Raw genomic sequence first — 56,446 nt, forward strand, 5'->3', positions numbered from 1 at the left:
CTGCATGGTCAATTGTTCGCCACTTCTGACATGTACTGGAAAATTCCGCTGGTTGCGCCTCGCGTCGCGGCTGGTATTTCAGCAGCCTGTTAGGTGCGACAGTAGCGATGGCGCGCCGGTACGGATAACGAAAAAAGCACCAGCGCCCACAGCGAACCCGAGCGGCCATGGTAGTGACCGCAAAGCCGTAAGCCCGGTACTTCCCCGTTTGCATCCCATGCATGAAACCCCCGTTCCAACTTGCACACTACCGTTATGTAGTGGCTTTGTCAGCGGGGTACCCGACATTTTGTCTCAGCGGTGTCATCCGCTGTGATTGCACGCACTAAATTGCATGACTAGAGACGCCGGCCGTTGTGCCAACGCCTCTACTCATTTACTGCAGCGCTCGCTTACTTCTTTTTGCTTTTCTTGTCCGGTGCTTGACTCAAAGCGGACGCGGCCGCTGTTTTTGAATCCTTGCCGGTGTTGCCGCTACGCAAGACCTTGCTTGCAGCCTTGGCCGCTTTCGGGCCGGTTTTCTCGTTGGTCGCCATGCGTGTGACCTCCTCGCCACCGGAATGGCGGCCAGGCGACGCTAGGCCGATTAAGTTGGCCGCACAAGTCTGGTTACAGCGCGCGATGCGGCAGATACTGCAAGACCATCAGCTTCAAGCGCTTGTCAGTGTCTTCCGCAGACATCCGTAATACGGGTTAGCCGTCCATTACGACGGACCCGCGTCCTTGGCGTTGCCACTTGTGCTTGCCTGAAATGAAAAAACCGGCGCAAGGCCGGCTGTTTCTCCCTGACTACTACGGTGCAAGCCCGTAGCAATGAGGTCAGTTGGTTGGGCAGGCATGCGATTGCGGCCAATCCTTCATGGAGCCGTTGGCTGCTTACGCCGGCACACACACCGCCTCTGCCAGCAGGGCGCGCTGCCTGTGCAGATGCTGCTGGAAGCGGCTGGCGTAGTCCTGCCCCACCGCGCCGATGACGCTGGGCCGGGCGGCCAGGGCGGCGCGCCAGGCGCCGATGCGCGGCAGCCCTTCAAAGATGGGTGCACAGACACCGGCGGGCAGCAGGCCGAAGTAGCGCAGCAGCGGGGCGAACACCACATCGACCATGCCGAACGTGGGGCCGGCGAAATACGGGCCCTGGCCCAGCGCCTGCTCGAGCGTTTGCAGCTTGCCGCGGAAGGCGGCGCTGGCGGTGTCGGCGCTGGCCTGGTCGCTGGCATTGAGGAACTGCTAGGCGTCGGCAACCGTGGGCGCGGCAAACTCGATCCAGGCGCGGTGCTGCGCACGTTGCAGCGGGTCGCGCGGGTACAGGCTGGTGCTGCCGCTGGTCTCGTCGAGGTGGTCGCAGATCACCACGCTCTCGAACAGGGTGGCACGCTGCCGTCCGGCTGGCCGATGCGCAGCAGCGGCACCTTGCCGGTGGGCGACAGGGCCAGGAACCAGTCCGGCTTGGCGTGCAGGTCGATATCCACGCGCTCGAAGGCAACCGCGTGTTCCAGCAGCACGATGGCGGCGCGTTGCACGAACGGGCACAGCGGGTGGCTGATCAGGGTGAGGGTGTTGGGCATGCGGGCTTCCCACTCGAGTAGCATTGGGGTCTACAGTCCAAGGTTGATGACGGTGATGCCGCCCCGGTGCCTGACGCGGCCGGCAGATCCCACGCCACCGCTCTACAGGCCCTGGACATTGCCCACCTTCGGCGCCGCATCCGCTGTGGAGACTGCGCCCTGCAGCCACGAGGCGTATGCCATGACGCTTGCCGAGCCAGCCTCCATGCGACCCCGCGCTGCACTGGTGGCGATCATCGTGGCGCAGCTGCTGGGTACCTCGTTATGGTTTTCCGCCAATAGCGCGGCCGACGACTTGATGCGGCAGTGGGGCGTGGGTACATCGGCGATCGGTTTGCTGACCATGGCCACGCAGGTGGGTTTTATCCTGGGCACGTTGGGCTTGGCGCTCAGCGGCTTGGCAGACCGGTTTGCGGCCAGCCGCATCTTTGCCGGCTGTGCATTTGCGGGTGCGGCGTGCAACCTGGGCTTTGCGGTGTTTGCCAGCGATGTGACCACTGGGATGGTGTGGCGCTTTGCGGTGGGGCTGAGCCTGGCGGGCGTCTACCCGATCGGGATGAAGCTGGTGGTGCAGTGGGCGCCGCAGCATGCGGGCAAGGCACTGGCGTGGCTGGTGGGCATGCTGACGCTGGGCACGGCGTTACCGCAGGGTATCAAGGCGCTGGGCGGCGCAATGCCGTGGCAGACGCCGATGGTGGTGGCATCGACACTGGCGGTGATTGCAGCGTTGATGATCCTGCGCCTGGGGCACGGCGCGTCCGCGCCGCAAGGTGCTGGCGGCAGGCTGGCATTCGGCGCGGTGTTGCAGGCGTTTGCATTGAAGGACTTCCGTGCGGCCGCCTTTGGCTACTTCGGCCATATGTGGGAGTTGTATGCGCTGTGGACGCTGACGCCGCTGCTGATCGCGCGCGCAGGGTTGGCGCAGGCGCTTGGGGTGAGTACGGCCGCACTGGCGTTTGCGGTGATTGCCGCCGGAGCGGTGGGCTGCGTACTGGGCGGGCAGTTGAGTGCACGCATCGGCAGCGCGCGGGTGGCGGCGTTGGCGTTGCTGGTGTCGGCACTGTGTTGCCTGGCGTTGCCGTGGGTGGGGGCCTTGTCGGCTTACGCGGGGTTGGCGCTGATGCTGGTGTGGGGCGCCAGCGTGGTGGCGGACTCGCCGCAGTTTTCGGCATTGGCCGCACGCGCCTGCCCGCCTGCGATCGTGGGCAGTGCCCTGTCGATACAGAACGCGATCGGCTTTGCGATCACGGTGGTGGCGATCGGCCTGACCACACGGCTGATGGAGACGCTGGGGCTGCACGTTGCGTGGGTGCTGCTGCCCGGCCCGCTGCTTGGGCTACTGGCGCTGATGCCACTGTGGCGCAGGCGGCCTGAGGCATCGGCATGATGCTCGGCTGACAGCATGTGCCCCAGGTTGAGTGTGGCAGGTGGCAAGGCATCAATGCAGCCGGGCCGGCGCCCGTGAAGCACTCGGCGGGCCGGTGTTTGGCGAGCGCATGCGTTGAAGGCCGCGCATCGGCGCGCTGCGATGTGGGTTTGCCGGGCAGCCGACATCCGGGACGTGCCTGACGAGGCACTAGGTTATTCAAACGGCCGTGGAGACGGTGGCCGGTTCTTGGCGTAGGTTTGGTACAGCGAGGCGGCGCGCTCGTCTACGGCGATATGTTCGACGCCGCTCAAGCCCTGCGCTGCAAGCGCAGTGGACGCCTTGCGGTCGCCCAGCAGGTACGCCAGCCGCAGGTAGGCCGCGCTATCCACGCGATTGGTGTGCGGGGTATGGCCGGCGTAGACCTCGGACAGGCCGTAATACGCATAGAGGTTTCCGCTGGCTGCGGCGTTGCTCAGGATGGCCAGGCCCTGAGCGAAGCGGCCACTCAGCGCTGTCTTGACGCCGTAGCGCACTGTTGCCGCCTGGTTGCCTGCCTGCGATTCGGCGTTTAGCTGGGCCAGGTCCATGCCGCCCAGGCGGGCAGCTTCGGTCTGCGAGGGGTAGCCGTGGGCCAGCAGCCAGCGCGCTTCTGCCTGCGTGTCGGCCACCAGTGGCCCACTGCTGGCGCAGGCGTTGACGCCGCGCTCGCACAGGTAGGGCGTTATGCCGGCAGCGGTGCTGGCTGCACGGTTGCCGGCTGCTGGCGTTGCCTTGCCCGGTGCGGCGCTGCCACCGGCCGTGGAGGCATCGCTGCGTGGCGGTTGGGTGGTGGGCGCCGCATCAGCCTGGGCGTGGTGCTGCGCGTTTGTGCGGCCAGCCAGGACGGCGGCAAACAGTGCCATGCACATGCTGCGGGTTGGTGTCATCTCACTCTCCGTGTGTGTGCGGTAGCGCAAGGCGCGGCGCCACCGCGTTGGTCGTGCATTGCTGGGGGCTGGCGCACCTTGGCGCGCAGTGGCGCCGTGGTCAAGGCCGGTCTGGGCGCACTGGTGGCGCAGTGCCATCGCCATTGATGGCCCACTGCGCGGCAAATGCGCGTTGATAGGCGGGGCGCTGTTCGCCGCGGGTGACATAGTCCTGCAGGTTGGCAAATCCATCCAGCAGGCCGGTGAGCTTGATGCGGATGAGCACCGAGATCATGAGCAGGTCGCCGGCACTGAACTCGCCTTCCAGCCAGGGGTTGCTGCCCAGGGAGTCGCCCAGGTGCTGCAGGCGGCGCTGGATGCGCTTGTGCAACAGCGGCAGGCGCTCTGCCATCCAGGGTTTGTCGGCTTCCAGCAGCAGGGCGTTGCCCAGCTCCAGCATGGGCGGCTCGACGGTGTTGAGTGCGGCAAACATCCAGGCGATGGCGCGGGCGCGGGCGTTGTCGTCGTGCGGCAGCAGGCCGGGGTAGCGCTGGGCGATGTGCAGCACGATGGCGCCGGTTTCGAAAAGCGCCAGCTCGCCGTGCTCGAAGGTGGGAATCTGGCCGAACGGGTGGATGGCCAGGTGCGCCGGTTGCTTGAGCGCGCGGAACGGCAGCAGGCGCACTTCGTACGGTTGGCCCACTTCTTCCAGCGCCCAGCGCAGGCGGGTGTCGCGCACCAGGCCTTGGCCACCATCGGGCGAGCGCTCGAAGGCGGTGATGGTGATCGTCATGGTGGCCAGGCTCCCTGTGGTCGGCGGCTGAGGCCGTAGGGTACGCCTGCGATGGGCCGGCGCCATGGGGGGGCCGGCCCCTGCGTTGCCGGGCGGCGCGGCCTGTCACCTCTGGCGAACGGGCCGCCTTGGTCGGGCCGCGCCTGGTCCATGCACGGCCGTGTAGGAGCCGCCTGCTACCCGGTGAAAGACCCACCTTCTGTTGCCGCGCCTGCAAGCGGCCGCTGCCTGCGCGTGCGGCCCTGCCCGATGCGCCTGCTTTGCCGGACAGCCCCTGCATTCCACTGCCACCGGGCAGCGCGCCTTGCCGTGCCGGTTGCTGCGCGGCGCCGCCCTTGCTGCCGACGACCGGCCCGAACCGGCCCGATTAGGCGTAAGCGCCGGTTTCTTTGCGTCATCGGGCCGGTTGGGACGTTTTGCCACCCTCGTCTCACCCATTAGATATACCGTGCGTTCCGTCACATTTTAATGTGACGCACACCGCACTTATCGACCGGAAGAGGGAGCTGTCATGACCGATCACAGAATGGGGCTGCAGGCGCAGCCGCTGGGCGCGCCAGGCAGTGCCGGGCGGGGCTGGGCCACGCTGTTGCCTGCGTTGGAAACCCCGTTTACCGACAACCGGCCGGTACGTTTGTCGCCGGCACCGGTGCCGCAGCCAGACAGCCCCAACCTCAAACGGCTGCTGCGCAAAGGCGCGCGCCGCCTGGTCAGGACACTGCCGTGGCGGCATCAGGACCGGCTGTATTTCCTGAATACCTTCGGGCGGCTGCCCAACCTGTACAACCCCACCTGCTTCAACGAGAAGGTGCTCTACCGCAAGTGCGTGCACGGTGATTACCCGCTGTACCGCCGGCTGGCAGACAAGTTTGCGGTGCGCCCGTATGTGGCGGCCAGGATCGGCGAGGCGCACCTGATCCCGCTGCTGCTGGACACCACCGACCCGCAGGAGCTGGTGCGCCTGCCGCAGTGGCGGCAGACCGTGATCAAGGCCAACCACGGTGCGGCGATGGTGGAGGTGGTGCGCGATGAGCCGGATGCGCAGCAAAAGCGCCGCATCATCGAGCGCTGCGACCAATGGCTGCGCACCGACTTCTCCGACAAGGTGCGCGAGATCCATTACCGCGATATTCCGCCGCGCATTCTGGTGGAGCAGTACATCGGCGATGCGCAGCAGGTGCCGGTGGACTACAAGTTCCACATGTTCCGGCAGGTAGACGGCAGTTTTCAGTACGTGCTGCAGGTGATCTATGGGCGCTTCGACACGCCGAAGCTGGGCATGACCTTCTTTGTCGGCAACCTGCACGAGGCCTTCCACCGCATCCGCGACGACGGGCGGGCGCCCCCGTGCACGCCGGCGCTGCTGGAACAGGCGCTGGGGCTGAGCAAGCAGCTGGCAAGCGACTTCGATTACGTGCGGGTGGACTGGTATATCCAGCACGGGCAGGTCTATTTCGGCGAGCTGACCTTTACCCCCGGTGCGGGGCTGGTGACCGGCCTGGACCGCGGGCTGGACCGGATCATGGGCAATATGTGGGTGCAGCAGCGTGCACCGGCGGCGGCGTGCCTTGCCACGGACGGCATCCGCGTGCGGCTGCCGTCGTGAAGTGCGCGCGGCAGTGACGCGCTGCCGACCGCGCGCGCCGCGATCGAGCAGAGACAGGACAGCCGCGGAGCTGGCAGCGATCCGCATCCACCGCGCGCGGCTGCTGCCGGATGCGGAAAACGCGCAGCGCGCCCGGAGGCCGGGCATTTCACTGCAGCAGCCTGGCTGTACGCTCACCGACGTGCGCCAGCGCACCGTTCGCACGATTTTGTTGCTGGGCGAGGTCGATGGCGTTGGCGTGAACAGCACCAGCGCCTGCGCGATCCATCTGACAGCCTGCTGCAGCCGGTGACCTACGAAGACGGGTGTGGGCGCGCGCGCGCAGCAATGCGTGTTCAACGCGAGACGGGTGGAAAGAGGGTCGCGCTTGTCAGCGCGAAAGACGATTCTTGCGAAAGAATCGCTCCGACCGCATCACGTGAACCACCACGACGCGCTGCCCGTCCACACGATAGAACACGCGGCAAGGTGGCTCGACGATCTGACGATAGCGAGAGCGCTTGAGCTCCTGCGGCCGGCTTCCACTCTCCGGGTGCTCGGCCAATTGCTCGACATGCGCAAACACCCGTCTCACCAGCGCCGCTGCGGCGGCAGCGTCCTCAAGTGCAATGTAATCGGCAATCGCGTCCAGGTCGGCCAGTGCCGGCTCCGACCAGACTATTTCAGCCATCGCGCCAGGCGTTGCTTGGCTTGCTCGTGGCTCAGGCTGCGGCCTTCCGCTACGGCCATTTCACCACGGGCAATTCCTTCGAGGATCAGCATCCGCTGCTGCATGCGCTCATAGCTGGCGACATCCACTAGGTAGGCGCTGGGCAGGCCATGCTGGGTGATCAGGATCGGCTCCTTGTCGCGCTCGACATCTGCGAGGAGCTCGGTGGCCTGCCGCTTGAGCGTCGTGACGAGTTCTGTGCGCATACAGTGACACTAAAGTATCACTCCGGGTAGGGCAAGCCGGCTGCGCCCGGCGAGGCTACACCCCGCCCAGCGGCTGCAGGCACAACCAGATGGCATACCAGTGCGACAGCGCACCGCCCAGCACGTGGGCGTGCCAGATGGCGCGGTTGTAGACCATCGCCTTGCGCACGTAGAACGCCACGCCCACGGTGTAGAACGCGCCGCCAGCCACGATGAGCCAGAGCACGGCGCTGTCCAGGCCGGCAATCATCTGGTTGATCACCACAATGCCGGCCCAGCCCAGCAGCAGGTAGATCGCCACCCAGAAGCCCTTGGCGATGCCGGGCAGGAACAGCTTGGCGAACACGCCGAACAAGGCCACGCCCCACACGCCCAGGATCATCGCCCAGCGCCAGGTGCCGTCGAGGGCGACCAGCAGGAACGGGGTGTAGGAGCCGGCAATCATCACGAAGATGCCGGCGTGGTCGAACTTGCGCAGCATCGGCTGGCGTTGCGGCGGGGCGAAGTTGTAGGCCGCCGAGCAGCCGAACATCACCAGCAGCCCCAGCGCGTAGACGCAGGTGGCCAGCAGCATGGTCTGGTTGGCATGCGCGCGCCAGACCATCCAGGCGCCGCCGACGATGGCCAGGAACAGGCCGGCGGCATGCACGATCACATCGGCAAGTCGGGCGGAACGGGTCTTGTAATGCGGAGCGGTGACGCTGGGGGCAACGGGCACGGGGGTTCTTCGAGATGGGGGAGCCCACGGCGTGCAGGGCACGGTGACGCGGCGGGGGGCGACAGAATACCCGGCTTGCTGAATCCGCTCAGTGACACAGGCTCGCCGGTTCGGCGCTGGTCTCATACCCTGAGACACCTCCCCTGTCTCATGCCCCTCTTTGGGAGCCGCCGTATGCCTCCGTTTGCCCTCGCTCCCCGCACCGAAACCGCCGAACGCGCGCTGGCCACCACCGACGGTCGGCCCAGCCGCGATGGCGCACTGCTCACCGAACGCCTGGAACGGCGTTACCACGACCGCATCACCGGCAGCTTCACCCTGCCCGGGCGCGACGGCCGTTATGCGCCGATTCCCGCCGACGTGCCGGCCGCGCTGGCCGACGCCTTGCGTGCGCGCGGCATCAGCCAGCTCTACAGCCACCAGGCCGACGCCTGGGCGGCCACCCAGCGCGGCGAACATGTGGCGATCGTGACGCCCACCGCGTCGGGCAAGTCGCTGTGCTACACGTTGCCGGTGGTGAGCGCGGCGATGAGCGCCAGGGCCAAGGCGCTGTACCTGTTCCCGACCAAGGCGCTGGCGCAGGATCAGGTGGCCGAGTTGCTGGAATTGAACCGCGCCGGCGAGCTGGGGGTGAAGGCCTTCACCTTCGATGGCGATACGCCCGGCGATGCGCGTCAGGCGATTCGTTTGCATGGCGACATCGTGGTGAGCAACCCGGACATGCTGCATCAGGCGATCCTGCCGCATCACACCAAGTGGGCGCAGTTCTTCGAGAACCTGCGCTATGTAGTGATCGACGAAATCCACACCTATCGCGGCGTGTTCGGCAGCCACGTCACCAATGTGCTGCGCCGGCTCAAGCGCATCTGCGCGTTCTATGGCGCCAACCCGCAGTTCATCCTGTGCTCGGCCACCATCGGCAACCCGCATGCGCACGCGCAGGCCCTGATCGAAGAGCAGGTGCATGCGATCACCGAATCCGGCGCACCCACCGGCGACAAGCACGTGCTGCTGTGGAACCCGCCGGTGGTCAATGCCGATTTGGGCCTGCGCGCATCGGCACGCTCGCAGAGCAACCGCATTGCGCGCATCGCGATCAAGAGCGGCCTGAAGACGCTGGTGTTCGCGCAGACGCGCTTGATGGTGGAAGTGCTGACCAAATACCTGAAAGACATCTTCGACCACGACCCGCGCAAGCCGCCACGCATTCGCGCGTACCGTGGCGGCTACCTGCCCACCGAGCGCCGCGAGGTGGAGCGTGCGATGCGGGCGGGCACCATCGACGGCATCATTTCCACCTCGGCGCTGGAACTGGGCGTGGATATCGGCGCGCTGGACGTGGTGATCCTCAACGGTTACCCCGGCAGCGTGGCGGCCACCTGGCAGCGTTTCGGCCGTGCGGGGCGCCGCCAGCAACCGGCGCTGGGCGTGCTGGTGGCCAGCTCGCAACCCTTGGACCAATACGTGGTGCGGCACCCGGATTTCTTTGCCGATGCCTCACCCGAGCACGCGCGCACCGCGCCGGACCAACCGCTGATCCTGTTCGATCACATCCGTTGCGCCGCGTTCGAATTGCCGTTCATTGCCAACGAACCGTTCGGGCCGATCGACCCGCTGGTGTTCCTGGAAGCGCTGGCCGAAAGCGAAGTGATCCACCAGGAAGGCGACCGCTGGGAGTGGATCGCCGATAGCTACCCGGCCAATGCGGTGAGCCTGCGCTCGGTGGCCGACGGCAACTTCGTGGTGGTGGACAAGAGCGACGGCAAGCAGCAGATCATCGCCGAGGTGGATTATTCGGCCGCGGCGCTCACCTTGTACGAAGGCGCCATCCACATGGTGCAGAGCACGCCGTACCAGGTGGAGCGGCTGGACTGGGAAGGCCGCAAGGCCTATGTCACGCGTACGCATGTGGACTACTACACCGACAGCATCGACTACACCAAGCTGAAGGTGCTGGACCGCTTCGACGGTGGCGTGGCCGGGCGCGGCGACTCGCATCACGGCGAGGTGCATGTGGTGCGGCGCGTGTCCGGCTACAAGAAGATCCGCTATTACACGCATGAAAACATCGGCTACGGGCCGGTCAATCTGCCCGACCAGGAACTGCACACCACCGCGGTGTGGTGGCAGCTGCCGCAGGCCACGCTGGGCAAGGCGTTCGCCTCCAAGCAGGATGCGCTGGACGGTTTTTTGGGTGCGGCCTACGCGCTGCACGTGGTGGCCACGGTGGCGGTGATGGCCGATGCGCGCGACCTGCAAAAAGCGGTGGGCAATGGCGACGGCGCCTGGTTTGCGGTGGCCGACCAGACCGGGCGCGGGCAGCTGCGCGGCGTGGACGAGGGCGAAGAAGGCGCGGTGGAGTTGCAGCAGGCCTTCGTACCCACGGTGTATTTGTACGACAACTTCCCCGGCGGGGTGGGCCTGAGCGAGCCGCTGTGGCTGCGCCAGGCCGAGCTGCTGCAGCGCGCCGACGAGCTGGTGCGGCGTTGCGACTGCAGCGCCGGCTGCCCGGCCTGCGTGGGCCCGGTGCTGGCCGCCCATGAGGAAGGCAAGGGCGAATCGCCCAAGTCATTGGCCTTGACGGTGCTGGCGCTGTTGTTCGATGCGGATGCGCCGTTGCGGCATGCCACCCAGGTGGACGATGACCTGGCGCTGGACGTGCTTGCATGAGCGTGAGTGCGGACCGGCTGCGCTTGCTGCGGCGTCAGGCCGGGCATGCGGATGTGCGTGCGCCGGCGGCGCTTGCAGATGGCGCTGCGGTGGATGGTGCGGACGTTTCCGCTGTGGCCGACGCGCAGGCCGATGCCCACCCGCTGCGCGCGGCAGTGGTGGCGCGTACCTCGGGCGATGCAGTCGGTGCGGGTGCTGTGGCAGGGGATGCACGCACGCGCGCCGCAGGTGACATGCCTGCGGCGGCGCAGCCGATGCGTGCGCCGGCAGTACCGATGCCTGGCAGCGCTCCTGGCGTGAGCGCAGAACGTTTGCGCCTGCTACGCCGCCAGGTCGGTGGGCTGACGCCCACGGCGCGCAAGGACGATGCGGTGATGCCCACGCGTGCGCAACGCCAGCCTGCGCCGGGTGCTGCGGCGTCTGGGTCACGCGCTTTGCCGCACGAGGCGGCTGTGCGAAGCGCGCAGCCCGGCAGCGCAGAGGCGGCCGGCGCACCGCGCACCCCGCCCAGCGCACCGGCCATGACGCGCCGCGCCCTGCAGGCACCGGTTGCTGCAGCGCCTGCGCGCGATAGCTCGGCGTTTGCCTGGGTGGACCACGATGTGCGCCACACCCCGGCAGGTGGGGCGGCCGCTGCGGCAGCACGCATGCCGGCTGCGCGCGCGACACCGGCTGCAGCCACATCCAGCCCGCCACCGCAGCGCCGCACCGATATCGCCGGCCTGCGCAAGATGATCGGCCTGCGCGAGCGCGCGGTCTCGGCGCACGGGCCGGTACGCGCGGCGTCCACCGACCGGCATCTGCCCGGCAACGAGATCGCGCCCGGCCTGCACCTGATCGAAGCCTTGCTGCCGCAGGCGATCCCGCGCCAGGCGCTGTCGCTGGCGTTCGCCAAGCGCGAGGACGCGGTGGACCCGATGGACCTGCTGTTCTTCGACACCGAAACCACCGGCCTGGCCGGTGGCACCGGTACCCGCGCCTTCATGATCGGCGTGGCCGATTGGTACGTCGATGCCGTGCAAGGCAGCGGCCTGCGCGTACGTCAGTTGATGATGTCCACGATGGCGGCCGAAAGCGCAATGCTGGATCTGTTCCGCACCTGGCTGACGCCACGCACGGTGCTGTCCAGCTACAACGGCCGCTGCTACGACGCGCCGTTGTTGAAGACGCGCTACCGGCTGGCGCGCCGCGGCGACCCGATCTCTGCACTGGACCATGTGGACCTGCTGTTCCCCACCCGGCGCCGTTATCGCGGCACCTGGGAGAACTGCAAGCTGGCCACCATCGAACGGCAGCTGCTGCGCGTGGTGCGGGAGGACGACCTGCCCGGCTCCGAAGCGCCGGCCGCCTGGCTGAGCTACCTGCGCGGCGGCAGCGCGCGCAACCTGCGCCGCGTGGCCGAGCACAATCACCAGGACGTGGTGACCTTGTCGCTGCTGATGCAGTGCCTGGTGGCAGTGGAAGCGCAGGACCGTGACGTGATTCCGATGCTGGAGACGCGCTGACAACAGGCCGTCATCGGCAGTGGAACAACCGCACTCACACACGCACTTCCAACAGCTCGGTCACCATCTGCCATGCTGCAAACTCCTGCTCGAATTCGGCCAGGGTCAACAAGCCCATGCAGGCATGCGCGCCGATCGGTAACGCCTGCCCTGCTGCAAGCTTGCGCACCAGCAGGATGGCGGCGAAGCAGGGAATCTCCGGGCCGTGCAGCATCGCAGCGGTGAGGTCCCACTGCAGTCGCAGCGGCCGGGGATCGCCAGCCTGGGGATGGCTCATGCCACGCAGCTCCACGCGCATGCCGCCGAGGTCGGTGCCGAAGCGGTCAAACCAGCGTGCCGCGCGTGCAAACACCTCGGCCAGGCGCGTCATCGGCAATGGCACGCCGTGCTGACGCAGCCGGGCGACACCGGCCAGGCAGCGCTGCAGGAATAGCACCTCCAACGCGGCGCGAAACTGCACGCTCTGTACGCCTGGATAGCGCTGTGGCAGCAGATCGTGATCGGGCACATCGCACGGCGACGCAAGCCGCGGCGCGAGCCGGGCGAACTGCACGCGCGTGGGTCTGGCCCAACCCACCACCGTTTGCCAGCGGCCCTCATGCAGCCATGCAAACGGCGTGCCGCAGTACGACAACACCGCACGCACGGTGGCCAGGCCAAGCGGTGTGCCTTGCGCGGGCGCGATGACCATGCGGATGCCATGCAAGGCGGAAAAACGCGGCAGCAAGGCATCGATGACCGCGCTCGACAGCGCCGGCAGGGTGCTGGCGCCGCTGATGGCCACACGCTGCGCTTGCCTTGCCACTGCATCCATTGCCGCGGGGAAATCGCGCACGAACGCGCGGCCGTCGGCCAGGTCGATGTAGTGCATGCCGGCCTGCAGGCAGGTGTGCGCCACGGCGTAATCCTGGCCCTGGAACGGGCCTGCGGTATGCACCACCGCATCGGCGGCAGTGGCCGCCAGTTGCGCGGCAAAATCGCTTGCGTCGATATCCAGGCGACAGCACGCGATGCGACCGGGCGCGATATCCGGCCACCTGGCCGCCACATCGCCGGGATGCCGCCCGGCCGCGATCACCTGCAGTTGCGCCGTCGCCGCCAGCGCCCGCACGATGCGCGCGCCGAAATGCCCGAAGCCGCCCAACACCACCACCCGGTACGTCATTGCCTGCTCGCCGTCTGCGCCTGTTGCACAGTATCGGCGAGCCGCGGCGTCACCAAGTCACCAGCGCTATGTGTCGCCCGCCGCGCGTGCCTGCATGGCGCGTGCGGCGCCGAGCCGGTTTGACGCCAGTCACTGCCTCCGGCCGAGATGGCGCCAGCTGCTCGCCGTCTGCGCGTGCTGCACAGTCTCCGCGCGCAGCGGCCTGCGGCGATCAGCCGTCGATCTGCGTGGCCAGCCCCTGTGCGATCGCCTCGCGCATGATGCGCCGGGCTTCCTTGTCGGCACGCACGCTGGCGGCGGCCTGCTGGCTGGACAGGGTTGCCTGTTCGGTGGCGAGCGCCGCCTGCTGCCTGGCCAGCGCCTGCATCCGCTGATCGGCGCCGCTGCGCTGCATGGCCAGTTCGGCCTGGCGTACTGCGCGTTCCGCCTCCCGCGCCGCACGCTCGGCGGCCTGTTGTGTACGCGCATCGGTGTCGAGCAAGGATGCATTGACGTGCTTGGCCGCGGCGGCGGCAGCACGCGCACCCAGCTCGGCCATCTGCGCGCCCAACTCGCCCTGCTGTTCGCCGAGCTTGCCCTGGCGCTCGCCCAGCGCGCCCTGCGCCTGGCCCAATTTGGTGATGGGCGCATACGCCGCATTCAGGCGCTTGAAGGTGTCGAGATCGCGCACGACGTACTGCTTGCCATCCTTGCGGAACCACATCAGCTGGCCATCCTTGCCGGCCAGGCGACGCACATGCTTGAGATCGTCCACCGAGCCATGCATGACGCTGTCGTTGCCCTGCAGCAGCACGTAGGCATCGCGGTCGGGGTCATGCGACAGGTTGATCTGGCCGTGCGTGGAGGTGGTGGTGAAGGTCTGGCTGGTGGATGACGCCGCTGCAGTCGCTGCGGCGGCGTTTGCCGGTGCGGCGTTCGCTGCCGCAGTTGCCGGCGCGGCGGCGGCGGCGGCGGCCGGTGCCACGGTGCTGGACAGGCCGGTAGGTGGCTTGGCGGGTGCGGCAGCCGGCGCGGCGGGCATCGCCACCAGGCGCAGCGGCAGCACGCCGGTGATGGCCACCGCGCCCAGGATCAGGGCCGCGCCAAGCCGCGGGAACGAGGTCGGGTTCTGCAACATGAGCAATCTCCGTTTGAGGCTGAGGAAGGACGGCGAGGCGCTGGCCACGCCGCCGTGCGGGCGCGGTGCCACGCCCAGTTGCAGCAACAGCCGGCCATAGTCGTGGCGGCAATGACGGTGGCCTGCGACCACCGCAGCATCACAGGCGGCCTCGCGGGCAGTGGCGTATTCGCGCGCGGCCAGATGCACCAGCGGGTGGAAGAAGAACAGGTGCTGGGCCAGCGACGGCAGCAAGCCCCACCACAGATCGCGCCGGCGCAGATGGATCAGTTCGTGGGTCAGCGCCATATCCAGATCGTCGTCGGCCATGTGCGGCAGGCGGGCGGCGGGCAGCAGCAAGACCGGGCGCCAGGGTCCGATCAACTGCGGCGAGGCGATCTGCTGCGACAGCCGTATTTCCGGCGGCTGCGACAGGCCATGCGCTTCTGCGGCCATGCGCAGTGCGGCGACCAGGGCACGATCGGTGCACGCTGCGGCAGCGCGTACCAGGGCGCGGCTGCGTCGGTAGGCGCGTAAGGTGCCGAGCGCCATCACGGCAACGCCGGCAACCCACAACGCAGCCAGCCACAGCGCCCAGGACGGACCGCTTGCACCCTGCAGCACGCCTGCCGCACCCGCACTGGCGACCGCGCTGGCGCCGGTGGCAGTGGCAGTGGCCATCACCATCGGCGCCAGGCTGTCGCCGGCAATCAAGGCAGGCGTGGGCGTGGTTGCGGGCAACACCGGCAACTGCAGCGGCGCGTTCCACAGCAGGCCGACCACCGCCTGCACTCCCACCAGCCACCACAGCCAGGTCTGCGTGGTGGCCCGCAGCCGCCGCACGCTGCGGCACAGCGCCCACACCGCCAACGCCAGCACGGCGGTCTGCACGCTGGTGGCACCCAGTTTCCACAGCAAGGCTTCGATCATCGGCGACATGCTCAATCCTCCTTGCGCTGCGACTGCAGCTTGGCGACCAGGGCTTCGAGCTCGGCCAGTTCGCTGTCGCTGACCTCGGCGCGCTGCGACATCCACGCCACGAACGGCGACACCGAGCCCTGCAAGGTCTTTTCCACGAACTGCCCCACAGCCGAGCGCACCACCGCGTCCTGCCCGCTGGTGGCGCTGTAGCGGTACATGCCATCCACCTGCTTGCGACGCAGAAAGCCCTTGGCGCGCAGGCGCTCCATCATGGTCAGCACGGTCGAGCGCGCCAGCCCGCGCGGCTCACCGAACGCGGCCGCCACTTCGCCGACGCTGGCCTGTCGCTGTTCTTCGATGTGTTGCAGCAGGGCCAGCTCCTGGTCCCCGATGGTCTTGCCACGCATGCCGCTCTCCTTGACTACAGTTGTCGCTACCGTAAGCGTGACGACAACTGTAGTCAATAGGTCGAATGGCAGGGGGGCGCGTCTGCTGAAGGCAGGGCTATGCAGCTACACCCCCATCGCGGCATGTGGCGCCGAGGCGCGTGAGCCGAGACGAGGCGCGGCAATGCGCGTGCCGCGGCGCGCTGTATGCGCGCGCTGTCGCACGTGTCTGGGCGCACCGATGCCGCGCTGCCTGTCCCCTGCGTTAAGACGCGGCCATTGATGGAATAACCGGAGGACCTGCAGCGGAGTCGTCCAAGAATCGAAGCAATCGCTGAGGCTTGGCAGTCCTGATCACGCAGGAAGGATCAGCCCTGCGCTCCATGCAACGGTGTCAGGGCGTGGCGCGCCCTGGCACCGCCGTGGGCGCGCGGGCGGTCTTCATGCCACGCCGACAACGCTTTCTTCACGCTTGCGGCATTCTTCCGCTGGAGATCCCCGATGATCCGCACCCTTGCTCCGCTCGCTGCCGTGTTGTTGCTCTCGGCCTGTGCCTCCAACCAGGTCGTGCAGGTGCAGCCCATCGACGGGGCCATTTCCGGGCAGTGCCATATCGACAAGGTGCGGGGTGCAGTCGGCCTGGCGGCGGCGGCGCAGACCATCGAGCGTGCGCGCGTGGACAGCGACAGCCAGCAGGTCAGCGTGCGCCGTGGCGAGCGCGCCACCGGCGGCGGCACCGCCAGCGGCCTGGCCGACCCGGCCCAGGGCGCCAGCGAAAGCGGCGGCGACCACCTTACCGTCGAGACCGGGCCGAACAACAACATCACCGCGATCTACTGCGGCTGAAAATCGGGAATCGGGAATCGAAGAGCATTGCGGCTGTCGATTCCCGGTCCTCGCGCTACCTGCGTCTGGACGCCGCCTTTGCCGGCGTCCTGGTCCTGGCGCGCGAGGTGGTCAGGAATTTCAGCGTCGCCGCCTCCCATTGGCGCTCGCCGCGCACGCCGGTGGCCATGGCCTGCAACTGACCGGCGCGCCAGCCCTCGAATACGCATGGGTCGATATACGCCTTGCGACACACCGAGGGCGTATTGCCCAGCGCATCGGCCACTTCACGGATGACATCGTTCTGCACCTGGGTCAGCGCGCGTTCGCTGATGCACTCGGGCAGCGGCAAGCGTGCCAGACGTTGCAGTGCCGCCAGCGTGCCGCCCCAGGTGCGGAAATCCTTGGCGGTGAAATCCTCGCCCATCGCCTCGCGCAGGTAGTCGTTGACCTCGCCCGAATCCACCGGCTGCAGCTGGCCGTCGTCATCGCGGTACTGGAACAGCGATTGTCCGGGCAATTGCTGGCACTCGCGGATCAGCTTGACCAGTTGCTTGTCGTCCACTTCGATATCGTGATCCTGGCCACTCTTGCCGCGGAACTTCAACCGCGCACGTCCGCCGCGCAAAAATTCCATGTGCCGGTTGCGCAACGTGGTCAGCCCGTAGGACCGATTGCTGCGCGCATATTCGGCGTTGCCCACGCGCACCAGCGTATCGGCCAGCAACGCCACCACGATTGCCAGCACCTTTTCGCGCGGAAAGCCCGGCAGCACCAGGTCGCGACGCAAGCGCCGCCGCAGTTTGGGCAGCGCGGTGCCGAAGGCGATCACCCGTTCGAACTTGCCTTCGCCGCGCACCTGCGCCCAATCGGCGTGATAGCGGTATTGCTTGCGCCGGCGCGCATCGCGCCCGGTCGCCTGCAGGTGGCCGTTGGGCTTGGCGCAAATCCAGACTTCGGTGTAGGCCGGCGGAATCGCCAGCGAACGGATGCGTTGCAAGGTCTCGGCATCGCCGATGCGTTGCCCGTCGGCATCGCGGTAACTGAAGCTCTTGCCGGCCTTGCGGCGGCTGATACCGGGCTGTTGGTCGTTGACGTAGGTCAGTCCGGCCGCGCGCGCGGTGGCCTTGGCCTGTGCCACTGCGGCCACGCTGGCCACCGCAGCCGTGGCGACGACGGCGCCGGTGGCCGCGGCTGCAAGCTTGCCGGCGGTGCTGGCGGTGACTGCGGCATTGCGAAGAACACGTTTGGCTTTCATTGCGCACAGGTCGGAGGACTGGCCGCGATTGTCAAGCGCGGCAAGACTAGGCTGCGTCAACGCAATGACAACGCCGTGTGGGCAAGCGATGCCGGTCGTGCGCGTTTGTGCTTATGCTTGGGTACCCCCTTTGCTGGAGTCATCGATGCGCGCTGTCCTGCCTATTGCCCGCCTGGCTTGCACCTTGGTTGTGCTGACTGCATTGACTGCCTGCAACAAACCGCAACCCGATGAGCAGGAAGCCGTTGCCGCCAATGCCCAGCACGCGGCCGAGCAAGCCTCTGCGCCCGCACCGGATGCAGCGCCGGAAGCGCCGCCGATCGGCAGCTGCGATGCCACCCAGGTGCAGTCGCTGGTGGGCCAGCCGTTGACCGATGCGGTGGGCGAACAGGCGCGCAGCGACGCCGGCGCCAAGTCGGTGCGTGTGCTCAAACCCGGCCAGATGACCACCATGGAGTTCAACGGCGAACGGCTCAATCTGGAAGTGGACGCCAAGAACCTGATCGCCTCGGTGCGCTGCGGCTGATGCGATGCTGGCGCCTGTCGCAAGACCGGCGCCAAGCCTGCTGGCACAAGGGATTGCAGCGGCCCTCGTTGCAGCTGTAACGGTGTATTGCGGCACCGCATCAACTGTGGTCTAGTCGATCATCCGGTGACCTCTTCGAAACGCTCCACGGATCGAGCGCTGCAATGTCGTCGCCGCTCTCCCAGATCGCAAAGAGGCAGACATGGCCCCCCGCACTCGCCAAGGGCTCAACGACCACGGTCTCTACAACAGCGCGCGCGATGAGCGCGACGCCTGTGGTTTTGGCATGGTCGCCCAGTTGGACGACCAACCTTCCCGTTCGCTGGTGGATACTGCGATTGCGGCGCTCTCGCGCATGACCCACCGTGGCGGTGTCGCCGCCGACGGGCTCACCGGCGATGGCTGCGGCCTGCTGATCCGCAAGCCCGATGCGTTCCTGCGCGGGCTGGCGCGCGATGCCGGCATCCCCCTGGGCACGCGTTACGCGGCCGGGGTGGTGTTCCTGCCGCTGGACAAAGCCGATGCCGCACGCTGTCGCACCGAACTGGAAACCCAGTTGCACGGCGCTGGCGTGCAGTTCCGCGGCTGGCGCGTGGTGCCCACCGATGACAGCGTGTGCGGCCAGCTGGCCCGCGACACCTTGCCGCGCATCGAACAGGTCTTTGTCGATGCCGGTGCCGAACAGAGCGAAGACGGCTTCACCCTGGCGCTGTTCCTGGCGCGCCGCCGCGCCGAGCAGGCGCTGCGCGAGGTGGAAAACTTCTACGTCACCACGCTCTCGCCCAACGGCATCAGCTACAAGGGCATGGTGCTGCCGGACAAGCTGAGCACGTTCTACCCGGACCTGCAGCGCAGCGATCTGTCCTCCAGCGCGATTGTGTTCCACCAGCGTTTTTCAACCAACACGCTGCCGCGCTGGCCGCTGGCGCATCCGTTCCGCCTGCTCGCCCACAACGGCGAGATCAACACCATCGAAGGCAACCGGCGCTGGGCGCAGGCGCGCAGCAAGGTGTGGCAGACCCCGCGCTTCGACATCGCCGAGTTCGACCCGGTGATCTCCATGCACGGCTCCGATTCGCAGAGCCTGGACAACATGCTCGAGCTGCTGATCGCCGGTGGCATGGACCTGCTGCAGGCGCTGCGCATCCTGGTGCCGCCGGCGACCCAGTCGCTGGAGTTCAAGGACGCCGACCTGGCCGCGTTCTACGAGTTCTACGGCCTCAACACCGAGCCATGGGACGGCCCGGCCGGCATCGTCGCCTGCGACAGCCGCTATGCCGCTTGCATGCTCGACCGCAACGGCCTGCGCCCGGCGCGCTGGATGCTGACCTCCGACCGCCATTTCCTGGTGGCCTCCGAGGCCGGCGTGTGGGAGCTGCCGGCCGAGCGCATCACCCGCAAGGGCAAGCTGGGCCCGGGCGAGATGATGGCGATCGATCTCAAGCGCGGCGACCTGCTGGACTCGGACGCCATCGACCGCATCAACCGCGCGCGCGCGCCGTACAAGCAATGGCTGCAGCAGGGCGTGACCTATCTGCAGACCGAACTGATCGACCCCTCGCTGGTGGAAGAACCCTTCAGCGAGCAGACCCTGCGCAGCTACCACAAGCTGTTCCAGCTCAGCACCGAGGAAGTGGAGCAGATCCTGCGCCCGCTGGCCGAGACCGAGCAGGAAGCCACCGGCTCGATGGGCGACGACACCCCGATGGCGGTGCTCAGCCGCCAGACCCGGCCGTTGTACGACTACTTCCGCCAGGCCTTCGCGCAGGTCACCAACCCGCCGATCGACCCGCTGCGCGAAGGCATCGCGATGTCGCTCACCACCCAGCTCGGCAAGGAGACCAACATCTTCCACGCCGGTGCGGAGACGGTGAACCACGTCATCCTCAACTCGCCGGTGCTCAGCCAGCGCAAGCTGCGCCAGCTGCTGAAGATGGAGCAGTACGTCGAGCGCAACCGCCTGATCGACCTGTCCTACAGCGTGGAGGAAGGCCTCAAGGCCGGGCTGGAACGCATCTGCCAGGAAGTGGAGGCGGCCGCACGCGCCGGCGCCGTCATGCTGTTGCTGTCCGACCGCTACCCGGTCCCGGACCGGCCGATGGCGCATGCGCTGCTGGCCACCGGCGCGGTGCATCACCACCTGTGCAAGGTGGGCCTGCGCTGCGACGTCAACCTGATCATCGAAACCGGCACCGCGCGCGATGCGCACCACATGGCCTGCCTGCTCGGCTTCGGCGCCACGGCCGTGTATCCGTACCTGGCCTACCAGACGCTGTTCGACCTGGGCCGGCGCGGCATCCTGCAGCTGAGCAAGGGCGGCGAGCAGTCGCAGATCGGCCGCCGCTACCGCAAGGGCATCTACAAGGGCCTGTCCAAGATCATCTCCAAGATGGGCATCTGCACCATCGCCAGCTACCGCGGCGCGCAGTTGTTCGAAATCGTCGGGCTGGACCCGGACGTGGTGGAGCTGTGCTTTGCCGAGACGCCCGCGCGCATCGGCGGCGTGGGCCTGCCGCGGCTGGACACCGAGGCACGCGAGCTCACCGCACGCGCCTGGAACGACCAGCTCAAGCCGGAAGTAGGCGGGCTGCTCAAGTACGTGCACGGCGGCGAGTACCACATGTACAACCCGGACGTGGTCATGACGCTGCAGCGCGCCACCCGCACCGGCGATGCCGGCGACTGGCAGAAGTACGTCGACGCGGTGCATGCGCGCCCGGCCTCCACCCTGCGCGACCTGGTCCAGCTCAAGCGCGCCGACACCCCGACCCCGCTGCACGAGGTGACCCCGGCCGAAGACGTGCTGCGTCGCTTCGATACCGCCGCGATCAGCCTGGGCGCGTTGTCGCCCGAGGCGCACGAAGCGCTGGCCATTGCGATGAACCGCCTGGGCGGGCGCAGCAATTCCGGCGAAGGCGGCGAAGACCCGGCCCGCTACGGCACCGAGAAGCGCTCCAAGATCAAGCAGGTGGCCTCCGGCCGCTTCGGTGTGACGCCGGAATATCTGGTCAACGCCGAAGTGCTGCAGATCAAGGTCGCCCAGGGCGCCAAGCCCGGCGAAGGCGGCCAGCTGCCCGGCCACAAGGTCAATGAACTGATCGCGCGGCTGCGTTACGCCAAGCCCGGCATCGGCCTGATCAGCCCGCCGCCGCATCACGACATCTATTCCATCGAAGACCTGGCCCAGCTGATCTACGACCTCAAGCAGGTCAACCCGACCGCGCTGGTGTCGGTGAAGCTGGTGGCGCATGCCGGCGTCGGCACCATTGCCGCCGGTGTGGTCAAGGCCGGCGCCGACCTGATCACCGTGTCCGGCCATGACGGCGGCACCGGGGCCAGCCCGGTCAGCTCGATCCGCTATGCCGGCGTGCCGTGGGAACTGGGCGTGGCCGAGTCGCACCAGGCGCTGGTGGCCAACGACCTGCGCGACCGCACCATTTTGCAGACCGACGGCGGCCTGAAGACCGGCCTGGACGTGGTCAAGGCCGCGCTGCTGGGCGCCGACAGCTTCGGCTTCGGCACCGCGCCGATGATCGTGCTGGGCTGCAAGTACCTGCGCATCTGCCACCTCAACAACTGCGCCACCGGCGTGGCCACCCAGGACGAGCGCCTGCGTGCGAATTACTTCACCGGCCTGCCCGAGCGGGTGGAGCATTTCTTCCGCCTGCTGGCCGAGGAAGTGCGGCAGTGGCTGTCCTACCTGGGCGTGCGCTCGCTGGACGACATCGTCGGCCGCACCGACCTGCTCGAACAGCTGGAGGTCTCGCCACGTGCCGGGGTCAAGGTCGATCTGTCGCGCCTGCTCACCCATGCGCGCTACGACGGCAGCCACTGCGCCGCCCAGCGCCTGTACGAATCGCCCGACAGCCTGGCCACGCAGATGGACGGCCTGCTCGCCGATGCGATCGCCCACAAGCGCGGCGGCGACCATCGCTTCCTGATCCACAACACCGACCGCTCGATCGGCGCGCGCCTGTCCGGCGCCATCGCACGCGTGCACGGCAACCACGGCATGAGCGATGCGCCGTTGAACCTGCGCTTCCGCGGTAGCGCCGGGCAGAGCTTCGGCGCGTTCAACGCCGGTGGCCTGCAGCTGGAGCTGGAAGGCGAGGCGAACGACTACGTCGGCAAGGGCATGGCCGGCGGCCGGCTGGTGGTGCGTCCGCCGCGTGGCGCCCGCTTCGAGGCGCGCAGCACGCCGATCGTCGGCAACACCTGCCTGTACGGCGCCACCGGCGGCGAGCTGTTCGCGGCCGGACGCGCCGGCGAGCGCTTTGCGGTGCGCAACTCCGGCGCGCTGGCGGTGGTGGAAGGCGCCGGCGACCACTGCTGCGAATACATGACCGATGGCGTGGTGCTGGTGCTGGGCAAGGTCGGCCTGAACTTCGGCGCCGGCTTCACCGGTGGCCTGGCCTACGTGCTGGATATCGAACGCGACTTCGTGGACCGCTACAACCACGAGCTGATCGATATCCACCGCGTCTCCGCCGAGGGCTTCGAGAACCATCGCCAGCACCTGCACACCCTGATCAGCCGCCACCGCGAGCTGACCGGCAGCATCTGGGCGCAGCAGATCCTGGACGAGTTCCGCGACTACATCGGCAAGTTCTGGCTGGTCAAACCCAAGGCCGCCAGCATCGAGTCGCTGGCGGAGTCGCTGCGCCGGGCCGCGTAAGTTTCTGCCCCCCTCTTCCGCATGCGGGAGAGGGGCTGGGGGTGAGGGCACTGGCCCGCCCCTCATCCGCCCCTTCGGGCACCTTCTCCCGCAGGCGGGAGAAGGGGGATCAGCCACGGATTTCTCTATGAGCCGCAAGCAAGCCTTCCAATTCCTCGACCTGCCCCGGACCATGCCCACGCGCATTCCGGTGGAGCTGCGTACCTCCGGCGACTGGGGCGAGTTGTACGGCAAGTTCGACAAGGCCGACGCGCAGTACCAGTCCGGCCGTTGCCTGGACTGCGGTAACCCGTATTGCAGCTGGAAATGCCCGGTGCACAACGCCATTCCGCAGTGGCTGCAGCTGGTGCAGGAAGACCGCATCATCGAGGCCGCCACGCTGTGCCATTCCACCAATCCGCTGCCGGAAGTGTGCGGGCGGGTGTGTCCGCAGGACCGCCTGTGCGAGGGCAGCTGCACGCTGGAGGAATTCGGCGCGGTCACCATCGGCGCGGTGGAAAAATACATCGTCGATACCGCCTTCAAGATGGGCTGGCGCCCGGACCTGGGCAACGTGCAGCCGAGCGGCTGGCGGGTGGCGGTGATCGGCGCCGGCCCCGCCGGCCTGTCCTGCGCGGACCGCCTGGTGCGTGCCGGCATCGAGGCGGTGGTCTACGACCGCTACGAGCAGATCGGCGGCCTGCTGCAGTTCGGCATCCCCAGCTTCAAGCTGGACAAGGCGGTGATCGGCAAGCGCCGCGAGATCCTCGAAGGCATGGGCGTGCAGTTCCGCCTGGGCGTGGAAGTGGGCCGCGACGTCAGCATCGAGCAGCTGCTGGGCGAGTTCGATGCGGTGTTCCTGGGCACCGGTGCCTACCGCTACACCGATGGCGGGCTGCCCGGGCAGGACCTGAAAAACGTGTTGCCGGCATTGCCGTTCCTGGTGCAGAACAGCCGCATCGTCAGCGGCAACGACCCGCACGGCCGGCCGATCGCCGGCTGGGAAGACCAGATGGCGCTGCCCGATCTCAACGGCAAGCGCGTGGTGGTGCTGGGCGGCGGCGACACCGGCATGGACTGCGTGCGCAGCGCCATCCGCCTGGGTGCGGCCAAGGTCACCTGCGCGTACCGGCGCGACGAGGCCAGCATGCCGGGTTCGGCACGCGAGGTCGCCAACGCGCGCGAGGAAGGCGTGCGCTTTTTGTTCAACCGCCAGCCGCTGTCGATCGAATCCGGCGCCGACGACGAGGCGATCGGCGTGACCGTGGTGGAAACCCGGCTCGGCGAGCCCGATGCCAGCGGGCGGCGCAACGCGGTACCGGTGGAAGGCAGCGAATCGCTGCTGGAAGCGGACGTGGTGATCATCGCCTTCGGCTTCTCGCCCAGCCTGCCCGACTGGTTGTCGTCACAGGGCGTGGAAGCCGGCAGCAACGGCCGCATCGTCGCCCCGGCCGACGACAACGGCCGCCTGCCCTACCAGACCAGCAACCCGCGCCTGTTCGCCGGCGGCGACTGCGTGCGCGGTGCCGACCTGGTGGTGACCGCAGTGGCCGAAGGCCGCGACGCGGCAGGCAGCATCGTGCAGCTGCTGGGGGTGAAAGCGCAGGTCAAGGAGCCGGCTGCTGCGTAGCCGTCTTAGGTGCACAAAATATGAGATTGCAGGTACCAGATCAGGCCGTAGCGCTCATTTCCGCTCTGACTTCCTTGCAACCGTCGCCAGACTCGATCTGGCTAATCGGATCTCGCACTAACGATCGTACAACTCACCAATCGGATACGGATCTGATTGTATTCGGCTCAGAAGCATTTATTCGCGCCGCAATAGCGCAAATAGCACAGCCGCAGGATGTGGATTGTTTGGTCGTATTCAACGGCGATGACTATCGAGACCCCTGGCAAGAAAAAAGCGGATCACTTAGCAAACTCGAGTGGCGACAGATTGATGCCGACTCGGCACGGTACATCGGCACCAAGTGGATGCCGGACGACGAGTCCTCGCGAGAGTTTGGTGCTCTTATGGGAGACCTCGTTGATCGTGAAGAACTCGCCATTAGGCTTTGGCCGTAAGCGCATCAAGCTGCGCTGGTGACAAACTGCCGCGCGCCACCGCCTGCGTCTAACAACAACGCAAGCGGTGGCATTTCATACATTTGATGCAATCTTGATCAAGCCGCCTTATCCAACGTCGCCATATCGATCACGAAGCGGTACTTCACGTCGCTCTTGAGCATGCGCTCGTAGGCCTCGTTGATCTGGTCGGCGCGGATGGTTTCGATGTCCGAGACGATGTTGTGCTTGGCGCAGAAATCCAGCATTTCCTGGGTCTGGCGGATGCCGCCGATCAGCGAGCCTGCCAGGGTGCGGCGCTTCATCACCAGGTTGAACACGGCCGGCGACGGGTGCGACTGCTCGGGCACGCCGACCAGCACCATCGCGCCGTCGCGCTTGAGCGCGTTGAGGAACGGGTCCAGGTTATGCGGCGCGGCCACGGTGTTGAGGATGAAGTCCAGCGTGTTGTACTGCGCCGCCATCTGCGCCTCGTCCTTGGAGATCACCACTTCGCTGGCGCCCAGGCGCAGCGCATCGGCGCGCTTGCTCTCGGAGGTGGTGAACAGCACCACGGTGGCGCCCATCGCCTTGGCGATCTTCACTGCCATGTGGCCCAGGCCGCCGAGGCCGACCACGCCCACCTTCTGACCGGGACCGACCTTCCAGTGCGCCAGCGGCGAATACGTGGTGATGCCGGCGCACAGCAGCGGCGCCACTGCGGCCAGGTTGTCGCTGTGGGTGATGCGCAGCACGTACTTCTGGTCGACCACGATATGGTCGGAGTAGCCGCCGTAGGTGTTCTCGCCGCCGCCGAACATCGGGCCGTTATAGGTGCCGGTGAAGCCCTGCTCGCAATACTGCTCTTCGCCTTCCTGACAGGACGCGCAGCTGCGGCAGCTGTCGACCATGCAGCCGACACCGGCCAGGTCGCCGACCTTGAAACCGGTGACCGCATCGCCGACCGCGGTGACGCGTCCGACGATCTCGTGGCCCGGCACCGACGGGTAGCGCGTGTTGTGCCATTCGTTGCGTGCGGTATGCAGGTCCGAGTGACACACGCCGCAGTAGGCGATATCGATCTGCACATCGTTGGGGCCTGGCGCGCGCCGTTCGAACACGAACGGTGCAAGCGGCTGATCGGCAGTTTGGGCGGCGTACGCGTGGGCTTGGCTCATGGGGAGACTCCAGGATGTGACGTCCCCCGCGACAGTGCGGGAGACCTAAGAATAGGTGGCGCTAGCTTAAGACAGCTGCCTGTCGCACTCCTGCGACAGTGCGTCTTGCCTGCCGGGTTGCGGACGCGACCGCAGCGGCATGGTGCGCCCTGCAGGTGTTTGCGCACGATCAAATCCGCGTTTGCCGGCGTGAATGGCGCGCTAACGCCGGAGCTTCTACGCTGACCAACCACCATCCTGCCCTGCACCATCCCTGCTGGCCGTGCCCTCCCCCTGCGGCCGCCTACGTCGATGCCGAAGGAGGCTTCCATGTTTCGCTCTTCCCCCAACCTCCCATCCGTGCGCAGTGCCGCACTCGCACTGACCCTGCTGGCCGCATTGCCGCTGGCGCACGCCAAGGAGCCTGCGCGCCCCGGAAAGGAAGCCAGCGGCCTGAAGTATGTCGGCGTCAATCTGTCCGGTGCCGAGTTCAACTCACGCAAGAAGCCCGGCACCCTGTTCAAGGACTACACCTACCCGGCCGCGGCGGACTTCAGTTATTTCGCCGGCAAGGGCATGAACACGATTCGCCTGCCGTTCCTGTGGGAACGCCTGCAACCACAGCTCAACGGCGACCTGGATGCGGCGCAACTGGCGCTGCTGAAGAAATCGGTGGCTGCGGCCAAGGCCAACAAGCAGTACCTGATCCTGGACGTGCACAACTACGCCAAGTACGACGGCAAGCGCATCGGCAGCAGCGAGGTGCCCACCGCCGCGGTGGCGGATCTGTGGCGCCGGTTGGCGCTCGAATTCAAGGACGACAAGTCGGTGATCTTCGGGCTGATGAACGAGCCCAACGGCATTTCCGCCACCGATTGGGCGAGCGCGGCGCAAGGCGCGATCAACGCGATCCGCAAGACCGGCGCCCACAACCTGATCCTGGTGCCGGGTACCGCCTACAGCGGCGCGCATAGCTGGCGCAGCGCCAGTTATGGCGTCTCCAATGCCAAGGCCCTGGAAATCCTCAAGGACCCGGGCAACAACCTGGCCTTCGAAGCGCATCAATACCTGGACAACGACTACAGCGGCACCAAGCCGGTGTGCACCAGCGCCACGGTTGGCGAGGACAAGCTGCGCGGCTTCACCGAGTGGCTGCGCGAGAACAAGCAGAAGGGCTTCCTGGGCGAGTTCGGCACCGCCAACAATCCGGTCTGCGACCAGGCGCTGGAAGGCATGCTGACCTACATGGAAAAGAACAGCGACGTGTGGCTGGGCTGGACCTGGTGGGCCGCTGGCGCATGGTGGAAGCCGGACTACTTCTTTACCGTGCAGCCGGGCAAGGACGGCAGCGACAAGCCGCAGATGTCGATCCTGAGCAAGTACGCCCGCCGCGCGACCAGGTAAGCCGCGCGGGCCGGTCGATCACGGTGGTCGCCGCGGTTGCTGCGGCCACCGTTTTCTCTGCGCCATCCGCCCTGTCCTGCCACGCGTCACCGATGACATCCACCGACGATTGCAGATCGCGCGCTGCATCCATCGCAGCCGCAATCCGATCTGCCTGTTGCAGCAGGCGCATTGGCTGCCCGCTGCCGAGAGCATGACGCAGCCCACACCTATCGCGCGCTGCACATGACAGGTGCCGAAGTTCCGCGAGCGCACCAGGTGACTTTGCATGTGCATGCGTGTCGATCCCGCAGCAGCACGGTTGCGATTGCGCGTGCTGTGCCGCGCGTTGCGTTCTGATAATTCCCCGCGCAGTGCGGCACCTGTCGCAATTGCGATGTGCATCGCTGCCGCGCGTGCGACGCGATCAACCTACGGCGTTGCGATCGCACCACAGCCCTCCAGCGATGCGGGATGCGGCGTATTTCCGCAGCCAGTCGGCGCAGAGTGCAGTCGGCATGCAGCGCGAGTGACTGCGCGGTGTCGCCTTATCACAACGAAGCGCGTGCATGTCTGACAATAACTGCGAAGTCGCCTACAGATCGAATTAAGTGATATCTCGCATTCGTAGTTTGAATGCCCAGATGCGCTTAGGGTGAAACGCGATGCAGTGTCGTCATGCACGTGGCAGGCCCACGCCAGGGCAATGCATCTCCCCCGCAAATGCTTCAGGAGCCACCCATGTTGCCCTCCCCCACTCCGACGCGCCGGCTGTCCAGCCGTGCGCTCTCATTGCTGCTGCCTGTCATGGTGCTGCTTGCGAGTGCGCCGTTCGCACAGGCAAAGAACCGCCTGAAATACGCAGGCGTCAATCTTTCCGGTGCCGAAATCAGATCCTCGCAAAAGCGCCGGAGTACTCAACGTCGACTACCTGTATCCGGCTGCCAGCGATTACCGCTACTTCGCCGGCAGACACATGAACATCGTTCGGCTGCCCATCCTGTGGGAGCGCCTGCAACCCAAGGCCGGCGGCGCACTGGATGCGGCACAGCTGGCACTGATTCGCCATGCCTTGACCAACGCAAAGGCCGCCAAGGTTTACCTGATCCTGGATATCCACAACTACGCCAGGCATTACGGCAACAAGATCGGCAGCGCGCGCGTGCCGATCAGCACCTTCAACGATCTGTGGCGACGCCTGGCGATCTGCTTCAAGAACGACAACAGCGTGATCTTCGGGATGATGAACCAGCCTTACGACATCAATCCGCAATCCTGGGCCAACGTCGCGCAGGCATCGATCGACACCATCCGCAAAACCGGTGCCAACAATCTGATCCTGGTGCCCGGCGCGCTATGGAGCGGCGCGCACAGCTGTTATTCCACCGTGGCCGGCCAGTCCAACGCAATGGCGCTGGCCTCCATTCGCGACCCGCTCAATCGCTACGCCATCGAAGTGCATCAATACCTGGACACGGACTCCAGCGGCACCAGCGCCGGGTGTGTCAGCGGCACCGCCGGTGGCGAGCGCCTGCGCAGTTTCACCCAGTGGCTACGCCTCAATCACAAGCAGGGCTTTCTCGGCGAGTTCGGCACCGGCAACAACGCCACCTGCAACAGCGCACTCAACGGCATGCTGGGCTACATGGAGAGCAACCGCGAGGTGTGGGTGGGCTGGACCTGGTGGGCCGCCGGCGCATGGTGGAACCGCAGCTACCCGTTCAACGTGCAGCCGGATGCGCAGTGCCGCAACAAGCCGCAGATGTCCATCCTGAGCGCGCGCGCAAAACGCGTCACCCAGTAGTCGAAGCAAGCAGTGTGCGATGGGCAACCGTCGCACGCTGCGGAGCAAACACCCAGCTCAAGCCAGGCAGCAGCCGTGCCCAGCCGCGGTGAGCACAGTCGTCACGCAATAAAACGCCAGCACGTGGCGCGCGCAATAGCGGTGCAGCGTCAGTGATCCGACGTCGCACCGTTGACGGCGAGCGCATCCATTCGCCGATTTTTCGACAGCGCCATGCATGCGATGGCGGTGTCGACAAGCGTGCGCGACCGCTTTTCAGCGCGGCGCGTCACAGCATGTTGTTCCAGAACGTGACCCCTGCGGTAAGTGACTGCGACCCAGCCTTCACATTCGATGTGGAGGGCATTTAGGCACGACAGATGCATTGGTTACGACAGGTGTGGCGCACTTCGCGCAGATCGCACGCAAACCGCTGCGACACACCATCCCCCCGCCGTCGAAGGAGTTGTTTCATGTCTGCTGTCCCTCACACGCTGCGTGCCGTTGTCCGCTGCGTCCTGCTCTGCATCCTGTTGGGCACATTCGCAACCGTCCACGCACAAACACGTGCACTGACGTATGCCGGCGTCAATTTATCCGGTGCCGAATTCACATCGTCCCAAAAGCCCGGCGTGCTCAACAAGGATTACATGTATGCCGCGGCCAGCGATTACACCTATTTCGCCGGCGTCGGCATGAACACGATCCGCCTTCCGGTGCTGTGGGAACGCCTGCAGCCAAGTGCACGCGGCGAACTGGATCCGACCCAACTGGCCCTGGTACAGCAAGCCGTGGCACGCGCCAAGGCATCGGGCATGTATCTGGTGCTGGACATCCACAATTACGGCAAATACTACGGTGACAAGATCGGCGACGAAGTGCCGATCGCCACATTCGCCGATCTGTGGCGCCGCCTTGCGCTGGCATTTCCCAGCGACAACGCGGTGATCTTCGGGCTGATGAATGAGCCCAACGGCGTCTCGGCCAGCGCCTGGGCTGCCACTGCACAGGCAGGCATCGATGCGATTCGCGCCACCGGCGCGAACAACCTGATCCTGGTGCCCGGCGCATTGTGGACCGGTGCGCACAGCTGGTATTCACCCACCAGCGACGGCTATTCCAACGCAACCGCATTGGTTTCGATCTACGATCCGCTCAATCGCTACGCGTTCGAAGTGCATCAATACCTGGATGCCGACTCCAGTGGCACCAGCAATGTCTGCGTCAGTGCCACCATCGGCGTCGAGCGTCTGCGTAGCTTCACCGAGTGGCTGCGCACCAACCACAGGCGCGGGTTTCTGGGCGAATTCGGTACCGCCAACAACCCCGTCTGCAATGAAGCGCTGCGCGGCATGCTCCGCTATATCGATGCCAACGCAGATGTCTGGTCGGGCTGGACATGGTGGGCTGCCGGTTCGTGGTGGAACGTCAGTTATCAGTACAGCGTGCATCCCAACAAGGACGGCACCGACAAGCCGCAGATGTCCATCCTCTCGCCGCAGGCGGTGCGCGCCACACGCGCCATTCCGTAATGTGAGGCAGATGGGTTGAGTCAAGCGAGCCGCCGCAAGGCGGCTCGCCTTTGCGTCCTTGCGCCGGCGGTATGTCGGCTCACACAGCGAGCACGGCTGTCTTGATGCGACCACGTTGAAGTGTGCAAAGCGCGCTGCGCGTCCATTGCACCGCAATGCCGCACGCACCCAGTGGATGTACGTGCGTACGGCACGGCCGCGCCGTGCGCGCATCATCACCGACGCTTGAGCTCACTGAACTCTTGTGGCGGCTTGCAGCGGTTTTCACCTGGCAGCGATAACGCTGCGTCCAGCATGGGCGCACTTCACTGCAGGAGCATCACATGGCACATCGACTGATGAAGACCGCGCTGATCGGCGCACTCGCAGTGGCAGCGCAGGGCGCGTTCGCGCAGGCCGCCGCCGACAAGCCGGCCAAGGCGCTGACCTCCCGCGAGGTCACCAGCATGCTGACCGACAAGGGCTATACCAAGGTGCACGACGTCAAGTTCGACCATGGCGTGTGGACCGCCGACGCACGCAGCGGCGACGGCAAGGATGTGGATGTGCGTATCGATCCGGTGACTGGCCGCGTGTATGGCGACCAGACCACCTCCAAGCTGAGCGAGGCCGATATCCGCGCTGCGTTGTCGGCCGGCGGCTATTCCAACGTACACGACCTCACGTTCGAAGACGGCTTGTGGAAGGCCGACGCCGAGCAACGCGGCGGGCAGAAGGTGGATCTGCATGTCGATCCGGATGACGGGCACGTGGTGAGCGTGGATAACGATTGACCATCGCATCTCGGGGGCGGCGGCGTGCCGACAGTGCCGCCGTGCTGATGGCAACGCATTGCCGTCAGCACGATCGACTGCATCGCCCATGCCGGTGGGATCTTCTGGCGGAACAGCGACGAAGAAGAGCAGTACGTCAGGTGAGGTGCGGTGCGCGATCTGGCACATCCATGCACCTCCGCAACCGTCACTGCCAGAACGAACCCATGCAAAGGGCCTCCTGTTGGAGGCCCTTTGCGTTGATCGCGATTTGCGGGCGCGGCGCTGCCGCTCACCTTGCAGGCCGCATCGCGACGCCATGCATCGGCTGCATGACATCGCATGCGGTGCAGGCGTCGGTCAACGCGCCGGCGCCGCCTTCTCGCCCTCGGCGGCGTCTTTCCCGGCCTCAGGCGCCGCTGCCGCGGCGTCCGCAGCGGGCTTGCCGGCCATCATGCGATCGCGCGCGGCCTTGAACGGGTTGCCGGCATACCAGTTCGGCCAACGCTGGCCGGCGGCCACCTCCTTGCCCACGCCATACACCGCCTGCAGGTCTTCGATGGTGCCATCGAGCTTACAGCTGGCCGCATCGTATTCGTCGCCCGGGGCGTGATAGCGATTGCGCCCGTAGTCTTCGGCGGCCGCGCGTCCGGCAGCGGTACCGCCCTCGCGCAGGTCTTCGCCGCCATCGGCATACAGCGCCGGCACGCCGGCCTTGGCGAAGTTGAAATGATCCGAGCGGAAATACGAGCCGCTTTGCGGCGTGGCTTCGGCATGCAGGGTACGGCCCTGCATCGCGGCGATCGGCTTGAGGATGTCTTCCAGCTCCGAGCTGCCCATGCCGACCACGGTGACATCGCGTGCGCGCCCGGCCACCGACATCGCATCCAGGTTGATCACCGCCGCGATCTTGTCCAGCGGAAAGCTCGGGTTGGCCACGTAGTACTTGGAGCCGAGCAGGCCGGATTCTTCCAGCGTCACCGCCACGAACACCACCGAACGCGCCGGCTTGGGATCCTGGTGCGCAAACGCATCGGCAATCTCGAGAATGCCGGCCACGCCGGTGGCGTTGTCCACCGCGCCGTTATAGATGTTGTCGCCGCTCTCGCCCGGGTGTTTGCCCAGGTGATCCCAGTGCGCCATGTACAGTACTGCCTCGTCGGCATGGCTGGTGCCCGGCAGCACGCCGACCACATTGCGCGAGGATTTCTCCGCGATCGTGCTCTTCAGGTCGACCGACCAGCTGGCCTTCAACGGCACCGGTTTGAAGCCGCGCTTGCTGGCGTCCTTGTAGGCCTGCGCCAGATCCAGCCCGGCATTGGCGAACAACTGCTTGGCGGTCTCGGCGCTGACCCAGCCCTGCACCGGCAGGCGCGGATCGGGATCGTCCTTGGCCGGCAGGTCGTATTGCGGGCCGGCCCAGGAGTTCTTGACCACGTCCCAGCCATAGCTGGCGCCCGGGGTGTCGTGCACGATCAGCGCGGCGGCCGCGCCCTTGCGGGCGGCTTCCTCGAACTTGTAGGTCCAGCGCCCGTAATAGGTCATGCGCTTGCCGTCGAACAGCTTGGCATCGCCGGTGTGGAAGCCGGGATCGTTGACGAACATCACCACCGTCTTGCCCTTCCAGTCCTGGCCGGCGTAATCGTTCCACTGCTGTTCGGGCGCATCCACGCCGTAGCCGACGAACACCAGCTCGCTGTTGTCCAGCTTGACCTCGGCCTGGCCGGTGCGGGTGCCGACCACGATGTCGGTGCCGAAGGCCAGGGTGCGGGTCTGCTCGCCGCTGCGCAGGGTCGGCGCGGTAGCCGCATCGGCGGTGGTTTCCACCATCGGCACCTCCTGGAACCAGCTGTCGCCGTTGCCCGGCTGCAGGCCGATGCGCTGCATCTGGTCGCGGATATAGGTGACGGTCTTCTCTTCGCCCGGCGTGCCGGGGCCGCGGCCTTCGAAGTCATCCGAGGCCAGTGTCTTGACCAGCTCGGCAAAGTCGTCGCCGGTCAGCTCCGGCGAAAAGGTGTGGCGGCTGACCGGTGCGCTGGCCGCCGTGTCCACCGGCGCCTGTGCGGCGGGCGCGCTCGGCGCATCGGCGGGTTCACGCTTGCAGCCGGCCAGGGCCAGCGTCGCGGCCAGGCACAACAGGATCTTGCGGGGCATCGGGACTCCTCGTGCGGCGAAGGTGCCCCGATTCTAGGCGCTGGCCCCGTGGTGAGCGCGTCAGTCCTTGGGTGCCACGTCGCTGTCGAAGCTGCGCGCGGTGGCGCCGGTGACGGCACCGATCTTGGCAGTGCGGTGCACGTACAGGCTGACCTCGCGCTCGAACTCCAGCGGGCCGTCGACCACCGCCTCCGGGCCGATCACCACGCGCGGCTTGCGCGCCGGCTTGAACGAAAAGCTGAAGTTGGGCTTGGTCACCTCGATCCCGCCACGCACATGCGAGCGCACCCCGACGGTGATGTCGCCGTTGACGGTCTCGATGCCCTTGCCGAGCTCGGTTTCCACCAGGCCGATGCTGCCGTTGACGGTTTCCACGCCGCCGCTGATGCGGCTGCCGCGCTCCACCAGCACGCTGCCGTTGACCGTCTCCAGCCCGCCGGACACCACCACCTTCTGCCCCAGCGTGATCGCGCCATTGACCGTGGACACGTCGCCGGTGCGGGCGTTGTCGCCGATCTGGATACTGCCGTTGACCGTTTCCACGCTCCGGGTCTGCGCGCCGGCGCCGACCTCGATGGAGCCGTTGACGGTTTCCAGCGCGCCATAGACCTTGCCGGCCTCGGCGCTGATGCGGCCGTTGACCTTGCTGATGTCCTCGTCGGCCCAGGCGCTTGCGCAGACCAGGGACAATGCCAGGAGAAGATGCTGGGGCTTCATGCTGAACCTTGCGCGGCGGCGGCTGTCTTGGGCGTGGCGGCGATCACACCATGCTTGGCTACAATCGCGCACCTGCCTGAAGTCACTGGACCTTTCGTTGCCCCTGTCGCCCGCCCCGCGATCGCGCCCGCTGCCTGCCCCCGCCACCGGCCGCTCCCGCGCGTGGCTGGCGGCCACCGTGCTGGCCTGCGCGCTGCTGGGCAGCACCGCGGCCGGTGCGCAAAGCCAGCGCGAGGCCGAGCGCAAACTGCAGCAGCTGCGCGACGAACTCAAGACCATCAGCGCCGACCGCCGCGAGCTGGAAGGCAAGCGCGGCACTGCCGCCCAGCAACTGCGCCAGGCCGATGAGAAAGTAGCCAGGACCTCGCGCGCGTTGAGCGAGACCGAAACGGCGATGCGCGCGCAGGAACAGCATCTGGGCAAGTTGCAGCAGGAGCGCGCGCAGCTGCAGCGCGGCCTGCAGAACCAGCGCGTGCAGCTGGCTGCGCTATTGCGCGCCGCCGACCAGGTCGGCCGCAACGCGCCGTTGAAGGTGCTGTTGTCGCAGGACACCGTGGGCGATGCCACGCGCATGCTGGCCGATCATCGCTACGTGCAGAACGCGCGTGCACAGCGCATCCAGGCACTGACCACGCAGCTGGATGCGCTGACCAAGGTGGAGCAGGACATCGCCAGCCGTCGCCAGGCGCTGGATGCGGCGCGTGCGCAGCAAAAGGCGCAGGCCGCATTGCTGCAGAAGGACCGCTCGCAGCAGGCGGCGACGGTCGCGCAGCTGGACGACCGCTACAAACAGCGCGCCGAGCGCGAAAAAGCCCTGGGCCAGGACGCCAGGTCGCTGGAACAGCTGCTTGCCAACCTGCGCGCGGCCGCTGCCAAGGCCGAGGCCGAACGGCGCGCCGCCGCCAGACGCGCCGCCGCCGAAGCCGCCGCGCAGGCCAAACGCAGCAAGACCGAGCGCCCCGAGCGTCCCGGCAAGACCCCGCCCAAGGTCATCACCAGTGCGCCGGCACCCAAGGTCGGCGGCATGAGCTGGCCGGTGTCGGGCAACCTGCTGGCGCGCTTCAACGCCACCTTGCCCGACGGCCACACCAGCAAGGGGGTGTTGATCGGGGCGCCCAAGGGCAGCACCGTCACCGCAGTGGCCGACGGCACGGTGGTGTTCTCCGACTGGATGACCGGCTACGGCATGATCCTGATCGTGGACCACGGCAACGGCTACATGAGCCTGTACGCGCACAACGACACGCTGTTGCGCGATGCCGGCGCGTCGATCAAGCGCGGCGAAGCGGTGGCCAAGGTCGGCAGCTCGGGCGGGCAGGGCGTGCCGGCGCTGTACTTCGAACTGCGTCGCAACGGGCAGCCGGTGGATCCGTCGAGCTGGTTGCAGCGCCGCTGAGTGCGGCGCACGCAGCGCGCGTGACGGTGCATGACCGCCAACCATCCCTGGCTCTACCGAGTCAACGCGGATTTACCGCCGCTTCGCGCATAATCCGAAGCGCTCCGTTGCGGGGCGTCTTATCTCTTTGTCGGAGTGCTTCATGCGCGTAGCCGTCCTGTCCGTTGCCCTGTCGCTGGCGTTGTTCGCCTCACCCGGTTGGGCGCAGAAAGCCAGTCCCGCCGCCGCCCAGGCCACTGCGGACGATCCGGAAGCCAACGAAGCCGCCGTCTCCAAGGTGCCGCTGGACGAGATCCGCCGCTTCGTGGCGGTGTACAACGCGGTCAAGCAGGCCTACGTCGATCCGGTCGAGGACAAGAAGCTGATGCATGCCGCAGTGCGCGGCCTGCTCTCGGATCTGGACCCGCACAGCACCTACTTCGACAAGGAAGATGCCGAAGCCTTCGACGAGCAGGCCACCGGCGCCTACGACGGCATCGGCGTGGAATTGCTGCAGCAGCAGGACAACACGCTCAAGGTGATCGCGCCGATCGACGACACCCCGGCCGCACGTGCCGGCATCCGCGCCGGCGACGTCATCGTGGCCATCGACGGCAAGCCGATCGACGCCAGCAAGGCGATGGAACCGCTGCGCGGCGAATCCGGCAGCAAGGTCGTGCTGACCATCGTGCGCGACAAGGCGCCCAAGCCGTTCGACGTGACCCTGCAGCGGCAGACCATCCGCGTGGCCAGCGTGCGCAGCAAGCTGCTGGAGCCGGGCTATGGCTACATCCGCATCAGCACCTTCCAGGCCGACACCGGCGCCGACTTCCAGAAGAACCTCAAGCAGCTGCAGGCCGGCGGCAAGTTGCGCGGCCTGGTGCTGGACCTGCGCAGCAACCCGGGCGGTCTGCTGACCTCGGCGGTGCAGGTGGCCGACGACCTGCTCGACAAGGGCAACATCGTCAGCACGCGCGGGCGCATCTCCATCAGCGATGCCAAGTTCGACGCCACCCCGGGCGATCTGCTCGGCGGCGCGCCGGTGGTGGTGCTGGTGGACGCCGGCTCGGCCAGTGCCTCGGAAGTGCTGGCCGGCGCGCTGCGCGACAACCAGCGCGCGCGCATCATCGGCAGCCGCACCTTCGGCAAGGGCTCGGTGCAGACCGTGCTGCCGCTGGACAACGGCGACTCGGTCAAGCTGACCACCGCGCGCTATTACACCCCCAGTGGCAAGTCGATCCAGGCCAGCGGCATCGTGCCCGAAGTGCTGCTCACCCCCGAACCGCAGCCCGGCGATGCCGACGTGCCGGCCAGCCTGGCCGACTTCAGCGAAGCCACGCTGCCGGGCCATCTGCGTGGCGATGCCGAAGGCGAGGAGGGCTACACCGCCGGCGACGTGCTGCCGGGCGATGGCCCGATCGCCTCCGCGCTGGCCGAGCTCAAGCAGCCCGGCTCGGCGGCCAAGGCGCAAGCCGCCGCGCTCAAGGCCAAGGCACAGGCAGCGCAGAAGGCCAAGGCCGCCAAGACCGCAGCCGAGCCCAGGCCGGCCGCCGCGCGCCCGGCAGCAGCCGACAAGCCCAAGCCTGCCGACAAGCCGAGCGAACCCGCCGACAAGGCCAGGCCCGCGCCGCCGGTGGAACCGGCCGCGCCTGCGCCGGCCGAACCGGTCAGGTAATCCGGCCACCGCGCAGCGGGGGATCACTCCCGCTGCGCGCCAGGCCCGATCGATCCGCGCCGGCACTGCCACGCCACCTGCACGCATCCCTGGATCACCCGGCCGCCACAGCGCCGGCGGGTTTGGACCCCAAGGCGCTTGTAGGAGCGACCCCGGTCGCGACAAGCCTCCCCAAGCGCACGATCACCACCACGTCAACCACGCGCTATCGCGCAATCGCCAACGCCTCGGGATTGACCAGGTTGCGTGGCGCACCGGCGGCAAACGCCAGCAGATTGTCGAACGCCGCTTCGAAGTACAGCGCATAGCTGTCGCTTTCCACGTAGCCCAGATGCGGCGTCGCCAGTACGCGCGGATGCTGCAGCAGCGGGTCGCGCGGATCCAGCACCGGCTCGCGCTCGAACACATCCACTGCCGCCTGTGCCGGCCGGCCCGCATCCAGCGCGGCCAGCAAGGCGCCGGGCGCGATCAGCTCCGCACGGCTGGTGTTGACCAACAACGCATCCGGGCGCATCCGCGCCAGATCCTGCGCACTGATCTGGTGGCGGGTCTGCGCGGTCAGGCGCCGATGCAGCGACAGCACATCGCTGCGTTCGAACAGCTCCTGCCGGCTGGCGGCGATGTCGAAGCCATCGCGCGCGGCCTGTGCGCACGAGGCCTCGCCGCCCCACACCAGCACCTGCATGCCGAATGCACGCCCGAAGCCGGCCACGCGCTGGCCGATCCGCCCGTAACTCCAGATGCCCAGCGTGCGCCCGTGCAACGCGCGTCCCAGGCCGGGATCGCCCAGCGCCTGCCAGCGGCCCTGGTGCAGCGCGCGCTGGTACTCGCCCAGGCGCCGGCTGGCCGACAGGATCAAGGCCCAGGTCAGTTCGGCCGGTGCCACCGGCGAGCCGACGCCTTCGGCCACCGCCACCCCGAACTCGGTGCACGCGGCCACGTCCACATGCGCGCCGACCCGGCCGGTCTGGCTGATCAACTTGAGTCGCGGCAGGCGCCGCAACAGCGTGGCGTCCACGCGGGTGCGTTCGCGGATCAGCACCAGCGCATCGGCTTCGACCAGCCGCTCGGCCCATTCGTTGGGGTCGGTGGCCAGCGCGCCCAGCACCTGCACATCGTGGCCGTGCAGGCGCTGCAGGCAGGGCAGGTGACGCACGGCGCCCTGGTAATCGTCGGGCACCAGGATGCGCATCAGCGCGGCTTGGTCGGCAACGGGAACGGCGTGACCACCTTGTCGCCGGTGCTGGCATCGCGGATCACCGACTGGCCCTTCTTCTCGACTTCCTCGATGCGCACGATGCTCTGCATCGGCAGGTGCAGCGTCTTGGTGTTGCCGAACTCTTCGCGCAGGCGCTCTTCGGTGGGATCGACCACCAGCCCGTCGTGCACGTCGAACACCAGCTCGCCGATCTGGTTGAAGCCCCACAGGTGGCTGCCGGTGACCTGGCGGGCGTAGAGCTCGTAGACCTTGCCGTGATTGAGGAAGGTGACTTTGTACAGAGGCTTGGACATGCGGCGATTATAGGCGCGCCACCGCGCAGCGACGCAGCGCGCGGCCGGCGCAACACGGCGCTCCGGTGCGCCGTGCACGATTGCCGCCGCGCTAGAACCCGTGGCGCTTGCGCAGCCGCCGCGCGATCGCCGCGCGCACGTACAAGCCGTAGACGATGCCGAACACGAAGCCGGCGATATGCGCCGACCACGCCACCATGCCGAAGGCCGGGCCGATGTAGGCAAACACCACCTGCAGGATCGCCCAGGCGCCGATCAACAACGGCGCCGGCACGCGGATGAATTCCAGAAATACGCCCAGCGGCAGCACCACCCCCAGCTTGGCACCCGGAAACAGCGCCAGGTACGTACCGATCAACGCCGACACCGCGCCCGAAGCGCCGATGATCACCCGGTCCGGCGTGCCGATGGCAAAGATCGCCGCCAGGTTGGAGGCCGCGCCGCCGACCAGAAACAGCAGCAATAACCGCCATGGGCCCAGGATGCGTTCGGCCGGCAGCCCGAAGATCAGCAGGAACACCAGGTTGCCGAGCAGATGCGACCAATCGGCATGCAAAAACAGCGCAGTGAACAGCCGCAGTACGCTGCCGTCGCGCAAGGTCGCCCACCAATCGCCCAGATTGGAGACGCCGCTGGAAAGCGCGCCCCAGTCCAGCCACAGCGTATTGCGCGCCTCGCCCGGCCGGCTGATCGACCACAGATAGGCCAACCACACCGTGGCGAACAGCAGCGGCACCGCCCAGCGTGGCGTGGGTTTCTTGCGGGAAGGGAGAGAGACGAACATCGGAATGGGACAATAGCCGGTCCGCGCTGCTGAATGCAGCCCTAACCTGTCGGCGCGTTCAGCGCGCGACTCGTTATTGTTCGGTTAATCGGCATGGGTATACTGCGTACGGCGTCGTATGTCGGGGGGGGTCTCCGGCGCGTTCCGGGCACTGGATTGGTGCTGGACGCGGGCGCTGAACCGACCATTGCAGTCCTTACCCGGAGAGCTACAACTTATGTCTACCGCTTCCACTCTCAGCCGCGCCACCCTGTTGGCCGTCGGTATCGCTGGCGTGCTGGCCATTGGTCAGGCGCACGGCGCCGCCTTCCAGCTGAAGGAAAACAGCGCCAAGGGCCTCGGCCGCGCGTTTGCAGGTTCGGGCAGCGCCCCGGACGATGCCTCGATCATGGTCAACAACCCGGCCGGCATGCGCCAGCTGGACGGCCGCCTGTTCCAGGCCGACGTCAGCGCCATCCACTTCTCGGCCAAGTTCCAGCCCGACACCGCGACCTATGCCAACGGCGCTCCGGTCTCCGGCGGCAATGGCGGCGATGCCGGCATGATCGCGCCGGTCCCGGCGATGTACTTCCACGTGCCGTTCGGCGAGAACGACAATATGCACCTGGGCACCTCGCTGACCGTGCCGTTCGGCTTCAAGACCGAATATGACAGCAACTGGGTCGGCCGCTACCACGGCACCAAGACCGAGCTGCAGGCGATCGACTTCAATGTCGCGTTCTCCTACGACGTGAACCCGTACGTGTCGTTCGGTGCCTCGGTGTTCGCCGAGCGCCTGGATATCGAACTGGGTAACGCGGTGGATGTCGGTTCGATCCTTGCGCGTTCGCGCGTTCCGGGCTTTGCGCCTGGCAATGCCGATGGTTCGCTGAAGATGAAGGGCCATAGCACCGAAGTGGGTTTCACCCTCGGTGGCTTGTTCAGCATTGATGAGAACACCCATCTCGGCTTCAGCTACCGCTCGCAGGTAGAGCACAAGATCACCGGCGCAGATGTCGATTTCACCATCCCGCCGAATGCGTCGGCGGTATTTGCACGTGCCGCTCCGGGCACCTTCATCGACACCAGTGGCCGCGCCACCGTCAAGCTGCCGGCCAGCGCCACCGCCAGCTTCACCCACAACGTCAATGAGCAGTGGTCGATCATGGCCGACGTTACCCGCACCGCCTGGAGCAAGTTCGACCAGGTGACGTTGGACTTCGCCTCCAACCAGCCCAATACCGTGCTGGACTTCTCCTACCGCGACACCACCTTCGCCTCGATCGGTGCCGACTACCGCATGAGCGACACGCTGACCCTGCGTGGCGGCCTGGCGTACGACCAGACCCCGACCACTGCCGAACACCGCGACGTGCGCGTGCCGGATGCGAGCCGCAAGTGGGTCTCGCTGGGTCTGAGCTGGCGTCCGTCGCCGAAGGCCGAATACAACTTCGGTTATACCCACCTGTTCACCAGCGACCCGACCAGCGATACCGTCAGCGCCACCGGCGACCGTCTGGCAGGTAGCTACGAGGTGCAGGGCAACATCCTGGCCGGGTCGATCAACTACAAGTTCTGATCGTCGCAGCAAATGGCGTCTGATGAAGAACCCCGCTTCGGCGGGGTTTTTCTTTGGGGCCTTGCACGCCCGACACGCAACACGCCCTAACGACAACAAGCGAAGCAGGCACATAACGCTTGTCAGCGCAGCGCGTCACCACCATGCGCGGTGTTGCCACGTCGCCATGCACCGGTGATGTCTACAACGGCGCGCGCTGATCCAACCTGTGCGCCATGCATGGCGCACGCTGCAGGCGGCGCGCCAGATTGCTATGGTCGTGCGCATGAGCCCACCCGACTTCATCCAGATCACCGATAACGCCGTCTCGCGCGAGGATTGCGCCGCCATCGTGCAACGCATGCGCGCGAGCCAGCAGCTGCATCCGGGCCGCATCGGTGGCGGCGTGTTTCCCGACCTCAAGCACAGCCGCGACCTGCGCATCAGTGGCATGGCCGAATGGGCTGCGGTGGAAAGCCGCCTGCAACAGGCCGTGTTCGACGGCGTGCTCACCTATCTGCGGCAGTATCCGCAGGCGCTGATCTCACCGCTGATGCTGCAGGTCACCACCGCCGACGGCACGCCGCATCGTCTGGTGGCCGAGGACATCGTGCAGATGAGCGACCAGGCGCTGGGCGATCTGGCGCGCACCTGCCTGCGCCCGGGCGCGATCAATCTGCAGTGGTATACCGCCGATCAGGGCGGCTACCCGTACTGGCATTGCGAGCTGTATCCGCGCGATGCCAGCGCCGACACGCTGCATCGCCATCTGCTGTGGACGCTGTATCTCAACGAGGAATTCGAGCAGGGCGAAACCGAATTCCTGTTCCAGCAACGCAAGGCCCGTCCACGCACCGGCAGCCTGCTGATCGCTCCCACCGCCTTCACCCACACCCACCGCGGCAACCGCCCGGTCGGCGGCGACAAGTTCATCGCCACCAGCTGGATCCTGTTCCAGTCGGCGAGTGCCCTGTACGGCGGGGATTCGTAATTGGGGATTGGGGATTGGTAAGGGCAGGTCACTGCAGTGCGTCGGCTGTTGCGAATCCCCAATCCCAAATCCCCGATTCCCCGCCGCTAGAACAGACTGCCTTGCGGCGATTGCGGTACCGGTTTGGGCAGCGGAGCGGGGCGGCGGAACTTGGTCGTGTCCAATGCCGGCATGTCGCGTGCGTCGAAACCGCTGCGGCGGTGGGCCAGGGCGAAACGGCGTGCCAGCAACTCCGCGTACACGCCCTGGCCACGCAGGCGCGTGCCGAAGGCGCTGTCGTAATCCTTGCCGCCGCGCAGTTGCTGGATCGTGCTCATCACATGCCCGGCGCGTTGCGGGTGATGGGTCTGCAACCAGTCGCGGAACAGCGGCGCCACTTCGTGCGGCAGCCGCAGCAACACGTAGCCGGCACTGTGCGCGCCGGCAGCGGACGCGGCCTGCAGGATCGCCTCCAGCTCATGGTCGTTGATCCACGGGATCACCGGCGCGGCCATCACCCCGACCGGCACGCCGGCCTCGTGCAGCACCCGCATCGCGCGCAGGCGGGCATGCGGCGCGGAGGCGCGCGGTTCCAGCCTGGCCGACAGATGCGGGTCCAGCGTGGTCACCGAAAAATGCACGTTGACCAGGCCCTCGCGTGCCAGCGGTGCAAGCAGGTCCAGATCGCGCGTGACCAACGCATTCTTGGTGATCAGCGTGAACGGGTGCCGGGTCTCCCACAGCACCTCGATCAGGCGCCGCGTCAGTGCGCGTTTGCGCTCGATCGGCTGGTAGGCATCGGTGTTGATGCCCAGTGCGATCGGGCTGGGCACATAGCCCGGCCGCGACAATTCGCGGCGCAACAGCTCAGGCGCATTGGTCTTGGCGAACAGCCTGGTCTCGAAATCCAGCCCGGGCGACAGATTGAGATAGGCATGCGACGGCCGCGCAAAGCAGTAGCTGCAGCCATGCTCGCACCCGCGATACGGATTGACCGATTGCGAAAAGCCGATGTCCGGCGATTGATTACGGCTGATGATGCTGCGCGCGGTTTCCTCGGTGACCTGGGTGCGCAACGACGGCGCGGCGAACTCCTCGCCGTCGTCGGCGTACCAGCCATCGTCCACCGGTTGTGGGGTGGTGGTTTCGAAGCGTCCGGGCAGATGGCCGGTCGCACCACGGCCCTTGATCGCAGTTGCCATCGCGGCATCGTACGGCCGGCGGATCTCAAGCGATGCGACCAGGCGCGCGCCACGATGAAGCTTTCAGACCCGGCGCGGCGATCGCATCGTCCCCACGCTCACCGCAGCGGTGCGTGCGCCCCGTAGAATCCGCACATGCTCGCATCCGTACAGGGCGCGTGGGATCGGCTGGCCACCATTCCCCACCTCGAAGCGCTTCTCCTCGCCGCCTACGTGCTGTACCTGCTGTGGATCGCCGGCTGGATCGTGCTGCAGAAGCGCGAGCCGGTGGCCACGCTCAGCTGGGTGCTGTCGCTGGCGGCGCTGCCGTATCTGGGCCTGCTGATCTACTACTGGCTCGGCCCGCAGAAGGTCAAACGCCAGCGGCTGCGACGCGGGCGTTCGCGCTCTGGCATGGAGAGCTATAGCAGCGTCTGCCCGCCGGATGCGGACTGCACCGAGCTGGCCAAGATCGCCCAGTCCACCACCGGGCTGGCGCCCAGCAGCGCCACCGAGGTGCACTGGCTGGTGGATGGCGCGGCCACCTATGCGGCCATCATCGGGGCCATCCGCGGTGCACGCGACCATATCCATCTGCAGTACTACATCTTCCAGCCCGACCACAGCGGCACCGCGATCTGCGATGCGCTGATGGAGCGCGCACGCGCCGGGGTCAAGGTGCGCCTGCTGATGGATGCGGTGGGCTCATCGGCGATGACCCGGCGTAGCTTGCGCACGCTGCGCGCGGCCGGGGTGGAGACCGCCTGGTTCCATCCATCCCAGCTGCTCAAGCCGTTCAAGCGGCCGTGGTTGAACCTGCGTACCCACCGCAAGCTGGTCGTGGTCGACGGCAGGATCGGCTTCACCGGCGGCATCAACGTCACCGACGAAGAGAACGAGCAGGTCCGCAGCGATGCCTATCGCGACCTGCACATGCGCCTGCGGGGCCACGTGGTGCGCAGCCTGCAGCTGGTATTCCTGGAGGACTGGCTGTACGCCACCGGGCAGGGTCGCGCTGCCTTCCACGGCCAGCAGCTCTGGCCCGAAGACGTGCCGAGCCGCGCGCAGGGCGATGTCGACGCGCAGGTGCTGGTCTCCGGGCCGGATTCGTCGTGGGAGTCCATCCACCGGCTGATGGTCGCTGCGATTCACGAAGCCCGGCATCGGGTCTGGCTGGTCACGCCGTATTTCGTCCCCGGCGAGGCCGCGCGCATGGCGCTGACGTCGGCCGCACTGGGTGGCCTGGACGTGCGCCTGCTGGTGCCACGCGTCAGCGACTCGCGCCTGGTCACCTACGCGGCGCGTTCGTATTTCGACGAGCTGCTCGAGGCCGGCGTGCACATCTACGAATACGGCCCGCGCATGCTGCACACCAAGGCGCTGCTGGCCGACGACGAGGTCTGCATCGTCGGCAGCGCCAATTTCGACAGCCGCAGCTTTCGCCTGAATTTCGAGCTGTCGATGCTGTTCCGCGACCAGGCGGTGGCCGCCGAACTGGCCGGCTTGATCGACGCCGATCTGCAGCAGGCGCAGGAAGTGCGTTTCGTCCGCCACCGGCCGTTGTGGCGCTCGCGGCTGCCCGAAGCCTGCGCACGGTTGCTGTCGCCGCTGCTTTGAGCCGCATCGCCGCGCCCACGTGGAACCGTGCCGGGCGCGGCGCTACACTGCCGCCACTGATCGGGGAGCTCGTCATGCACTGGCTGTTTCTGCTTATGGCATTGGGTGCGCTGGTGCTGGCCTTCAGCACGCCGCACGTGTGGTTGCTGGTGGCCTCGCTGCTGGTGGCACTGCTGTTGCTGTTGCTGTGGACGCGCGGCTGGTTCGCCTCGCGCATGGGCGATACCCAGCGCGACACCAGCAGCCTGATCGACCCGGCCGAGTTGCGCCGCCTGCGCGAGATCGCCGAAGCCCGCAAGGCGGCCGCCCTCAATGCCACGCGCGACGGCGAGCCGCAGGCCTGAGACCGACGCAGTGACCACCCAGCTCAGCGTCAACGTCAACAAGATCGCGGTATTGCGCAACTCGCGCGGCGGCCACGATCCGGATGTGGTACAGGCCGCACGCACCTGCATTGCCGCCGGTGCGCACGGCATCACCGTGCACCCGCGCCCTGACCAACGGCATATCCGCGCCGACGATGTGCTGGCGCTGAGCGCGCTGACGCGCGCGCACGGCGTCGAATTCAATATCGAAGGCAACCCGTTCGCACCGCCGCGCGACGGTTATCCGGGTCTGCTGGACTTATGTCGTGCCACCCGCCCCGAACAGGTCACCCTGGTACCGGATGGCGATGGACAACTGACGTCCGACCACGGATTCGATTTTGCCCAGGACACCACCCAACTGGCCACGCTGATCGCCTCGTTCAAGGCGATCGGTGCGCGCGTCAGTCTGTTTGTCGATGCCGGCAATCCCGCTATCGCGCAGGCGGCAGCACTCGGTGCAGACCGCATCGAGTTGTACACCGGCCCGTATGCGCAGGCGCATCTGAGCGGCCAGCCGGATGCTGCATTCAAGCTGTTTTCCAATGCGGCGCAACGCGCAGCCGCCGCAGGTCTGGGCATCAATGCCGGACACGATTTGTCGCAGGCCAATCTCGGCGACTTTCTGAGCGCTGTGCCGGGCGTGCTCGAAGTCTCGATCGGCCATGCATTGATCGGCGAAGCCTTGTATCACGGCCTGGATGCGACCGTGCGCGCCTATCTGGGCATACTGCGCGGCGCATCGATCAGCGCTTGAGATAATCAAGTCGATTATGTGGATGCGTTGCTTGGTTACCCGGATATTGCATCGGGGCAGGGTTTCTGCCCCGATGCAATCGTTATCGATGACTTACGGCTGATTTACCAGGCTGGTTAATCACCCATTTACTGCACAAAACTGATGCGGTCCACCTGCGCGTTCTTGGCTGCAGCCAGCACCTTGGCCATTAGCGCGTACTCGGCATCCGCACTGGCGGCGATGCGCAGCTCTGGCTGATTGCCGGCTGCCTGGCGCATCTGTTCGATCAACCTGGGCTGCAATTGCTGCAGCGTTATCGGGCTGGCATTCCAGGACACTTGCCCGCTGGCGTCCACACGCAACGCGATCGGTGCAGGCGGCTGCATTCGTGACTGGGCTTGCTCGCTGCGCTGTGGCAGGTCCACCGTGATTGGCCGCGCCAGCATCGGAGCGGTGACGATGAAGATGATCAACAACACCAACATGACATCCACCAGCGGCGTGACATTGATCTCCGCCAGCGGTCCCCGGTTGCCCGCCGTACTGAAATCCATGACTGCCTCCTGTGCTATGAGCGTGGGTGCTGCACGCTCGAGCATAGCCCTGGTCGGCAGTGAGGGAAGGGCAGGGCAGACGCCTCTGGCGGGCCGAGCCCCGAAGCGTACCGTTGCGACTTGCCGCTGCACCTCCGGCGGTTTGCTTGCGCGGACGACCTGAGGGTCACTGCATGCATCACTCGCCCGGTGCCCGGGAAACGGATATCACGTCCTGGCAAACAGCCGGCCGCATGCATGCGCGTCGAACATAGCGGCAGCAACCACCCCATTGATCGAGCATAAAAAAACGCCACCGTTTCCGGTGGCGTTGCAGTCGCGTCATGACTGTTGTGTTGCGGTCTTGCAGATACGTTTACTGCTGCATGAAGCCGATTTTCTTCATCTGCGAGTTCTTCGCAGCGGCAAGCACCTTGGCCATCACCTCGTACTCCGCATCCTGATTTGCATCGATGCGCAGTTCCGGCTGATTGGTCGGATCGGCCTGCACCACTTCTTCCATCTTCTGCTGCAACTGATCGACCGGGGTCGGACTGTTGTTCCAGAACACCTGGTTGCTGGCGTCGATACGCAACTCGATCGGCGGCGGCGGTTCGGTCGTCTGCGGTGGCGGGTTGAGCACCCGCTGCGGCAGATCCACGGCAATCGGGTAGGTCATGATCGGCGCGGTCACGATGAAGATGATCAGCAGCACCAGCATCACGTCCACGAGGGGCGTGACGTTGATGTCGGCCATCGGCCCACGGCTTCCACCAGTACTAAATGCCATGGCTTACTGCCCCTTCACTTTGGTTGCAACGAAACCGACGTCCAGCATGCCCTGACCCTGCGCGATCTTGGTGATCTCGTTGATCGTACGCATCTTGGTCGTGCGGTCGCCACGCAAGTTGAGCGGCGGCTGCGGGGTCTGCTGTGCGGCGGTGGACAGGCGCGACTCCAAGGCTTCCTTGGAGATCGGCTCGTCGTTCCAGTACAGCGACCCATCTTCCTTGACGGCCAGAGTGATCGGCGCGGCGCGTTTCTCCGCATCTTCCTTCTGGATCAAGTTGGCCTCTGGCAGCTCCACCTTGACCTTATGGGACATCAGCGGTGCCGTAATGATGAAGATGATCAGCAGCACCAACATCACGTCCACGAGGGGCGTCACGTTGATGTCGGCCATCGGGCCACCGCTGTTTCCACTACTGAAGGCCATAACGGGCTCCGTCTAAATCGTTGCGAAGTCGTTCTTTACTACGGATTAGCGAACGCGCGAACCAGTGGCGAAGAAGTCGTGCAGGTCGTGGGCAAAGGTGTCGAACTTGGCGATCACCGAGCTGTTGACCTTGGAGAAGAAGTTGAACGCGAACACGGCCGGGATGGCGACGAACAGACCGATCGCGGTCATGATCAGCGCTTCACCCACCGGGCCGGCAACGGCGTCGATGGAGGCCGAACCGGTTGCACCGATCTTGATCAGCGCGCCGTAGATGCCCCACACCGTACCGAGCAGACCGACGAACGGCGCGGTCGCACCGACGGTGGCCAGCAGGGTCATGCCCGACTGCAGCTTGGTGCTTTCGCGGGTCACGGCCTGACGCAGGGCGCGATCGACAAATTCCGAGCGGCTCAGGCTCTCGCCCAGACCACCGGTGCTGCCTTCGGCGCGCTGGTGGTGAGCAGCAGCCTGCGCTGCGTCCAGTGCGATCTTGGAGAACGGCTCGGAAGCCGGCTGCTCTTCCATGGCGCGGATGGCGTCCTGTGCATTCGGGGCATCCCAGAACGCGGTGGTGACGCGGTCAGCCGCGCTCTTCAGACGGGTGGCACGGAAGATATTGATGACGGTCCAGTACCAGGAGGCAGCGGACATGGCGATCAGGGTGATCAACACGACCCAGGACACGGCGAAATCGCCGGGGCTGGACGTCATTTCGGTGATCAAGTGCTCGAAGCCCATCTGCGACAGGGCGGCCGACGGATTGGAGCCCCCTGCAGCGGCGGCGATAAAGAATTCCTGCAGCATGACGCTTACCTTTGTTGTGTGTGGTGATGAAGGGTGGAGCGAAAGGAAGACAGGATCCTGGGCCGACCGTAGCCGGCCCGTGGGATCAGTTCAGAGCAAAGTTGACCGGGACGCGGACACGTCCGGCGGCTTTCTGCCCGTTGACGGTGGAGGCGTTGAACTTCCACTTGCGTGCTGCGTCCATCGCGGCACGGTCAAGGTCGCGGTTGCGGCTGGACTTTTCGACCGACACATTGGTCACGTTGCCGTTGGCATCCACATCCACGATCAGGATGACCTCACCTTGGACACCGGCCCGGAATGCAGCCGGCGGGTACTTCGGCGGGTTCATGTTCTTGGACGAGATATCGACACTTGCGCCAATGTCACTTGGCGGCTGCGGCGGAGCCGGTGGGCTCGGCGGCGTGACGATATCGCTCGGACGCGGTTCGGGAACGTCGACCACCGGAGCTTCCGGCGGCGGCGGAACCGGTGACGGCTTCGGCGGCGACAGATTCTTGACCGGCGGCGGCGGCTTGTCTTCCGGCGGCGGCGGCGGCGGCGGCGGCGGGGGAGGCGGCGGTGCATCCACCAGGGTGACCATGGTGGTGCGCTCCTTCTCTGCCGGAGCCTTCGGCGCCACTGCAGGGATCAGCAACATCATCAGTGCAGTGAGGTGCAAGGCAATTACAAAAGCAATACCGATAATGCGGGCCCAGCTCAGACCCTGGTTCCCGGCATCATAGTCATGCCTGTGGATAACGAGTTGTTCCGTCATGCGCCAATGGCTCTTTCAGTGGGGGCCCGGATCACTGTGATGATCCCCAGGTTTTCGGACGGCTTTGACACCGCAGGAACTCCCAAGCTTATACCAATCCCGAGTCCTGTAACCACTAAAAACACAGGGAATTCGGGGGTTTATTTGCTTTTTTTACTTCAGGTTGATGATCTTCTTCGCGTCTTCGGGTTTTTTAACGCCCTTGGCGATCGCCTGCTGTGCGGCCTGCTTGGCCTCCGGGATGCGACCTTCCGAGTGCAGCACCTTGGCCAGATTCAAATACGTCTCGCCATCCTTGGAAAGCGGTGCGGCCTTCTGCCAGTTCTCGATCGCCTTCGGCACATCCTCGCTGTAGTAATACGACTGTGCCAGCGCTAGGTATGTCTGATAATCAGGCTTGAGGATGCCTTTTTGCATACCTTCATTGATGACCGCGATGACGTCCTTTTCCTTGTTCTCGGTATTGGCGTAGATGGAATACAACTGCTTGTATTCCTTTTCTTCGGTCAACTGCCCGGCAGCACGCAGCTTGTCCATCACGCCTGCGGCCTTGTCCATCTGGTCGGCCTGCATATACATGCTGGCCAGGTTGAGCTGGGCCTTCTTGTCGTTCGGCGTCTTGGCGGCGAGCGCCTCGGCAGCCGCGACAGCTTCACCGGTCTGGCCGGCTTCGGCATAAGATGCCATCAGCAACTGGTTCCAGGTGTCCTTGGGCTCGGGCGAGGCGGCAATGGCCTGCTTCAATACCGGAATCGCTTCCTTGTAGCGCTCGGCCTGGTACAGCGCCTGACCCTTGAGGATCAGGTCTTCCGGACGCTGCGACTTGCTCTCTTCCAGATACTTGTCCAGCGTGGCCAGGCCTTCGGCCTGCTGGTCGTCCTGCATCTGCAACTGCGCCAGCATCAGCATCGACTGGAACTGGCCGTTGTTGTCCAGCGCATTCAGGCCGATCGCCTGCTGCAGGTAGGTCTTGGCAGCAGCAGTGTCGTCCATGTTGTACGCCGCCTGGGCGGCCAGCTGCGAGGCCAGCGCCTTGTCGGCTTCGTTGGCCGAGCCGTTGGCGAGAATCTCGTCGGCCTGGGTGCGCACGGCCGGGAAGTCTTCGCCCTTGTTGAAGGTTTCGATCAGCTTCTGCAGCTTGCTGCCCAGCTTGGACGAAGGCTTGATCGTCGGCGCGGTGCGGGTGGACTGCGGATACAACTCTTCGGCCTTGCCGCTGTTCTTGGACTTGCGGCTGGCGCGCTCGGACGAACGATCCGACTGCGCAACCGCGTCGGTGACGACAGCCCCGCCCAGGGACGCGGCGATGAACAGGGACAACAGGGCTTGCTTGCGGTTGAGCAGTTTCATGTTTCACCTCGGACGAGCCGCCGTCGGGCGGTACGAAAAGCGGAATAAACGCTGTACGAAAAATCTGAGCCGGCAAACTTAGCAGAAAGTCTCAGTTCCCGAAAACGGTTTCCATGCTGTGTTGCGACATTCGGTACGTAAGCGCTGCGAAATCAGCCGCAACGCGGCACGCGCCCGTCCTGTCGCGCCTGCTGGTAAACCGGTTCGAGTTGGTTGACGTCTGCCTGCAGTTCGCGGATGCGATTGGCGGGGTCGGGGTGGGTGGACAGCCACTGCGGCTGGCGATTGCCGCTGGCGGCCATCATGTTCTGCCACAGCGTGACTGCCTGGGCAGGGTCGAAGCCGGCCTGGGCCATCAGGCGCTGGCCGACCACATCGGCTTCGCTCTCCTGGGTACGCGAGCCGGGTAGCAGGAACACAGTCTGGGCGGTCATCCCGCCGACCTGGTTGACCGCACTGGCGGCGCCGTCGCCGTAGGCCGCACCGGCCAACGCGCCAATGATGCCCAGGCCGGTCTGTGCGCCGAGCTGGCGGGTGATGCGCTCTTCGTGATGGCGGGAGATCACATGCCCGATTTCGTGCCCGAGCACGGCAGCCAGCTGATCCTGCGTCTTGGCGACAGTGAAGATGCCGGTATTCACGCCGACCTTGCCACCGGGCAGCGCAAAGGCGTTGGCTTCGTTATCGACAAACAGCGCGGTTTCCCAGCGGGTTTCGCGCCACTGCGGCGGCAGTTGCGCCACCAGCGCATTGACCACGCACTGCACATAGGCGTTCTGCTTGCCGTCGGTGCTGACTTTTTCCTTGGCCTTGGTCTGCGCGAACGATTCGGCGCCAAGCTTGTCGAGCTGGTCCTGCGTGACGCCTCCCACCACCTGTCGGCGGCCGGTCGGCGAGGTTGTGGTGGCGCATGCCGTCAGTGCAACGACGGCGACAACGATCAACAGCCTGGCTTTCATTCAATCCCCCTTGAACCCTTGGGGCATTTTGGCAGGCTCGTCTTAACTTTTCGTCAAACCAGTCAGCCGATGCCAAAAAAGTACAGCGCCGCCAGGGCGGTGGCGTTGTTGACGCCATGCGCCACGATCGGTGCCCACAGCGTGCCGGTGCGCCAGTACAGCCATGCGAACGCCGCGCCCATGCCGCCGTACACCAGCCATAGCTGCGCGATGGCGGCCGGTCCGTTGCCGCTGACGCCGGGCACTTCGTGCACCAGCGCAAAGATCGCGCTGCTCAGCGCGATGCCCAGCCAGGGGCGGCCAGCGGCGAGCAGGCGGCCGAACAAGACGCGTCGGAACAGCAACTCTTCGTACGCCGGGGCGATCGCCACGGCAAACACCACCAGCGCCAGCGGCCATTGCCTGATGGCTTCTTCCATCAGCGGCAGGTTGGTCGGCACCGGTTTGATGCCCAACGCGGACGCCGCGACGCTGACCAGATTGCTGAGCAGGAACACGCCAACCGCGATCAGCGCGGTCCAGCCCCAGGTGGAGGCACGCCTTGCAGCGGCGCGCGAGGCCCGGTGTTCGTCTGCGGTCGCACGCCGGCGCCAGTAATGTAGCAGCAGCGCCGGCGAGGCGGTGCTGACCAGCGCGGTGAGCAATTGCACCAGCACGCCGGGTTGGCCGATGGTGGCCATGATCTCGCTCGAGGACAGCGTCAGGCCCTGCGCCTTGGCGGCCTGCACGGCACTGACGCCGCGGAACACGCCCCAGAGCGCAAACCCGGCCACGCTCAGCGACAGCAGCAGGCCGGTGGCGATCAGCACATCGATGCCGAAGCCGAGCAATGGCGGCAGCAGCGGGGCGGTGCCGGCGGCCAGCGTCGGTACCGGCCGCGGGGAAGGATCTGCGCTCATCGTCGTCCTGAAAAAACCGCAGGCGTCGACGCAACGCCTGAGCGGTGCGCCGATGGGCAACGGTGGCTCAGATGTCCAGGTTGGACACCTTCAGCGCGTTGTCCTCGATGAAGTCGCGGCGTGGCTCGACCACATCACCCATCAAGGTGCTGAAGATCTGATCGGCGGCCACGGCATCTTCGATACGGACCTGCAACAGACGACGCGTGTCCGGATTGACCGTGGTTTCCCACAGCTGTTCGGCGTTCATTTCGCCCAGGCCCTTGAAGCGCTGTACCTGGCGGCCGCGCTTGGCCTCTTCCAGCAGCCAGGCATGCGCCTGGGCGAAGCTGGTGATCGGGTGGGTCTTGTTGCCGCGCACGATCTGCGCGCCTTCGCGCACCAGGTCGTGCAGGGCCAGCGAGACCTCGCGCAGCGGACGCAGCTCGCCGCTTTCGAACGCGCCCATCGGCAGCACCTGGGTGAATTCCTCGCCCATGTGCCTGCGCACCGCCACCAGCGACGCCGAGGCGCCATCGGTGGCCGGGTCGAAACGCAGCTGGTAGCGCGCCGTGCCCAGGGTGCCGCGGTTGAGCACCGCCTGCAGCGCATCCAGGGTGGGATGCACCTCGCCTTCGGCCTGCAGCTTTTCCACGTCCAACGGCGGCAGGTCGATCAGCGCGGTGAGCAGCGCCGGGTCGTAGCGGTGTGCGTTGCGCGCGATCGCCTCGTTGGCGCTGGTGAACAGCATCAACAGCTTTTCCAGCGCCTCGCCGGTGATCGGCGGCTCGTCGGTGGCGGGGATCAGCGCCGCGCCTTCGACTGCGTTGCTGGCCAGGTAGGCGTTGAGCGCCGCGTCGTCCTTCAGATACAGCTCGCTCTTGCCCTGCTTGAGCTTGTACAGCGGCGGCAGGCCAATGTAGATGTAGCCGCGCTCGATCAACTCTGGCATCTGCCGGTAGAAGAAGGTCAGCAGCAGGGTCCGGATGTGCGAGCCGTCGACGTCGGCGTCGGTCATCAGGATGATGCGGTGGTAACGCAGCTTGTCCGGGTTGTACTCGTCGCGGCCGATGCCGGTGCCCAGCGCGGTGATCAGCGTGCCGACCTGGTCGGAGGCCAGCATGCGGTCGAAACGCGCGCGTTCGACGTTGAGGATCTTGCCGCGCAGCGGCAGCACCGCCTGGTTCTTGCGGTTGCGGCCCTGCTTGGCCGAGCCACCTGCCGAGTCACCCTCGACGATGAACAGTTCGGACAGCGCCGGGTCTTTTTCCTGGCAGTCGGCCAGCTTGCCGGGCAGGCCGGCGATGTCCAGTGCGCCCTTGCGGCGGGTCAGGTCGCGCGCCTTGCGGGCGGCTTCGCGCGCACGGGCGGCGTCGACGATCTTGCCGGTGATGGCCTTGGCTTCGTTCGGATTCTCCTGCAGGAACTCCTGCAGGCGCGCACCGAAGGCGTTTTCCACCGCCGGGCGCACATCCGAGCTGACCAGCTTTTCCTTGGTCTGCGAGGAGAAGCTGGGGTCGGGCACCTTGACCGAGAGCACCGCGATCATGCCTTCGCGCATGTCGTCGCCGGTGAGCGCGACCTTGGCCTGCTTGGCGATGCCGTTCTGCTCGATGTAGGTGCTCAGCACACGCGTCAGCGCGGCGCGGAAACCGGCCAGGTGGGTGCCGCCATCCTTCTGCGGGATGTTGTTGGTGAAGCAGTACATGGTTTCCTGGTAAGCGTCGGTCCATTGAAGGGCCACGTCCACCACGATGCCATTGTGCTCACCGGTCACCGAGATCACGTTCGGGTGCAGCGGCGATTTCAACTGCGCCAGATGCTCGACGAAGCTGCGGATGCCGCCTTCGTAGTGGAAATCGTCGCGACGGCCGTCGCCGCGCTCGTCGATCAGGGTGATCTTGACGCCCGAATTGAGGAAAGACAGCTCGCGCAGGCGGCGTGCCAGGATGTCGTAATGGAACTCGACGTCGCTGAAGATGGCCACGGACGGCTTGAAGCGCAGCGTGGTGCCGCGCTTGGTCGAGGCTTCCAGCTGTTTGAGCGGATACTGCGGCTCGCCCAGCGCATATTCCTGCTGGTAGTGGAAGCCGTCGCGCCAGATGTCCAGCCACAGGTGCTCGGACAGCGCATTGACCACCGACACGCCCACGCCGTGCAGGCCGCCGGACACCTTGTAGCTGTTATCGTCGAACTTGCCGCCGGCATGCAGCACGGTGAGGATCACCTCCGCCGCCGAGACGCCTTCTTCCTTGTGGATGTCGACCGGCACGCCGCGGCCGTTGTCGGACACCGCCACCGAGCCATCGACCAGGATCCTGACCACGATGTCGTCGGCATGGCCGGCCAGGGCTTCGTCGACCGAGTTGTCGACCACCTCGAACACCATGTGATGCAGGCCGGTCCCGTCATGGACATCGCCGATGTACATGCCGGGGCGCTTGCGGACGGCTTCCAGGCCCCGCAGCACGGTGATCTTGCTGGAGTCGTAGGTGCCGTTGGGGGTGGGCGAGGTGTTTTGTTCGTCGGTCATGCGTGTGCCGTTAGCTCCACAACACGGGCGCAGGCGACAGGAGCCGCATCGCACCGTGGGAAAAGGGGGATAGCGCAGAAATTATACCAGTCGGCCCACCTGCGCCGCCGACGGTTACGCGGGGGGTGTCAACACGGCCACTTCGCCGTGTTCCACGTGGAACCGATGCAATAGCTTGCCGGATTCGGCCAGGCCGGGCGGCATTTCGGTTGCGGTGATCAGTACCTGCGCCGGTGCGGACGCCAGGCGCTGCAGCACGCGAGCCTGGTGGTGGCGGTCCAGCTCCGAGCCCAGGTCGTCCAGGGCGATCACCGGCCATTCGCCGCGCTCGTGGGCAAAGTCTTCGGCCTGTGCCAGCAGGCAGGCGAGGGCGGTGAGCTTTGCCTGGCCGCGGGAGAGCGCATCCTTGCCCGGCAATGCATCGAAGGCTGGCGCCCAATCGGCCCGGTGCGGCCCTTGCGAGGTGTAGCCGTTCTGACGATCACGCTCGCGGGCCAGTAGCAGCGCGTCGGCCAACGACACCTCATGGCGCTTCCAGCCCGGTGCGAACGTCAGCGCGGACAGCCCGAGCGACGGGGCGATCGCGGTTGCGACCGGAATCAATCGCTCCTGCAGGCGTTCCAGATAGCGAAGGCGACGCGATGTCAGCGTTTCGCCGGATTCGGCGAGTTCGTGATCCCAGGCATCGAGCATGCGCGGCTGTGCGCCCTGCTTGAGCAAGGCGTTGCGCTGTTTGAGCGCTCGCGCATAGCGCCGCCAAAGCGTCAGAAAATCAGGTTCCACGTGGAACAGCCCCCAATCGAGGAAGCGCCGCCGCGGCTCACCGCCGCCGCTGATCAACACATGGCTGCCGGGCTCGAAGGTCACGACAGCCAGCGCGGCACACAAGGCGCCCAGCTGGGCAACATCTTCGCCATCCAGCCGGCCGGTCCACTCCTGGCCGCTGTGGCGTAGGCCCGCCCGCCGCGTGCGTTCCTCCACCGCAGCGGTTCCTTCGCGCCACTCCACGAAGACTTCCAGATCGCCGGCGCCTTGCTGGATCAGCCCGTCGCGCACACGGCCACGAAAACTGCGGCCATAGGCCATCAGATGCAATGCTTCCAGCACGCTGGTCTTGCCCGCGCCGTTATCGCCGGTCAGCAGGTTCAAGGAACTGGCAGGGTGGAGGTCGACGGTCTCGAAACGACGAAGTCGATGGATGGACAACCGCACTACGTGCATCGATCGGTCTGCTCTGCGCTGTGATCCGGCATCCCG

49 protein-coding genes and 1 pseudogene are annotated in these 56,446 nt (G+C 66.3%); 20 read left to right on the plus strand and 30 right to left on the minus strand.

The window, feature by feature from the left end; translation table 11 throughout:
• Positions 1-392: 392 nt before the first annotated feature.
• The 4 genes from XarbCFBP7408_RS22820 to XarbCFBP7408_RS22985 all read right to left on the minus strand — a co-directional run bounded on the left by XarbCFBP7408_RS22820 (position 393) and on the right by XarbCFBP7408_RS22985 (position 1,565).
• On the minus strand, positions 393-536 hold the full coding sequence (locus XarbCFBP7408_RS22820) for a hypothetical protein (RefSeq protein ID WP_164741637.1): 144 nt from the start codon (positions 534-536) through the stop codon (positions 393-395).
• 340 nt (positions 537-876) lie between these two features.
• Positions 877-1,164: a glutathione S-transferase domain-containing protein gene (locus tag XarbCFBP7408_RS22980; protein WP_258072173.1), complete on the minus strand. Its 288-nt coding sequence runs from the start codon at positions 1,162-1,164 to the stop codon at positions 877-879.
• Positions 1,165-1,227: 63 nt separating this feature from the next.
• Positions 1,228-1,350 carry a hypothetical protein gene (locus XarbCFBP7408_RS23220; RefSeq protein WP_258072164.1) on the minus strand — a complete coding sequence of 41 codons (123 nt, stop codon included), beginning with the start codon at positions 1,348-1,350 and terminating at the stop codon, positions 1,228-1,230.
• Positions 1,347-1,565, minus strand: a complete 219-nt coding sequence (locus XarbCFBP7408_RS22985; RefSeq protein WP_219820280.1) for a glutathione S-transferase N-terminal domain-containing protein — start codon at positions 1,563-1,565, stop codon at positions 1,347-1,349. Before XarbCFBP7408_RS22985 ends, XarbCFBP7408_RS23220 begins: the two co-directional genes overlap by 4 nt.
• A gap of 205 nt (positions 1,566-1,770) precedes the next feature.
• Here XarbCFBP7408_RS22985 and XarbCFBP7408_RS16590 point away from each other — a divergent pair, with 205 nt between their 5' ends.
• The gene (locus tag XarbCFBP7408_RS16590; protein ID WP_181106742.1) at positions 1,771-2,952 is read left to right on the plus strand and encodes an MFS transporter; all 1,182 of its coding nucleotides are present in this window, start codon (positions 1,771-1,773) and stop codon (positions 2,950-2,952) included.
• Positions 2,953-3,146: 194 nt separating this feature from the next.
• On the opposite strand, the gene XarbCFBP7408_RS16595 is transcribed toward XarbCFBP7408_RS16590, so the two are convergent.
• Positions 3,147-3,860, minus strand: coding sequence for a hypothetical protein (locus XarbCFBP7408_RS16595; RefSeq protein WP_258072165.1), 714 nt, complete (start codon positions 3,858-3,860; stop codon positions 3,147-3,149).
• Positions 3,861-3,960: 100 nt separating this feature from the next.
• Complete coding sequence (locus tag XarbCFBP7408_RS16600) at positions 3,961-4,632, minus strand: glutathione S-transferase family protein (protein WP_104563896.1); 672 nt, start codon at positions 4,630-4,632, stop codon at positions 3,961-3,963.
• 526 nt (positions 4,633-5,158) lie between these two features.
• Here XarbCFBP7408_RS16600 and XarbCFBP7408_RS16605 point away from each other — a divergent pair.
• Both XarbCFBP7408_RS16605 and XarbCFBP7408_RS16610 read left to right on the plus strand, forming a co-directional pair.
• Positions 5,159-6,238, plus strand: a complete 1,080-nt coding sequence (locus XarbCFBP7408_RS16605; RefSeq protein WP_104563897.1) for an ATP-grasp fold amidoligase family protein — start codon at positions 5,159-5,161, stop codon at positions 6,236-6,238.
• 1 nt (position 6,239) lies between these two features.
• Positions 6,240-6,530 carry a hypothetical protein gene (locus XarbCFBP7408_RS16610; protein ID WP_104563898.1) on the plus strand — a complete coding sequence of 97 codons (291 nt, stop codon included), beginning with the start codon at positions 6,240-6,242 and terminating at the stop codon, positions 6,528-6,530.
• A gap of 78 nt (positions 6,531-6,608) precedes the next feature.
• Here the strand turns inward: XarbCFBP7408_RS16610 and XarbCFBP7408_RS16615 are convergent, their stop codons facing one another.
• From XarbCFBP7408_RS16615 to trhA, 3 genes are read right to left on the minus strand one after another with little or no spacing between them, the layout of a single operon-like run.
• Positions 6,609-6,908, minus strand: a complete 300-nt coding sequence (locus tag XarbCFBP7408_RS16615; protein ID WP_104563899.1) for a type II toxin-antitoxin system RelE/ParE family toxin — start codon at positions 6,906-6,908, stop codon at positions 6,609-6,611.
• A complete protein-coding gene (locus tag XarbCFBP7408_RS16620; protein ID WP_104563900.1) occupies positions 6,896-7,153 on the minus strand; it encodes a type II toxin-antitoxin system Phd/YefM family antitoxin in 258 nt (85 codons plus the stop codon). The genes XarbCFBP7408_RS16615 and XarbCFBP7408_RS16620 overlap by 13 nt, the downstream gene beginning before the upstream one ends.
• A gap of 55 nt (positions 7,154-7,208) precedes the next feature.
• A complete protein-coding gene (gene trhA / locus XarbCFBP7408_RS16625; protein ID WP_104563901.1) occupies positions 7,209-7,871 on the minus strand; it encodes a PAQR family membrane homeostasis protein TrhA in 663 nt (220 codons plus the stop codon).
• 174 nt (positions 7,872-8,045) lie between these two features.
• On the opposite strand from trhA, the gene XarbCFBP7408_RS16630 reads away from it, so the two are divergent.
• Together XarbCFBP7408_RS16630 and XarbCFBP7408_RS16635 are read left to right on the plus strand one after the other, a co-directional pair.
• Positions 8,046-10,541, plus strand: coding sequence for a DEAD/DEAH box helicase (locus tag XarbCFBP7408_RS16630; protein WP_181106740.1), 2,496 nt, complete (start codon positions 8,046-8,048; stop codon positions 10,539-10,541).
• Complete coding sequence (locus XarbCFBP7408_RS16635; RefSeq protein WP_104563902.1) at positions 10,538-12,046, plus strand: ribonuclease H-like domain-containing protein; 1,509 nt, start codon at positions 10,538-10,540, stop codon at positions 12,044-12,046. Before XarbCFBP7408_RS16630 ends, XarbCFBP7408_RS16635 begins: the two co-directional genes overlap by 4 nt.
• A 34-nt stretch (positions 12,047-12,080) precedes the next feature.
• Here the strand turns inward: XarbCFBP7408_RS16635 and XarbCFBP7408_RS16640 are convergent, their stop codons facing one another.
• From XarbCFBP7408_RS16640 to XarbCFBP7408_RS16650, 3 genes are all read right to left on the minus strand, one after another.
• A complete protein-coding gene (locus XarbCFBP7408_RS16640; RefSeq protein WP_104563903.1) occupies positions 12,081-13,211 on the minus strand; it encodes a saccharopine dehydrogenase NADP-binding domain-containing protein in 1,131 nt (376 codons plus the stop codon).
• A 211-nt stretch (positions 13,212-13,422) separates the two neighbouring features.
• Complete coding sequence (locus XarbCFBP7408_RS16645; RefSeq protein ID WP_104563904.1) at positions 13,423-15,246, minus strand: M56 family metallopeptidase; 1,824 nt, start codon at positions 15,244-15,246, stop codon at positions 13,423-13,425.
• 2 nt (positions 15,247-15,248) lie between these two features.
• Complete coding sequence (locus tag XarbCFBP7408_RS16650) at positions 15,249-15,635, minus strand: BlaI/MecI/CopY family transcriptional regulator (RefSeq protein ID WP_104563905.1); 387 nt, start codon at positions 15,633-15,635, stop codon at positions 15,249-15,251.
• Between the two features lie 480 nt (positions 15,636-16,115).
• On the opposite strand from XarbCFBP7408_RS16650, the gene XarbCFBP7408_RS16655 reads away from it, so the two are divergent.
• On the plus strand, positions 16,116-16,460 hold the full coding sequence (locus XarbCFBP7408_RS16655; RefSeq protein ID WP_104563906.1) for a hypothetical protein: 345 nt from the start codon (positions 16,116-16,118) through the stop codon (positions 16,458-16,460).
• 55 nt (positions 16,461-16,515) lie between these two features.
• Here XarbCFBP7408_RS16655 and XarbCFBP7408_RS16660 read toward each other — a convergent pair whose 3' ends face one another.
• Positions 16,516-17,787 (minus strand): DNA topoisomerase IB, encoded by a 1,272-nt coding sequence (locus XarbCFBP7408_RS16660; protein ID WP_181106744.1) that lies wholly within the window; start codon positions 17,785-17,787, stop codon positions 16,516-16,518.
• Between the two features lie 55 nt (positions 17,788-17,842).
• Between XarbCFBP7408_RS16660 and XarbCFBP7408_RS16665 the strand changes: the two genes are divergently transcribed.
• The 3 genes from XarbCFBP7408_RS16665 to XarbCFBP7408_RS16675 all read left to right on the plus strand — a co-directional run bounded on the left by XarbCFBP7408_RS16665 (position 17,843) and on the right by XarbCFBP7408_RS16675 (position 24,507).
• On the plus strand, positions 17,843-18,223 hold the full coding sequence (locus XarbCFBP7408_RS16665; RefSeq protein ID WP_104563908.1) for an I78 family peptidase inhibitor: 381 nt from the start codon (positions 17,843-17,845) through the stop codon (positions 18,221-18,223).
• A gap of 202 nt (positions 18,224-18,425) precedes the next feature.
• Positions 18,426-22,898, plus strand: a complete 4,473-nt coding sequence (gene gltB, locus XarbCFBP7408_RS16670; RefSeq protein WP_104563909.1) for a glutamate synthase large subunit — start codon at positions 18,426-18,428, stop codon at positions 22,896-22,898.
• A gap of 127 nt (positions 22,899-23,025) precedes the next feature.
• Positions 23,026-24,507 carry an FAD-dependent oxidoreductase gene (locus XarbCFBP7408_RS16675; protein WP_104563910.1) on the plus strand — a complete coding sequence of 494 codons (1,482 nt, stop codon included), beginning with the start codon at positions 23,026-23,028 and terminating at the stop codon, positions 24,505-24,507.
• A 535-nt stretch (positions 24,508-25,042) separates the two neighbouring features.
• On the opposite strand, the gene XarbCFBP7408_RS16680 is transcribed toward XarbCFBP7408_RS16675, so the two are convergent.
• A complete protein-coding gene (locus XarbCFBP7408_RS16680; protein ID WP_104563911.1) occupies positions 25,043-26,101 on the minus strand; it encodes an NAD(P)-dependent alcohol dehydrogenase in 1,059 nt (352 codons plus the stop codon).
• 309 nt (positions 26,102-26,410) lie between these two features.
• On the opposite strand from XarbCFBP7408_RS16680, the gene XarbCFBP7408_RS16690 reads away from it, so the two are divergent.
• The 4 genes and pseudogenes from XarbCFBP7408_RS16690 (at position 26,411) to XarbCFBP7408_RS16705 (ending at position 31,551) form a co-directional block, all read left to right on the plus strand.
• Complete coding sequence (locus tag XarbCFBP7408_RS16690; RefSeq protein ID WP_104563913.1) at positions 26,411-27,484, plus strand: glycoside hydrolase family 5 protein; 1,074 nt, start codon at positions 26,411-26,413, stop codon at positions 27,482-27,484.
• 792 nt (positions 27,485-28,276) lie between these two features.
• Positions 28,277-29,267, plus strand: a pseudogene (locus XarbCFBP7408_RS16695) (glycoside hydrolase family 5 protein).
• 452 nt (positions 29,268-29,719) lie between these two features.
• Positions 29,720-30,778, plus strand: coding sequence for a glycoside hydrolase family 5 protein (locus XarbCFBP7408_RS16700; RefSeq protein ID WP_104563914.1), 1,059 nt, complete (start codon positions 29,720-29,722; stop codon positions 30,776-30,778).
• A 323-nt stretch (positions 30,779-31,101) separates the two neighbouring features.
• A complete protein-coding gene (locus tag XarbCFBP7408_RS16705) occupies positions 31,102-31,551 on the plus strand; it encodes a PepSY domain-containing protein (protein ID WP_181106738.1) in 450 nt (149 codons plus the stop codon).
• Positions 31,552-31,890: 339 nt separating this feature from the next.
• On the opposite strand, the gene XarbCFBP7408_RS16710 is transcribed toward XarbCFBP7408_RS16705, so the two are convergent.
• On the minus strand, positions 31,891-33,684 hold the full coding sequence (locus XarbCFBP7408_RS16710; protein WP_104563916.1) for a M28 family metallopeptidase: 1,794 nt from the start codon (positions 33,682-33,684) through the stop codon (positions 31,891-31,893).
• 60 nt (positions 33,685-33,744) lie between these two features.
• Complete coding sequence (locus XarbCFBP7408_RS16715; protein ID WP_104563917.1) at positions 33,745-34,401, minus strand: hypothetical protein; 657 nt, start codon at positions 34,399-34,401, stop codon at positions 33,745-33,747.
• A 97-nt stretch (positions 34,402-34,498) separates the two neighbouring features.
• On the opposite strand from XarbCFBP7408_RS16715, the gene XarbCFBP7408_RS16720 reads away from it, so the two are divergent.
• Both XarbCFBP7408_RS16720 and XarbCFBP7408_RS16725 read left to right on the plus strand, forming a co-directional pair.
• The gene (locus XarbCFBP7408_RS16720; protein WP_181106736.1) at positions 34,499-35,797 is read left to right on the plus strand and encodes a murein hydrolase activator EnvC family protein; all 1,299 of its coding nucleotides are present in this window, start codon (positions 34,499-34,501) and stop codon (positions 35,795-35,797) included.
• A gap of 142 nt (positions 35,798-35,939) precedes the next feature.
• Positions 35,940-37,451 carry a S41 family peptidase gene (locus XarbCFBP7408_RS16725; protein ID WP_104563918.1) on the plus strand — a complete coding sequence of 504 codons (1,512 nt, stop codon included), beginning with the start codon at positions 35,940-35,942 and terminating at the stop codon, positions 37,449-37,451.
• A 205-nt stretch (positions 37,452-37,656) separates the two neighbouring features.
• Here the strand turns inward: XarbCFBP7408_RS16725 and XarbCFBP7408_RS16730 are convergent, their stop codons facing one another.
• The 3 genes from XarbCFBP7408_RS16730 to XarbCFBP7408_RS16740 form a co-directional block, all read right to left on the minus strand.
• Positions 37,657-38,643, minus strand: coding sequence for a D-2-hydroxyacid dehydrogenase family protein (locus XarbCFBP7408_RS16730; RefSeq protein WP_104563919.1), 987 nt, complete (start codon positions 38,641-38,643; stop codon positions 37,657-37,659).
• On the minus strand, positions 38,643-38,963 hold the full coding sequence (locus tag XarbCFBP7408_RS16735) for a DUF1820 family protein (RefSeq protein ID WP_104563920.1): 321 nt from the start codon (positions 38,961-38,963) through the stop codon (positions 38,643-38,645). Before XarbCFBP7408_RS16735 ends, XarbCFBP7408_RS16730 begins: the two co-directional genes overlap by 1 nt.
• Before the next feature lie 91 nt (positions 38,964-39,054).
• A complete protein-coding gene (locus XarbCFBP7408_RS16740; RefSeq protein ID WP_104563921.1) occupies positions 39,055-39,747 on the minus strand; it encodes a rhomboid family intramembrane serine protease in 693 nt (230 codons plus the stop codon).
• A 217-nt stretch (positions 39,748-39,964) separates the two neighbouring features.
• On the opposite strand from XarbCFBP7408_RS16740, the gene XarbCFBP7408_RS16745 reads away from it, so the two are divergent.
• Entirely contained in the window at positions 39,965-41,305 is a 1,341-nt protein-coding gene (locus tag XarbCFBP7408_RS16745) for an outer membrane protein transport protein (RefSeq protein ID WP_104563922.1), read from the plus strand.
• Between the two features lie 265 nt (positions 41,306-41,570).
• Complete coding sequence (locus tag XarbCFBP7408_RS16750) at positions 41,571-42,275, plus strand: 2OG-Fe(II) oxygenase (RefSeq protein WP_104563939.1); 705 nt, start codon at positions 41,571-41,573, stop codon at positions 42,273-42,275.
• Between the two features lie 86 nt (positions 42,276-42,361).
• Here the strand turns inward: XarbCFBP7408_RS16750 and XarbCFBP7408_RS16755 are convergent, their stop codons facing one another.
• Positions 42,362-43,456: a PA0069 family radical SAM protein gene (locus tag XarbCFBP7408_RS16755; RefSeq protein ID WP_104563923.1), complete on the minus strand. Its 1,095-nt coding sequence runs from the start codon at positions 43,454-43,456 to the stop codon at positions 42,362-42,364.
• Positions 43,457-43,591: 135 nt separating this feature from the next.
• Here XarbCFBP7408_RS16755 and cls point away from each other — a divergent pair, with 135 nt between their 5' ends.
• The 3 genes from cls (at position 43,592) to XarbCFBP7408_RS16770 (ending at position 46,174) form a co-directional block, all read left to right on the plus strand.
• The gene (cls, locus tag XarbCFBP7408_RS16760) at positions 43,592-45,052 is read left to right on the plus strand and encodes a cardiolipin synthase (RefSeq protein WP_104563924.1); all 1,461 of its coding nucleotides are present in this window, start codon (positions 43,592-43,594) and stop codon (positions 45,050-45,052) included.
• A 74-nt stretch (positions 45,053-45,126) separates the two neighbouring features.
• Positions 45,127-45,396 (plus strand): hypothetical protein, encoded by a 270-nt coding sequence (locus tag XarbCFBP7408_RS16765; RefSeq protein ID WP_024939143.1) that lies wholly within the window; start codon positions 45,127-45,129, stop codon positions 45,394-45,396.
• Positions 45,397-45,406: 10 nt separating this feature from the next.
• Positions 45,407-46,174 (plus strand): pyridoxine 5'-phosphate synthase, encoded by a 768-nt coding sequence (locus XarbCFBP7408_RS16770; RefSeq protein ID WP_104563940.1) that lies wholly within the window; start codon positions 45,407-45,409, stop codon positions 46,172-46,174.
• Positions 46,175-46,302: 128 nt separating this feature from the next.
• On the opposite strand, the gene XarbCFBP7408_RS16775 is transcribed toward XarbCFBP7408_RS16770, so the two are convergent.
• The 10 genes from XarbCFBP7408_RS16775 to recF all read right to left on the minus strand — a co-directional run bounded on the left by XarbCFBP7408_RS16775 (position 46,303) and on the right by recF (position 56,410).
• Positions 46,303-46,710 carry an ExbD/TolR family protein gene (locus XarbCFBP7408_RS16775; protein ID WP_104563925.1) on the minus strand — a complete coding sequence of 136 codons (408 nt, stop codon included), beginning with the start codon at positions 46,708-46,710 and terminating at the stop codon, positions 46,303-46,305.
• 355 nt (positions 46,711-47,065) lie between these two features.
• Complete coding sequence (locus tag XarbCFBP7408_RS16780; protein WP_039411682.1) at positions 47,066-47,479, minus strand: ExbD/TolR family protein; 414 nt, start codon at positions 47,477-47,479, stop codon at positions 47,066-47,068.
• A 3-nt stretch (positions 47,480-47,482) separates the two neighbouring features.
• The gene (locus XarbCFBP7408_RS16785; protein WP_005912447.1) at positions 47,483-47,905 is read right to left on the minus strand and encodes an ExbD/TolR family protein; all 423 of its coding nucleotides are present in this window, start codon (positions 47,903-47,905) and stop codon (positions 47,483-47,485) included.
• 45 nt (positions 47,906-47,950) lie between these two features.
• Positions 47,951-48,712, minus strand: a complete 762-nt coding sequence (exbB, locus tag XarbCFBP7408_RS16790) for a TonB-system energizer ExbB (protein ID WP_005912445.1) — start codon at positions 48,710-48,712, stop codon at positions 47,951-47,953.
• A gap of 85 nt (positions 48,713-48,797) precedes the next feature.
• Entirely contained in the window at positions 48,798-49,469 is a 672-nt protein-coding gene (locus tag XarbCFBP7408_RS16795; protein ID WP_046345197.1) for an energy transducer TonB, read from the minus strand.
• 153 nt (positions 49,470-49,622) lie between these two features.
• Positions 49,623-50,819 carry a tetratricopeptide repeat protein gene (locus XarbCFBP7408_RS16800; protein ID WP_104563926.1) on the minus strand — a complete coding sequence of 399 codons (1,197 nt, stop codon included), beginning with the start codon at positions 50,817-50,819 and terminating at the stop codon, positions 49,623-49,625.
• 152 nt (positions 50,820-50,971) lie between these two features.
• A complete protein-coding gene (locus XarbCFBP7408_RS16805; protein ID WP_104563927.1) occupies positions 50,972-51,778 on the minus strand; it encodes a M48 family metallopeptidase in 807 nt (268 codons plus the stop codon).
• Between the two features lie 62 nt (positions 51,779-51,840).
• Positions 51,841-52,677, minus strand: a complete 837-nt coding sequence (locus XarbCFBP7408_RS16810; RefSeq protein WP_104563928.1) for a CPBP family intramembrane glutamic endopeptidase — start codon at positions 52,675-52,677, stop codon at positions 51,841-51,843.
• A 67-nt stretch (positions 52,678-52,744) separates the two neighbouring features.
• Positions 52,745-55,189 carry a DNA topoisomerase (ATP-hydrolyzing) subunit B gene (gene gyrB, locus XarbCFBP7408_RS16815; protein ID WP_104563929.1) on the minus strand — a complete coding sequence of 815 codons (2,445 nt, stop codon included), beginning with the start codon at positions 55,187-55,189 and terminating at the stop codon, positions 52,745-52,747.
• A gap of 114 nt (positions 55,190-55,303) precedes the next feature.
• On the minus strand, positions 55,304-56,410 hold the full coding sequence (gene recF / locus XarbCFBP7408_RS16820) for a DNA replication/repair protein RecF (RefSeq protein WP_104563930.1): 1,107 nt from the start codon (positions 56,408-56,410) through the stop codon (positions 55,304-55,306).
• Positions 56,411-56,446 lie beyond the last annotated feature (36 nt).

Source organism: Xanthomonas arboricola pv. guizotiae (assembly GCF_002940205.1).
Lineage (GTDB): Bacteria > Pseudomonadota > Gammaproteobacteria > Xanthomonadales > Xanthomonadaceae > Xanthomonas > Xanthomonas arboricola_C.

Excerpts from the sequence above, each read along its gene's own strand:
- XarbCFBP7408_RS22820 (WP_164741637.1), bottom strand. The coding sequence starts at position 536 with ATGGCGACCAACGAGAAAACCGGCCCGAAAGCGGCCAAGGCTGCAAGC.
- XarbCFBP7408_RS22985 (WP_219820280.1), bottom strand. The coding sequence starts at position 1,565 with ATGCCCAACACCCTCACCCTGATCAGCCACCCGCTGTGCCCGTTCGTG.
- XarbCFBP7408_RS16590 (WP_181106742.1), top strand. The coding sequence starts at position 1,771 with ATGCGACCCCGCGCTGCACTGGTGGCGATCATCGTGGCGCAGCTGCTG.
- XarbCFBP7408_RS16595 (WP_258072165.1), bottom strand. The coding sequence starts at position 3,860 with ATGACACCAACCCGCAGCATGTGCATGGCACTGTTTGCCGCCGTCCTG.
- XarbCFBP7408_RS16600 (WP_104563896.1), bottom strand. The coding sequence starts at position 4,632 with ATGACGATCACCATCACCGCCTTCGAGCGCTCGCCCGATGGTGGCCAA.
- XarbCFBP7408_RS16605 (WP_104563897.1), top strand. The coding sequence starts at position 5,159 with ATGGGGCTGCAGGCGCAGCCGCTGGGCGCGCCAGGCAGTGCCGGGCGG.
- XarbCFBP7408_RS16615 (WP_104563899.1), bottom strand. The coding sequence starts at position 6,908 with ATGGCTGAAATAGTCTGGTCGGAGCCGGCACTGGCCGACCTGGACGCG.
- XarbCFBP7408_RS16620 (WP_104563900.1), bottom strand. The coding sequence starts at position 7,153 with ATGCGCACAGAACTCGTCACGACGCTCAAGCGGCAGGCCACCGAGCTC.
- XarbCFBP7408_RS16630 (WP_181106740.1), top strand. The coding sequence starts at position 8,046 with ATGCCTCCGTTTGCCCTCGCTCCCCGCACCGAAACCGCCGAACGCGCG.
- XarbCFBP7408_RS16635 (WP_104563902.1), top strand. The coding sequence starts at position 10,538 with ATGAGCGTGAGTGCGGACCGGCTGCGCTTGCTGCGGCGTCAGGCCGGG.
- XarbCFBP7408_RS16640 (WP_104563903.1), bottom strand. The coding sequence starts at position 13,211 with ATGACGTACCGGGTGGTGGTGTTGGGCGGCTTCGGGCATTTCGGCGCG.
- XarbCFBP7408_RS16645 (WP_104563904.1), bottom strand. The coding sequence starts at position 15,246 with ATGTCGCCGATGATCGAAGCCTTGCTGTGGAAACTGGGTGCCACCAGC.
- XarbCFBP7408_RS16650 (WP_104563905.1), bottom strand. The coding sequence starts at position 15,635 with ATGCGTGGCAAGACCATCGGGGACCAGGAGCTGGCCCTGCTGCAACAC.
- XarbCFBP7408_RS16655 (WP_104563906.1), top strand. The coding sequence starts at position 16,116 with ATGATCCGCACCCTTGCTCCGCTCGCTGCCGTGTTGTTGCTCTCGGCC.
- XarbCFBP7408_RS16665 (WP_104563908.1), top strand. The coding sequence starts at position 17,843 with ATGCGCGCTGTCCTGCCTATTGCCCGCCTGGCTTGCACCTTGGTTGTG.
- gltB (WP_104563909.1), top strand. The coding sequence starts at position 18,426 with ATGGCCCCCCGCACTCGCCAAGGGCTCAACGACCACGGTCTCTACAAC.
- XarbCFBP7408_RS16675 (WP_104563910.1), top strand. The coding sequence starts at position 23,026 with ATGAGCCGCAAGCAAGCCTTCCAATTCCTCGACCTGCCCCGGACCATG.
- XarbCFBP7408_RS16680 (WP_104563911.1), bottom strand. The coding sequence starts at position 26,101 with ATGAGCCAAGCCCACGCGTACGCCGCCCAAACTGCCGATCAGCCGCTT.
- XarbCFBP7408_RS16690 (WP_104563913.1), top strand. The coding sequence starts at position 26,411 with ATGTTTCGCTCTTCCCCCAACCTCCCATCCGTGCGCAGTGCCGCACTC.
- XarbCFBP7408_RS16700 (WP_104563914.1), top strand. The coding sequence starts at position 29,720 with ATGTCTGCTGTCCCTCACACGCTGCGTGCCGTTGTCCGCTGCGTCCTG.
- XarbCFBP7408_RS16705 (WP_181106738.1), top strand. The coding sequence starts at position 31,102 with ATGGCACATCGACTGATGAAGACCGCGCTGATCGGCGCACTCGCAGTG.
- XarbCFBP7408_RS16710 (WP_104563916.1), bottom strand. The coding sequence starts at position 33,684 with ATGCCCCGCAAGATCCTGTTGTGCCTGGCCGCGACGCTGGCCCTGGCC.
- XarbCFBP7408_RS16715 (WP_104563917.1), bottom strand. The coding sequence starts at position 34,401 with ATGAAGCCCCAGCATCTTCTCCTGGCATTGTCCCTGGTCTGCGCAAGC.
- XarbCFBP7408_RS16725 (WP_104563918.1), top strand. The coding sequence starts at position 35,940 with ATGCGCGTAGCCGTCCTGTCCGTTGCCCTGTCGCTGGCGTTGTTCGCC.
- XarbCFBP7408_RS16730 (WP_104563919.1), bottom strand. The coding sequence starts at position 38,643 with ATGCGCATCCTGGTGCCCGACGATTACCAGGGCGCCGTGCGTCACCTG.
- XarbCFBP7408_RS16735 (WP_104563920.1), bottom strand. The coding sequence starts at position 38,963 with ATGTCCAAGCCTCTGTACAAAGTCACCTTCCTCAATCACGGCAAGGTC.
- XarbCFBP7408_RS16740 (WP_104563921.1), bottom strand. The coding sequence starts at position 39,747 with ATGTTCGTCTCTCTCCCTTCCCGCAAGAAACCCACGCCACGCTGGGCG.
- XarbCFBP7408_RS16745 (WP_104563922.1), top strand. The coding sequence starts at position 39,965 with ATGTCTACCGCTTCCACTCTCAGCCGCGCCACCCTGTTGGCCGTCGGT.
- XarbCFBP7408_RS16750 (WP_104563939.1), top strand. The coding sequence starts at position 41,571 with ATGAGCCCACCCGACTTCATCCAGATCACCGATAACGCCGTCTCGCGC.
- XarbCFBP7408_RS16755 (WP_104563923.1), bottom strand. The coding sequence starts at position 43,456 with ATGGCAACTGCGATCAAGGGCCGTGGTGCGACCGGCCATCTGCCCGGA.
- cls (WP_104563924.1), top strand. The coding sequence starts at position 43,592 with ATGCTCGCATCCGTACAGGGCGCGTGGGATCGGCTGGCCACCATTCCC.
- XarbCFBP7408_RS16765 (WP_024939143.1), top strand. The coding sequence starts at position 45,127 with ATGCACTGGCTGTTTCTGCTTATGGCATTGGGTGCGCTGGTGCTGGCC.
- XarbCFBP7408_RS16775 (WP_104563925.1), bottom strand. The coding sequence starts at position 46,710 with ATGGATTTCAGTACGGCGGGCAACCGGGGACCGCTGGCGGAGATCAAT.
- XarbCFBP7408_RS16780 (WP_039411682.1), bottom strand. The coding sequence starts at position 47,479 with ATGGCATTTAGTACTGGTGGAAGCCGTGGGCCGATGGCCGACATCAAC.
- XarbCFBP7408_RS16785 (WP_005912447.1), bottom strand. The coding sequence starts at position 47,905 with ATGGCCTTCAGTAGTGGAAACAGCGGTGGCCCGATGGCCGACATCAAC.
- exbB (WP_005912445.1), bottom strand. The coding sequence starts at position 48,712 with ATGCTGCAGGAATTCTTTATCGCCGCCGCTGCAGGGGGCTCCAATCCG.
- XarbCFBP7408_RS16795 (WP_046345197.1), bottom strand. The coding sequence starts at position 49,469 with ATGACGGAACAACTCGTTATCCACAGGCATGACTATGATGCCGGGAAC.
- XarbCFBP7408_RS16800 (WP_104563926.1), bottom strand. The coding sequence starts at position 50,819 with ATGAAACTGCTCAACCGCAAGCAAGCCCTGTTGTCCCTGTTCATCGCC.
- XarbCFBP7408_RS16805 (WP_104563927.1), bottom strand. The coding sequence starts at position 51,778 with ATGAAAGCCAGGCTGTTGATCGTTGTCGCCGTCGTTGCACTGACGGCA.
- XarbCFBP7408_RS16810 (WP_104563928.1), bottom strand. The coding sequence starts at position 52,677 with ATGAGCGCAGATCCTTCCCCGCGGCCGGTACCGACGCTGGCCGCCGGC.
- gyrB (WP_104563929.1), bottom strand. The coding sequence starts at position 55,189 with ATGACCGACGAACAAAACACCTCGCCCACCCCCAACGGCACCTACGAC.
- recF (WP_104563930.1), bottom strand. The coding sequence starts at position 56,410 with ATGCACGTAGTGCGGTTGTCCATCCATCGACTTCGTCGTTTCGAGACC.